Source organism: Streptomyces sp. NPDC042364, assembly GCF_056437585.1.
In genome coordinates, this window is sequence record NZ_JBWKAJ010000003.1 from 493,758 (window position 1) to 549,256 (window position 55,499).

The window sequence follows — 55,499 nt, forward strand, 5'->3', positions numbered from 1 at the left end:
GGCTCGACGCCCGGCCAGAAGCCCGGCAGTACGGGCAGCGGCAAGCCCGGCCCCGCGGGCGCCGGAGCCTCCGGCGCAGCCGCTGCCAAGACTTCCGGCGCGGCCGGCGCGGGCGCTTCCGGTGCCGCCGCGGCCGCCCGTACGGCCGCCGCCCGGACCCCTGGCAAGGCCGGTGCTCCGCAGAGCGACGCCGAACTCACCATGCCGCTCAGCGTCACCCGCCCCGGGAAGACCGGCTCGACGCCCGGCCAGAAGCCCGGCAGTACGGGCAGCGGCAAGCCCGGCCCCGCGGGCGCCGGAGCCTCCGGCGCAGCCGCTGCCAAGACTTCCGACACGGCCGGCGCGGCCGCTCGTACGGCCGGTGGCCCGGCCGGTGACGCCGAGATGACGATGACCCTGGGCGTGACGCGCGCGGGCGCGAAGCCCGGCGGCAAGCGACCCGGGAAGACCGGCGGCGCGGCAGCAGCCGGCGCGGCAGCGGCCGCAGCCGGCGGTGCGCGTGGCGGGAAGGCCGGGGTCACGAGTGGCCTGGCGGCGGCCGGCGTCGCGGGCGGCACCGCGGCCGGCGGTGGCGACGACGCGGCGACCGCCGTCGTACCCGCGGTCGCGCCCGACGTCACCCCTGCCGCCGCCGGCGGCGGCAAGGGGAAGAAGCCCAAGCGGCCCAAGCGCACCGGATGGCGGCGGCTGTTCCCGACCTGGCGCATGGTGCTCGGCACGTTCGTGATCGTGACCATGCTGATCATCGGCGCCTTCGTACTGGGCTACAACCTGGTCCACATCCCCAAGCCGCAGGAACTCGCCACCAAGCAGAGCAACGTCTACCTGTACGCGGACGGCACCCAGATCGCCCGCGACGGCGAGGTCAACCGCGAGAACGTCCCCCTGTCGAAGGTCTCCAAGGCCGCCCAGCACGCCGTACTGGCCGCCGAGGACCGCGACTTCTACTCCGAGCCGGCCATCGACCCCAAGGCGATGATCCGCGCCGCCTGGAACACCGCGAGCGGCAAGGGCAAGCAGTCCGGCTCGACGATCACCCAGCAGTACGTGAAGAACTACTACCTGGCCCAGGACCAGACCGTCACCCGCAAGGTGAAGGAGTTCTTCATCGCGATCAAGCTGGACCGCGAGGTCACCAAGGACGAGATCCTCGAGGGCTACCTCAACACCAGCTTCTTCGGCCGCAACGCCTACGGCATCCAGGCCGCAGCCCAGGCCTACTACGGCGTCGACGCCGACGAACTCACCCCCCAGCAGGGCGCCTACCTCGCCGCGCTCGTCAACGCGCCGAGCATGTTCGACGTCGTCGCCCACCCGGAGAACAAGGCCGCGGCCGTCGCCCGCTGGAACTACGTCCTGGACGGCATGGTCAAGGAGGGCTGGCTCAAGCAGTCCGAGCGCACCGGGATGAAGTTCGAGATGCCGAAGCAGACCACCACGTCCACCGCCTTCTCCGGGCAGCGGGGCTACCTGGTCGAGGCCATCAAGTCGTATCTCATCGAGCACAAGATCATCGATGAGGAGGCGCTGGAGAACGGCGGTGGCTACCGCATCACCACCACCATCCAGCCGAAGATGCAGAACGCGTTCATCAAGGCCGTGAACGACAAGCTGATGGACAAGCTCGACAAGAAGAACCGCAAGGTCGACAACTACGTCCGCGCCGGCGGTGTCTCCATAGACCCGAAGACCGGCAAGGTCATCGCGATGTACGGCGGCATCGACTACACCAAGCAGTACGTCAACAACGCCACCCGGCGTGACTACCAGGTCGGTTCGACGTTCAAGCCGTTCGTGTTCACCGCGGCCGTGGAGAACAACTCCAACACCCAGTCCGGCCAGGCGATCACCCCGAACACCATCTACGACGGCTCCAGCGAGCGCCCGGTCGTCGGCTGGCCCGGCGAGCAGTACGCCCCCGAGAACGAGGACTACGTCGACTACGGCAACATCACCGTCCGCCAGGCCACCGACAAGTCCGTGAACTCGGTGTACGCGCAGATGGCCGTCGACGTCGGCCCCGACAAGGTCGAGAAGACCGCGATCGACCTGGGCCTGCCGAAGAACACCCCGGACATGAACCCGTACCCGTCCATCGCGCTGGGCACGGCGACCGCGAGCGTGCTGGACATGGCGGAGGCGTACGCCACCCTCGCCAACCACGGCCGCCACGGCACGTACACGATGATCGAGCGGATCAGCAAGGACGGCCAGGAGATAAAGGTCCCCTCGACCGATCCCCAGCAGGCCGTCAGCCGGCAGGCCGCCGACACCACCACCTCCGTCCTGCGGAGCGTGGTCCAGGGCGGTACGGCCACCGCCGCCCAGGCGTCCGGCCACCCGGCCGCCGGCAAGACCGGCACGGCCGAGGAGGACAAGGCGGCCTGGTTCGCCGGCTACACCCCGGACCTCGCCACCGTCGTCTCCGTGATGGGCCAGGACCCCAAGACCGGCGCCCACAAGCCGCTGTACGGAGCCATGGGCCTGCAGCGCATCAACGGTGGCGGGGCGCCCACGGAGATCTGGGCGCAGTTCACCAAGGCGGCGCTGAAGGGCAAGAAGGTCAAGGACTTCGACCTGGAGCTGCAGGAGGGCGCGGACGTGGTCGTCGTGCCGCCGAGCACCCCGCCGGACGAGCCCGGCGCCACCGGTGACGAGGAGGACGGCGGCACCACCGGCGGCGAGGAGACCGCCGGCCAGACGGACGGCGGCACCACCGGCGGCCCCACCGACGGAGGCGCCACCACGGGCGGCGACGACACGACGACGACGGGCGGCGGAGCGACCACCGGCGGCGGAGCCACGACCGGAGGCGGGACCACCGACGGTGGTGCGGCCACCGGGGGCGGAGGCACCACGGACGGCGGGGCCGCCACCGGAGGCGGCCCGACCACCGACGGCGGCACGACGGACGGCGGTGGAGCCGCCACCGGAGGCGGTACGTCGGAGGGGACGATCCCATGACGGCGGGCCGCCGGGGCCGATAGCGGGACAAGCCGGGAGGGGCTGGTGACCACGTCACCAGCCCCTCCCGTCGTGTGTCGCGGTCCCCGCCCCGGCTACAGGTAGAGGCCGGTGGAGTCCTCCGAGCCCTCGAACCGGTCAGCGGCCACGGCGTGCAGGTCGCGCTCCCGCATCAGGACGTACGCGACGCCCCTGACCTCGACCTCCGCCCGGTCCTCGGGGTCGAACAGGACACGGTCGCCCGGCTCGACCGTCCGGACGTTCTGCCCGACCGCGACGACCTCGGCCCAGGCCAGCCGCCGGCCGACCGCCGCCGTCGCGGGAATCAGGATGCCTCCGCCCGAACGCCGCTCCCCCTCGGCGGTGTCCTGCCGCACGAGCACCCGGTCGTGCAGCATCCTGATGGGCAACTTGTCGTGTTGGCTCTTCTCGCTCACGCCCCCGAACCTACCCGTCTTCGTCAGGCCCTGCGGCGTCGAGTACCGAGGGCGAGCAGCCCCACGACCCCGACGACGACGAGCGCGACCGGGACGATGCGCTCCAGCCGGGGCGCCCCGTCCTCGTCGACGAGCCGGCCCTTCACATCGCTGACCGCCCGGTTGACCGAGACATACGCCTTGCCGAGGGTGTGGTCGATGTTGGAGACGACCTTCGCCCGGGCGTCACCGACGATGGTCTTCGGGTGCACCCGGACGCCGATCTCGTCGAGCGTCTCGGCGAGGGTGTCGCGGCGGCGCTTGATGTCCGCCTCGATCTCGGCCGGGGTTCTGGTGTCCGAGGTATCCGCCACCGCGCTGCCTCCCGCTGTCCGTCATTCACTGGTTGCGGACAGTCTGTCAGCTCGCCCGGGCCCCGCAGCGCCAGGCCCCGCCGTTAGTCTGGTCCGATGAGCGAGCGACTCCAGCCCGGGGACGTGGCCCCCGCCTTCACCCTCCCGGACGCCGACGGCAACGAGGTGTCCCTGTCCGACCACAAGGGCCGCAAGGTCATCGTCTACTTCTACCCGGCCGCCCTGACCCCCGGCTGCACGAAGCAGGCCTGCGACTTCACCGACAACCTGGACCTGCTGGCCGGCGCCGGGTACGACGTCATCGGCATCTCCCCCGACAAGCCGGAGAAGCTGGCCAGGTTCCGCGAGAAGGAGTCCCTGAAGGTCACCCTCCTCGGCGACCCCGACAAGGCGGTCCTGGAGGCGTACGGCGCCTTCGGCGAGAAGAAGCTCTACGGCAAGGTCGTCACCGGCGTCATCCGCTCGACGATCGTCGTCGACGAGGAGGGCAAGGTCGAACGAGCCCTCTACAACGTCAAGGCCACCGGCCACGTGGCCAAGATCATCAAGGACCTGGGGATCTGACCCTCGGCCTCACCGACCCGGCAACGGCCCGCACGGCATCCCCGACGGGCCGTTCCGCGTATGGGTCCGACGTGACTGTCCGATCAGCAGTTCGTTACTCCATACGAGATCGCGAACAGGCGACCGGACGGAGAGGGACCCAAAATGGGGATCAGCGCATACCCCAGGGAGCGGCTGGAGGAGGCCGCCCAAACATCTCGCACGCTGACGGAGGCGTTGGAGAGGCTGGGAGTGGACCCGAAGAGCTCGCGGCGGAGATACATCCGGGAACGGATGAAGAAGCTGGGCGTGGACACCTCGCATTTCGAGCGGGAGGGCGCGCGTTGGACCAAGGAGGCCCTCCAAGCCGCGGTGTCGGTTTCGACGAACATGTGCGACGTACTGCGCCACCTCGGGGTCGAGATCGTGGGCGGCCAGCACACGCACATCAGCCGCCGGATCAAGGCGTACGACATCGACACCTCACACTTCCGTATGCCGACCCGGCGGGGCAGGGCACAGCAGCCCCGGACGCCGGAAGGCCTGCTCGTGAAGCAGCGGAGCGGCGAGGCGCGACGGGTCCCGAGCGATCGACTCAAATGGGCCATGACGGCCAAGGGCGTACCGGAGCGATGCGCCCTCTGCGGAGCAGGCGCGGTGTGGCGCGGGCACCCGCTCCCCCTGGAGGTGGACCATATCGACGGGAACTGGCGTGACAACCGCATCGATAACCTGCGGTTCCTGTGCCCGAACTGCCACTCGACGACGGACAGTTACCGGGGGCGGGGCAAGGGTCGCGCCTCATGAGCGGCGGCACGCGGTACACCCGCGAGCGACTGGCGGAAGCCGCAGCGCAGTGCTCCGACATCGAGGAAGTCATCACTTTCTTCGGCACCCGGCCCTACGGTCAGCTGCGCCGCCATCTTTTCCGGCGCTTCGACCACTTCGGGATCGATGTGTCGCATCTACCTCGTCCAGGGCGAGCTCGGACAGCGCCCGCACGGCCGACAGGCGACGACCTGCGCCGAGCGGTCGAAGGAGCCTCCTCCATCGCGGACGCGCTCCGCGCTCTGGGGATGGAGCCCTACAGCACCAAGTCCCGCGCCGAGTTCCGCTGTTGGGTGGCCGAGGAGGCCGTCGACACCTCCCACTTCCTGGGACGGGCACATCAACGTGGCGGGCCGGGCACCATGCCTCTCAGGGATGCCGCAGACATCCTGGTCCGACACGACGGGACCCGTCGCACGAGAGCGCACCTCCTGCGCAGGGCGCTCTCGGAAGTGGGTGTACCCGAGGAGTGCGCGGAGTGCGGCATCGGACCCGAGTGGCTCGGCAGACCCATGACCCTGGAGGTCGATCACATCAACGGGGACTGGAGCGACGACAGGCGCGACAACCTTCGGCTGCTGTGCCCCAACTGCCATGCGGTCACGAAGACCTGGTGCAGAGGGGGCCGACGGCGGAAGCCTTAGCCAAGTAGAGTAGGGCCCGGCACAGGCGCCCGTACGCCAACGGCCGAGCGGCGATCTTTAGGTGGTCGTGTTTGTCGGTTCGAATCCGACCGGGCGCACAGGACCGGTGAGCCCCGCACCTTTGATTCAAAGGTGCGGGGCTCATCAGTGACGTCAGCCCAGCAGCTCCCGCACCACCGGTACCAGTGCCCGGAACGCCTTGCCGCGGTGGCTGATCGCGTTCTTCTCCTCGGCGGTCAGTTCGGCGCAGGTGCGGGTGTCGCCGTCCGGCTGGAGGATCGGGTCGTAGCCGAAGCCGTTCGTGCCGGTCGGGGTGTGGCGCAGGACGCCCCTCAGCTGTCCTTCCACGACTCGTTCCGTGCCGTCCGGCAGGGCGAGGGCGGCGGCGCAGGCGAAGTGGGCGCCGCGGTGCTCCTCGGCGATGTCCGAGAGCTGGGCGAGGAGGAGTTCCAGGTTGGCGCGGTCGTCGCCGTGCCGGCCGGCCCAGCGGGCGGAGAAGATGCCGGGGGCGCCGTGGAGGACATCCACGCAGAGGCCGGAGTCGTCGGCGACGGCCGGGAGGCCGGTGGCCCGGGCGAGGGCGTGCGCCTTCAGCAGGGCGTTCTCGGCGAAGGTGACGCCGGTCTCCTTGACGTCGGGGATGTCCGGGTAGGCGTCCGCGCCGACGAGGTCGTGGGACAGACCTGCGTCGGCGAGGATCGCCTTCAGCTCGGTGATCTTTCCGGCGTTGCGGGTGGCGAGGATCAGGCGGGTCATGCCCCTCAGTATCCCGGCCCCCTCCGCCTCGCCGGCCACCGGTCGCCGGTCGTGCCCGTCGCCGGTCGTCCTACGACGTGCAGACGTTCGTCAGTTCCTTGGCCGCGCCGGTGATGCCGCTGATGTCGGGGGTGGCGTCGCCGTTGTTGACGGAGGTCTGGACGTCCTCCACGGCCTTCTGGAGGTCGTCGACGGCCTTGTTGACGTCGGTGTTGTCGGTCTTGTCGCCGATCTCCTTGAGGTTCTCGTCGATGGAGTTGAGCGACTCCTCGAGCTGGGTCGGGTCGTTGGACGCGTTCTCGACGGCCTGCTGGAGGTCGGACACGCTGTTGGCGATGGCCTCGGCGGTCTGGACGCAGTCCAGGGCCTTGTTCACGGCGTCGCAGCCGGTGGTGAGGCCGGCGGTCAGCGCGACGGCTGCAACGGCTCCGGCGATGGCGGTCATACGACGTCGGCGGCTCGCGGCCATGGAACGGTCCTCCTACTGGTTGCAGGCCTGACGGCCTCCGGTGGTGGTGCGGGTACGGCTTGCGCCGGTGTGGCCGGGCGCACGGTGGTGTGCCGTGCGCCCGTACTCCTAGGGACGCGGCCGGGTGCGGCGTGGTTGCGACCGGCGGCCGTCGTCCTTGGTGTGCCCTTTACCTTTCGAGGACCGAGTCGAGCGCCTTGCCCTGCAGGGCGGCCAGGTCCGTGCAGCCGGCGACGGCCAGGTCCAGCAGGGCGTTGAGCTCGTCGCGGGCGAAGGGTTCGGCCTCGGCGGTGCCCTGGACCTCGACGAAGCGGCCGTCGCCGGTGCAGACGACGTTCATGTCGGTGTCCGCCTTGACGTCCTCCTCGTAGCAGAGGTCGAGCAGCGGGACCCCGCCGACGATGCCCACGGAGACGGCGCTCACGGTGCCGGTCAGCGGCTGGCGGCCGGCCTTGACGAGCTTCCTGCGCTGGGCCCAGGCGACGGCGTCGGCCAGCGCCACGTACGCGCCGGTGATCGCCGCGGTGCGGGTGCCGCCGTCGGCCTGGAGGACGTCGCAGTCGAGGACGATGGTGTTCTCGCCGAGCGCCTTGTAGTCGATGACGGCGCGCAGGGAGCGGCCGATGAGGCGGGAGATCTCGTGGGTACGGCCGCCGATCTTGCCGCGTACGGACTCGCGGTCGCCGCGGGTGTTGGTGGAGCGGGGCAGCATGGAGTACTCGGCGGTGACCCAGCCCTCGCCGCTGCCCTTGCGCCAGCGCGGGACGCCTTCGGTGACGGAGGCGGTGCAGAAGACCTTGGTGTCGCCGAAGGAGATGAGGACGGAGCCCTCGGCGTGCTTGCTCCAGCCGCGTTCGATGGTGACAGGGCGGAGCTGTTCGGGCGTGCGGCCGTCGATTCGAGACATGGCGACGAGCCTAGCCGTACCGGCGCAAGGGGCGGCTCCCGCGTCGGGAGGGATCCCTGGGCGCGGGCCGGCGGGGACCGTCGTGGGCGGTCCCCGCCGGGCGGCTCACATCATGTCCTCGATCTCCGCGGCGATCGGGTCGGCGTCCGTGCCGATGACGACCTGGACGGCGGTGCCCATCTTGACGACACCGTGGGCGCCGGCGGCCTTGAGGGCGGCCTCGTCCACGAGGGAGGGGTCGCTGACCTCGGTGCGCAGGCGGGTGATGCAGCCCTCGATCTCTTCGATGTTGTCGAGGCCGCCGAGCCCGGCGACGATCTTCTCAGCCTTACTGGCCATCGCGATTCTCCCTGGTGTACCTGATCCGTGCTGATCCGTGCCGCTTTGCCGTGCGGGATCGTTCGCGACTGGTCTACACCACCCTGCGGGTCCCCGCCAAGCGGGGAGCGGCGGGCGACGGCCGGGCGGAGGCGGGCCGCGGGCGGCCGGAGGCCGGGGAGGGGCCCCGCGACATCACGAAGACATAAAGCAGGAATCGCGGGTTCCTGGGCCCACCCCCGGCGTGCTACAACAGGTCTACACCACTCACTGGTGTAGACCTCTCCGTGCTGCCCTTCCCCCACGTTCCCGTCCCTGGGCGGCGCCCTGCCTACTGGAGGAAGTTGTGACCACGGCCAGCGCCGCTCCCGCGGCCGCAGACAACAAGGGCCCGACCTGGGGCTCCCGCACCATGGCTGTGCTGCAGCGTATCGGGCGCAGCCTGATGCTGCCGGTCGCCGTCCTGCCGGCCGCCGCGCTGCTCGTGCGGCTCGGCAACACGGACATGCTGGGGCGCGAGTCGTTCCCCGAGTTCATCACCAAGTTCGCGAGCTTCATGTCGGCGGGCGGCGGCGCCATCCTCGACAACATGCCGCTGCTGTTCGCCGTCGGCATCGCGATCGGCTTCGCGAAGAAGTCGGACGGCTCGACCGCGCTCGCCGCGGTCGTCGGCTACCTCGTCTTCCAGAAGGTGCTGGCCACCTTCACCGACCCGAACCTCCCGCAGGTGGCCACGGTCGTCGACGGCAAGGTCGTGATGGTGGACAAGGCGGTCAACGCCGGGGTCCTCGGCGGTGTGGTGATGGGCCTGGTCGTCGCCCTGCTGTACCAGCGCTTCTACCGCACCAAGCTGCCCGACTGGGCCGGCTTCTTCGGCGGTCGCCGCCTGGTGCCCATCCTGGCCGCCTTCGCCGGCCTGTTCATCGGCATCGTCTTCGGCTACATCTGGCCGGTGCTCGGCGCGGGACTGCACAACTTCGGTGAGTGGCTGGTCGGTTCGGGCGCAGCCGGCGCGGGCATCTTCGGTGTCGCCAACCGCGCGCTGATCCCGGTCGGCATGCACCACCTGCTGAACTCCTTCCCGTGGCTCCAGGCCGGTTCGTACGAGGGCAAGAGCGGTGACATCGCGCGCTTCCTCGCCGGGGACCCGACCGCCGGGCAGTTCATGACCGGCTTCTTCCCGATCATGATGTTCGGTCTGCCGGCCGTCTGCCTCGCGATCTACCACACGGCCCGTCCGGAGCGCCGCAAGGTCGTCGGCGGCATGATGTTCTCGCTCGCGCTGACCTCGTTCGTCACCGGTGTGACCGAGCCCATCGAGTTCACGTTCATGTTCATCGCGCCCGTCCTGTACGCCATCCACGCGGTGCTCACCGGTATTTCCATGGCGCTGACCTGGGCGTTCGGCATGAAGGACGGCTTCGGCTTCTCGGCCGGCGCGATCGACTTCGCCCTCAACCTGGGTATCGCCACCAAGCCGTGGCTGCTGCTCCTGGTGGGCCTGTGCTTCGGCGCCCTGTACTACGTGGTCTTCCGGTTCGCGATCGTCAGGTTCAACCTGCCGACCCCGGGCCGTGAGTCAGACGAGGAGCTGGCCGAGCTCCAGAAGGCGGAGGCCAAGTAGCGGCCCGCCCGTCACACGAGAGGCCCCCGGGGATCACAGCTTGGGCTTGGGTTCCGGGGGCCTTCTCGTGCGTACGTGCGGGTGTCAGATCTCGTACGACTTCCGGGGCACCGCCAGCTCCACCGGACCGTCGTACACCGCGCGGGCGTCGTCGAGGTTGACCCGGGGGTCCGTCCACGGCGGGATGTGGGTGAGCACGAGGCGGCGGGCGCCGGCGCGGGCGGCCGTCTCACCGGCCTCGCGGCCGTTGAGGTGCAGGTCCGGGATGTTCTCCTTGCCGTGGGTGAACGCTGCCTCGCACAGGAAGAGATCGGCGTCGCGGGCCAGTTCGTCCAGGGTGTCGGTGACCCCGGTGTCCCCGGAGTACGTCAGGACCCGCCCGTCGTGTTCGATGCGGATGCCGTACGCCTCCACGGGGTGGGCGACCCGTTCGGTGTGGACGGTGAAGGGGCCGATGTCGAAGGTGCTCGGCTTGACCGTGTGGAAGTCGAAGACCTCGCTCATGGACGAGGCGGACGGGGTGTCGGCGTACGCCGTGGTCAGGCGCTGCTCGGTGCCCTCGGGGCCGTAGACAGGGATGGGGCCGCAGCGGCCGCCGTCGTGCCGGTAGTAGCGTGCGACGAAGTACGCGCACATGTCGATGCAGTGGTCGGCGTGCAGATGGCTGAGAAAGATCGCGTCGAGGTCGTAGAGACCGCAGTGGCGCTGCAGCTCGCCCAGGGCACCGTTGCCCATGTCGAGAAGCAGCCGGAAGCCGTCGGCCTCTACGAGGTAGCTCGAACAGGCCGATTCCGCGGACGGGAACGACCCCGAGCAGCCGACGACGGTGAGCTTCATGAGAGCTGGAACCTCCGCGCTGGCGTGAAGTCGTGACAGTCGTGCTGGTCAGTCGTGTCAGTGGGTCGTGACGTACGGGCGTATCGCGGGTCGCCGACGGTGTTGTGCAGTCGGCGGGGTTGCGAAGAACGAACGAGGGTGCAACAAGGTTGGTGCGGTCCGTCGAGCGTAAGGCGCAAAAGGACGGGTCGCTCCTCCGCCAGGGGCTGTTGTGGGCGAACTCACCTGTGGTGTCACCGGTTCGGCTGGTGGTAGGGCCGTTGGGCCGCGTGTGAGCCGGGGTGAGGTGACACCAGGGGGCGCGGGGGCGCGTGAGGGGGGCGGGCCTCGGTAGAGCTGCGCCGGTACGGTCGTGCCCATGGACACGTCCTGGTGGTTGGCGCTCGCGGCGGTGGTGTCGCTGGCACTCGTCGCGACGCTGGTGGACGGGTGGGGGCGGTCCCGGCGGCCGGGCCGGCGGACGACCGGACCGAGGGGGCGTACGCGGCCGCCCGGACGGCCGGAGCGGTCCGGCGCGCGGACGTCGCTGCCCCGGCCCCGGCCGTCGGAGATCTGGTGGGCGAGCGTGCCCTTCGAGGACGGGCCCGGGGGCAAGGACCGGCCCTGTCTGGTACTGGCGGTGCGCGGGGACCGGGCGCGGGTCGTCAAGATCACCAGCAGGTACCGTGACGCGCGGTCCGGGGTGATCCCGCTGCCGCCGGGGGCGGTGGGGGACGCGCGGGGGCGGCCGAGCTTCCTGGAGACGGAGGAACTGCGGGAGGTGCCGGTGCGGGACTTCCGCCGGAAGGCGGGGACGTTGGATCCGGTGCTGTGGGACCAGGTGCGGCACCTGTCCCGCTGAGGAGGGCGCCCGCGCCCGCCACCCCTACCCGTCCCGTCCCCAGGGGCCGCGCCCCTGAACGGCGCTGCGGGCCGCAGGCCCGGCCCTTCAGGGCCGCGGGGAACGGCGCTTCAGGGCCGCGGGGAACGGCGCGAGGAACCACGAAGCGCCCGCACCCGCACCGGCGCCCGCACCCCCACCCGCCGAACGAACCCGCGTCCCCGGGCTATGAGGCGCGCCCTACGCCCAGAGCTGGCCCTGCAGCGTCTCGATGGCCTCCTCCGTCGTCGCGGCCGTGTAGACGCCCGTCGACAGGTACTTCCAGCCCCCGTCGGCCACCACGAACGCGATGTCGGCGGACTCGCCCGCCTTCACCGCCTTCTTCCCGACACCGATCGCCGCGTGCAGCGCCGCTCCCGTGGAGACGCCCGCGAAGATGCCCTCCTGCTGGAGCAGTTCCCTCGTGCGGGTCACCGCGTCGGCGGAGCCGACGGAGAAGCGGGTGGTGAGGACGGACGCGTCGTAGAGCTCCGGCACGAACCCCTCGTCGAGGTTGCGCAGGCCGTAGACGAGGTCGTCGTAGCGGGGCTCGGCCGCCACGATCTTGACGTCCGGCTTGTGCTCGCGCAGGTAGCGGCCCACGCCCATCAGCGTGCCGGTGGTGCCGAGTCCGGCCACGAAGTGGGTGATGGAGGGGAGGTCCGCGAGGATCTCCGGCCCGGTCGTGGCGTAGTGCGCGCCGGCGTTGTCGGGGTTGCCGTACTGGTAGAGCATCACCCAGTCGGGGTGCTCGGCGGAGAGTTCCTTGGCGACGCGTACGGCCGTGTTGGAGCCGCCCGCCGCCGGGGAGGAGATGATCTCCGCGCCCCACATGCCGAGCAGGTCACGCCGCTCCTGGGAGGTGTTCTCGGGCAGGACGCACACGATGCGGTAGCCCTTGAGCTTGGCCGCCATGGCGAGGGAGATGCCCGTGTTGCCCGAGGTGGGCTCCAGGATCGTGCAGCCCGGGGTCAGGCGGCCCTCCTTCTCCGCCTGTTCGATCATGTGCAGGGCGGGGCGGTCCTTGACCGAGCCGGTGGGGTTGCGGTCCTCCAGCTTGGCCCAGATCCGGACGTCCTCGGACGGCGAGAGCCGCGGCAGGCGCACCAGGGGGGTGTTGCCCACCGCGGCCAGCGGGGAGTCGTAGCGCATGGCTGGTCAGCGGGCCTCAGGCCATGCCGCCGGCCACGGCCGGCAGGATCGTCACGTTGTCGCCGTCGGAGAGCTTGGTGTTGATGCCCTCCAGGAAGCGCACGTCCTCGTCGTTGAGGTAGACGTTGACGAAGCGGCGCAGTTCACCGCCGTCCACGATGCGGGCCTGGATGCCGGTGTGCCGGGTCTCGAGGTCGGCGAACAGGTCGGCGAGGGTGTCACCGGCTCCCTCCACCGCCTTCTGACCGTCGGTGTACTGGCGGAGGATGGTGGGGATGCGGACCTCGATGGCCATGGTGTGCGGCTCCTGTCGGGAGTGGTCAGGTCGGTGGGCGCGCGGCAGCGCGGAGTGCGTGGTCACACAGGTGAGGGCGCCGCGGCTCACGGCCGTACGGCGGCAGGGGTCGGCGTCAACAGATGGCGCTGGCAAGCCTGCACAGGTCGACGTGCAGCCGCGCCACGAGCAGTGCGCCCGGCGTCTTCTCGCTCACGTCGTCAAGAACCATGGGGTCATCGTATCGATTCCCGGTCCGGGTCCCGGAATGTGATCCCACATGCCGGACGGATTCGGGCCGGGGAGTGAGACCGCGCAGCTCAGCCGAACCCCGGTCGGGGGGCGTCGGCCGTCGGCCTCCATCGTTCAGTACGCCTCCACGATGCGGACTTCCTCCTCCGTCACCGCGCCCTCGACGATCCGGTACGAACGGAACTGGAAGTCGCCGAGCCCGTCGGTGTCCGCGGTGGAGACGAGGACGTAGTGGGCGCCCGGTTCGTTGGCGTAGGAGATGTCGGTGCGGGAGGGGTAGGCCTCGGTGGCCGTGTGGGAGTGGTAGATGACCACCGGTTCCTCGTCGCGGTCGTCCATCTCGCGGTAGAGCTTGAGCAGGTCGCCCGAGTCGAACTCGTAGAAGGTGGGCGACATGGCCGCGTTCAGCATCGGGATGAAGCGCTCGGGCCGGTCCGTACCCGCCGGGCCCGCGACGACGCCGCACGCCTCGTCCGGGTGGTCCTTGCGCGCGTGGGCGACGATCTGGTCGACGAGGGCCTGGGTGATGGTCAGCATGCTCGTCAGGATAAGCAGAGGGCCGCCGCGTACCGAAGGCTGGTACGGGGCGGCCCACATGCCGGGCAGGAGGCCGGCGGGCCTCCGTCGGGGAGCGGTCAGCCGACCTTCTCCAGGTCCGGGTCGCGGCGGGCCGTGACCTCGGGGTTGCGGGACTTCAGCACCAGCCAGCCGATGCCGAGGGCGGCCGCCCAGCCTGCCATGACGTAGAGGCTGACGCGGGCCTCGTGGTCGTAGGCGATGAGGCAGGTGACGAAGAGGAGGAAGACGATGGCGATCCAGCTGCCCGTCGCGCCGCCCGGGGCGGGGAAGGAGGAGGCGGGCAGGCGGCCCGCGTCGACCGCGCGGCGGTAGCGGACGTGGCTGACCAGGATCATCAGCCAGGTCCAGATGCCGGCGCCGGTGGCGACGGAGACGACGTACTCGAAGGCCTTGTCGGGGACGACGTAGTTGAGGACCACACCGATGCCCATGAAGAGCACGGAGACCCCGATGGCGAGCGCGGGCGTCTTGGTGACGGACAGCTTGTTGAAGGCCTTGGGGGCCTCACCGCTGTCGGCCAGGGTGCGCAGCATGCGGCCCGTGGAGTACATGCCGGAGTTGCAGGAGGAGAGGGCCGCCGTCAGCACCACGAAGTTGACGATCGCGGCGCCCGCCGGGATGCCGATCTTCGCGAAGGCGGCGACGAACGGGCTCACGCCCGGCGCGAACTCGGTCCACTTCACCACGCAGAGGATGACGGTGAGGGCGCCGACGTAGAACAGCGCGATACGCCAGGGCAGGGTGTTGATCGCCTTGGGGAGGGTCTTCTCCGGGTTCTCGGACTCGCCCGCGGTGACGCCGACCAGCTCGACGGCGAGGTAGGCGAACATCACGCCCTGGAGGGTCATCAGGGAGGAGCCGATGCCCTTGGGGAAGAAGCCGTCGAAGGCCCAGAGGTTGGAGACGGCGGCGGTGTCACCGGCGGCGCTGAAGCCGAAGGTGAGGACGCCGAGGCCGATCACGATCATGCCGATGATGGCGGTGACCTTGATCATCGAGAACCAGAACTCGATCTCGCCGAACAGCTTCACCGAGATCAGGTTGGCCACGAACAGGATGACCAGGAAGACCAGCGCCGAGACCCACTGCGGGATCTCCGGGAACCAGTAGTTGATGTAGATCGCGGCGGCGGTCAGCTCCGCCATGCCGGTGACGACCCACAGCAGCCAGTACGTCCAGCCGGTGAAATAGCCGAAGAACGGGCCGAGGAACTCGCGGGAGTACTCCGCGAAGGACCCCGAGACCGGGCGGTAGAGGAGCAGCTCGCCGAGCGCCCGCATGATGAAGAAGATGATGACGCCGGCGATGGCGTACATCAGGATGAGGCTCGGTCCGGCCTTGGCGATGTTCGCACCGGCGTTGAGGAAGAGCCCGACGCCGATGGCGCCGCCGATCGCGATCATCTGGACCTGGCGGCTGCCGAGTCCGCGCTCGTACCCCTCTTCGGAGGCCTCGCCGCGCACGGCGTCCTTGCCGTTGTTGTCGACCTGAGCGGAGGTCATGTGTGTTGTGCGCCTTTCTCCACGCTGGGCCGATCCGAGCCGTTCGTCGACCCCGGATCGGGTTCCGATCCCCCCGGATGTGATGGAGCTGAGCTGATTCGCTCGTGCCTGGCCGACGGTCGTCGGCTGGTGGCGCACCCGGCGGACAAGGGTGGCGTCGCCGGGCGGTCGTGAAGATTTATCACGGCCGCAATCTTGATCCACGTGGCGTTTTGTGGCGCACAACACAGGAAGAAGCGGACAAAGAACACCCTTGAGGGCATCCCTCACCGCTGTGGTGACACGATCGTTATCCGGATTTGAGTGTCCTCTGAGCGAACAGGAAGCGAACCCGGAGGGCGTCCGGATGGAACCCGGAGTTCCGTTGCCGACGGCGTCCCGGCGGTCAGGGCATCAGCGTGGCGATCAGCGTCTCCTGGAGTCCCCCGAGCCACAGGTAGGCCATCACCATCGGCTTGCGCGGGTCCTCGTCCGGCAGCCGGTAGAGGAGGTCGGTGTCCTCCTCGTCGACGACGTCGAGCCGGGACCCGATGGCGAGGCGCAGGTCGTTGAGGCAGCCGAGCCACCGCCGGGAGTCGTCCGCCGACAGTTCGAGCACGGCCGCGCGCTCACCGGTCGCCGACAGCCCGTCCAGGGAGTGGATGACCGCGAGGGCGTTGTCACGCTTGGCGGCCCGCAGGTCGTTCTCGGTGAAGCGCCGGAACTCGGAGGAGTACGCCCGCTGCTCCTCGGCCTCCTCGGCCGTCGGGGTGCCTTCCGGGTCGCTGTAGGCGTCCGGGAAGAGCCGCCGGAGGACGGGGTCCTTGGGGGGCTCGCTCGGCCCCTCGGCGAACAGCTCGGCGAGCGGGTCGTCGGGGGCGTCCTCCGCGGGGCCCGGACCGATCAGCTCCAGCAGCTGGACCGCCAGCGAACGGATGATGGAGATCTCGACCTCGTCGAGCGCGACGGCCGCGCCGCCGCCGGGAAGCGGTTCGAAGGTTCCTGGCATCGGGAAGGTCGTTCACTCCGGTCCTGTTACGTCAGGCCGGGGCTTCCGGCCTGCGGCTGCCGCCCGTGGCTACTTGCGGTCCTGCTGGAGCGTGGCCCACAGACCGTAGCCGTGCATGGCCTGCACGTCGCGCTCCATCTCCTCGCGCGTTCCGCTGGAGACGACCGCGCGACCCTTGTGGTGGACGTCGAGCATGAGCTTGGTGGCCTTGTCCTTCGAGTACCCGAAATAGGCCTGGAAGACATAGGTCACGTAGCTCATGAGGTTCACCGGGTCGTTGTGGACGATCGTCACCCACGGCACGTCGGGTTCGGGTACGGCGAAGACCTCCTCCGCCGATTCGGTCTTCTCGATCTCCATGGGTGCGGCTGCCGTCACACGGCCCATGCTGCCACCACAGGGGGGTCCTCGCACAAACGGGGACCCGTGCGACGGACGGTCCGTCAGAAATCGGACCGGAAATCGTCAGATTGACGAGATGGGGGTACGATCCCTGCCATGAACACAGCGGACCTTGGTTTGCCGGTGGATGTCCCCTCGACCGCGCTCTTCACGGACCACTACGAACTCACGATGCTCCAGGCCGCCCTGAAGGCGGGGACGGCCGAGCGGCGGTCGGTGTTCGAGGTCTTCACGCGGCGGCTGCCGGAGGGGCGGCGGTACGGCGTGGTGGCGGGCACCGGCCGGGTGCTGGACGCGGTGGAGAACTTCCGCTTCGACCCCGGCGTCCTCGGCTTCCTGCGCGAGCGCTCCGTCATCGACGCGGAGACCCTCGACTGGCTGGCCGGCTACCGCTTCGGCGGCGACGTCTGGGGCTACCGGGAGGGCGAGGTGTACTTCCCCGGCTCGCCGATCATGCGGGTCGAGGGCACCTTCGCGGAGTGCGTGCTCCTGGAGACCGTGATCCTGTCCATCCTCAACCACGACTCGGCGATCGCGGCCGCCGCGTCCCGGATGTCCAGCGCCGCCGGGGAGCGCCCGCTGATCGAGATGGGCGCCCGGCGCACCCACGAGCTGGCCGCGGTGGCCGCCTCGCGCGCCGCGTACGTCGGCGGTTTCACCTCCACCTCCGACCTGGCGGCGGGCTTCCGCTACGGCATCCCGACGGTCGGCACCTCCGCCCATGCCTTCACCCTGCTCCACGACCGGGAGCGGGACGCCTTCCAGGCCCAGGTGGACTCCCTCGGCCGGAACACCACGCTGCTGGTCGACACGTACGACGTCGCCGAGGCCGTACGGACGGCCGTGGAGATCGCCGGCCCCGAGCTCGGCGCGGTCCGCATCGACTCCGGTGACCTGCTGCTGGTGGCCCACCGGGTGCGTCAGCAGCTGGACGAGCTGGGGGCGACCGACACCCGGATCATCGTGACCTCCGACCTCGACGAGTACGCGATCGCCTCGCTCGCGGCGGCCCCCGTGGACGCGTACGGGGTGGGCACCCAGCTGGTGACCGGCTCCGGGCACCCGACCGCCTCGATGGTCTACAAGCTGGTGGCCCGGGCGGAGTCCGCCGACCCCACGGCCCCGCTGGTGCCGGTGGCGAAGAAGTCCAGCGGCGGCAAGACGTCCGTCGGGGGCCGCAAGTGGGCGGCCCGGCGCATGGACGAGCAGGGGGTCGCCGAGGCCGAGGTCGTCGGCACCGGGCCGGTCCCGCCGGAGCTGGAGGAGCACCAGCTCCTGGTCCCGCTGATCAGGGACGGCCGTGTCCTCGCCCGCGAGCCCCTCGACGTCGTACGGGACCGCCACACGGCCGCCCGCGCGAGGCTGCCGCTGTCCGCGACCCAGCTGTCGCGCGGGGAGCCGGTGCTCCCGACGGAGTACGCCTGAGGGGGCGGACGGGACAGGCCGGGGGCCGTCGGACGAGTGGAGCGGGTCCGTGCGGGTGCGGGCGCACGCCCGGAGCGGGCGGGTGCGGGGGCGCCCGAAGATGCCCTGGTGTGAGCCGGTCAGCGCCGCTTGTTCGGTCCGTGCCCCGGCCCGCGCTTCGGCCGAGCGCGGGATGCCCCCTCCCGAACACCTCCGGAAGTCTCTAGGCTCGGAAGTTCGTGGACCAGCAGACCGGCCGGGCCCGCACGCTCCCCGCGTCAGGAAACCCACCCCATACCGACCCAGCGTCGAAGAGTCGAAGGACACCGACACCATGCGCCGCGCCTTGATCGTCGTTGACGTGCAGAACGACTTCTGCGAGGGGGGCAGCCTCGCGGTGGCCGGCGGTGCCGATGTGGCCGCCGCCATCACCGAGCTGATCGGCCAGGCGGCCGGCCCCGGCTACCGGCATGTGGTGGCCACCCGCGACCACCACATCGCCCCCGGCGGCCACTTCGCCGACAACCCCGACTACGTCCACTCCTGGCCGGCGCACTGCGTCGCCGGCACCGAGGGCGTCGGCTTCCACCCGAACTTCGCCCCCGCGATCGCCTCCGGCGCGGTCGACGCCGTCTTCGACAAGGGCGCGTACGCCGCCGCGTACAGCGGTTTCGAGGGCGCCGACGAGAACGGCGTCTCCCTGGCCGACTGGCTGCGCGCCCGCGACATCGACGAGGTCGACGTGGTCGGCATCGCCACCGACCACTGCGTACGGGCCACCGCGCTGGACGCCGCGAGAGCGGGCTTCCGCACCCAGGTCCTGCTGGACCTGACCGCGGGCGTCGCCGAGGAGACGACCGAGCGGGCACTGGAGGAGCTGCGCGAGGCGGGCGTGGAGCTCACGGGCAAGCCGGTGGTGTGAGCCGCGCGCGCCGTCACGCGGGTGGTGTGGACCGCCCGGTACAGCGCACCGCCGGCGTGGACCGCACGATGCCCCCGCACCGCCGGCGTGGACCGCACGATGCCCCCGCACCGCCGGCGTGGACCGCACGATGCCCCCGCACCGCCGGCGTGGACCGCACGGTGCCCGCGCGCCGGTGGTGTGAGCCGCGTGATCCCCGCGCCCGGAGGCTCAGGCGTGTGCCCGGGGCCTCCTCAGAAGCGCTCGGATAGGGTGCCAGAGCTCCGGGGTCGTGGACGTGGGGCAGACGGCCGACGTGCGCCATATGAGCCCGTCGGGGTGGTGCAGCACCGCCGTGATCTCGTCCGGAGTAGGAGGCGCCGCGTTGCCGCGGAGGTAGATCGCGCGCAGCCCCAGGTTGCGCAGCCGGGTGAGGGCACGGGCCCGGTTCGCGGCCAGCACCAGCACCCGCACCGAGCCGTCGTCCGCCGCAGAGCCCCCGGTCCGCGCCTCGGCCGAGCCGCCCGCCAGGGCGGCCGGGGAGCCCGGGGACAGGGCGCCGGCGCGCCCCGCGTCCGAGGGCCGCGCGACCCCCGCGGACGTCGCCGTCAGCGTGGTCGGAGCGGCCGGGACGGACTCCCGGGGGGCCGGTGCCGGCAGGTTCAGGGCGACGACGACATTGCCGTCCGGCAGCTTGCAGAAACCTCCTGCGGCCATGCAGGTCACTCCCCCGTGCGCGTCGGTGTCAATAAGAGGGCCACAGCACGCACCTAAACACGTCCGGCCGCGACCCGCCAAGGGGGTCGCGGCCGGACATGGTCTGACCTGCGGAAATGCTGGTTACTTCACCGCGGGGCCGACCAGGAGCGAGATCGTGGAGCCGTCCTTGGCCTCCTTGACGATCTTGATCTTGGTGTTGGTGTCAGTGATCTTGACACCGCCCGTCGGGTTCGTCTCGTCGTAGTAGTTGTTGGTGTGGTCGTTGAACGTCGACACACCCTTCGACGACGGGATCTTGGTGAGCACGTCGGCCTTGTGCAGCTTGAGGCCGTCGGTGCGGTACAGGCTGAACGGCGAGTCGTACGCCTGGATCCGGTTGCGCATCAGCGTCCCGTCGGCCCACTTGAGCGCCTTCGGGTGGGAGTCGATCGGGAGGAGCAGACCGACACCCGGGTGGGTGCTGGTGTTGTTGTCCGCCTGCGAGGTGTCCCACTTCCAGATCAGCAGACCGTTCTGGTACGGGTAGTGCTCCACCCAGTCCGGACGCGTGGTCGAGAAGCCGAAGTTGTACGGGCCGACCTTGAGGGTCTTGTCGTACGAGACGTACTGGCGGTTCTCCGCGATGTAGTACTGGGCGTAGTCGTCCGTGATGGACGCGCCGATACGGGAGAAGCCCTTCGCGGCCCAGGCCGCGTCCGTGCTCTCCGCGTTGTCGGTGAACAGGGCGCCGCCGTCGGCGACCACGGAGATGCGGTCCGCCGCGAAGCCCTTGGGGGCCACGCCGCCGTCCGTCTGGTAGCGGAAGCGCAGGTCGAACTTCTTGCCCGCGTAGGCGTCCAGCGAGTACGAGAGCTTCTTGTACGTGCCGGAGGAACCGGTCAGCGCGGGCTTGCCGCTGGCGTCCTTCGGGATCGCCGCACCGTCCACCGTGCCGTCGACCGCGGTCCAGTTGGCGCCGCCGTCCGTCGACACCTCGGTGTAGAGGTAGTCGTACTCGGCCTCGATGTCGAACCAGCCGTCGAGGGTGAGCGCGGCCGACGACTTGCCCGTGAGGTCCACGGAACGGGTCAGGGTGTTGGAGAGGTTGTCACCGCTGCCGCTCCACCACTGACCGGCACCCTCGGCGGGCTCGACGATCTCGGTGGTGACCTTCTTCTGGGGCAGCTCGACCACGAGGGCCTGCTTGTCCCAGGTGTTGTACGCGGCGAGGCCCAGCTTGTGCGTGGACTGCTTGCCGGCCTTGGCGGTGTCGAAGTTGAGCCAGCCCAGCTGCAGCTTGTCCCAGGCGGTCATGTCACCGGGCAGGTCACCGATCTCGTTCTTGCCGGTGCCGAGCCAGGAGCCGGACGACATCAGCGTCCAGAAACCGGTGGAGTTGTCGCCGTTGCCGGTGGTGTCGTAGTGGTCCGGCAGACCGAGGTCGTGGCCGTACTCGTGGGCGAAGACACCGAGGCCGCCGTTCTCCGGCTGGATGGTGTAGTCGCCGACCCAGATGCCCGTGTCACCGATCTTCGCGCCACCGAGCTTGTTGCCCTCGGGGCCGCTCACACCGGCGTCGGTGCCGAACGCGTACCAGCGGTGGGCCCAGATGGCGTCCGTGCCCTGCGCGCCGCCGCCGGCGGACTCGTCCTCACCGGCGTGCACGATCTGGAAGTGGTCGATGTAGCCGTCGGGCTCGTTGAAGTCGCCGTCGCCGTCGAAGTCGTAACGGTCCCACTTGTCGTACTTGGCGACCTCGGCCTTGATCTGCGCGTCGGTGCGCCCGGCCGCCTTCTGCTGGGCGACCCAGGAGGTCAGGCCGTCGCTGACGACGTTCCACACGCTGGTGCAGTTCGACTGGCCGCACTTGTTGTTGCCGTAGCGGGCCTCGTTGTAGGGGACCTTGACCCAGTCCGAGACCGTGCCGTCGATCGAGTAGCGGCCCGAGGACTGCTTCTCGTAGTACTTCTTCATCGACTCGGTCTTCTTGCCGGTGCCGAAGTACATGTCCTGGAAGTGCTTGCGGTTGTAGTCCGCCTTCCAAGCCGTGGAGTTGTCCTTCTTGCGGTTCGGCTTGGCGATCTTGTTGTGCAGCGGGCCGGGCGTGCCGCCGTAGCGGCTGTCGATCTGGTCGCCGAACTCGACGAGGATCGTGAAGATCTTGTCGGTCTTCTCGCGGCCGAGCTCGACGTACTTGCTCTGGCCCTTCTTGCTCTTGAGCTTCACGACCTTCGAGCCGTCACGGTTCTTGACCGTGGCGTCGCCGGATATGACCTGCTTGAGAGCTTCCTCGCGCTGGGCCTCCTGAGTCTTGCTCATGGGGCCTTCGAGGTCATGGTCGTGCTCGCCGTGCCCGGCGTGGTCCGCCGGGTCGTGGCGGTTCGCGGCGGCTGCCGACTTGCCGTCCCCGTCCTGCGCCATCGCGTAGGTCGAGAAGGTGGCCGCGGCCGTCGCCATGGCGACGCTGATCGCCGCCGCCCTGAACGTCCAGGGTCTACTGGTCACTTGAGGTCCTCCCCCGCGCCCGTCCGCGCGGAGGGGATGTCCTGGTCGTGGAGGAAGTCCGCGCGCGGTATACGCGTGTAGTCAAGTGACGACATTCGACTGGAGTTTCGAAAGAAAAAACAGATCTTGACTTGCACAGATCAAGGCGCTAACGCCGTCCAGGGGAAGCGCTTGTTCGTTATGCGGACGTTATGTGCCCCCGCCAACCGGCGCGCATATGCGTCCACTTCGTGGACCTCATGACTCGGTGCGCCCCCTGTGCCCCGCCCCCGTGGGTCAGGTCACGCTTACCCGTCGTTCCCCTCGGGCACCCTGGCGAATAGAGTCGATTGGCGGAGCGCCGGACGTCGGTGGAAGCCAAGCCGACAGCACTGCTTCACCTTTGATTCGTATCCGTAACCTCCCCTCAGCGCGAGAGGCACGGGGAGACCCCACCCGAGGACACGATTGCCATGCCTCGTCCGACGACCGCACAGCTCGCCTACGGCTCCTGCACCGTGATCCTGTCCACCCTCGCCATGCTGCTGCTGTCACAGACGAGTTCCGGCGTGGGGATCGCGGTGATCGCCGTCTCCTCCCTCGCTCTCGGTCTGCTCGTCTCCCTGACCGTGCCGCAGCCCGGGCCGGCCTCCGCGAGGGCCGTCACGGTCACCGCCGCGAACCGGGTCCAGGCGCCGGCTCCCGTCCCCGCCGTCGCGGCGGCCAAGCCGGTGCGGGAGCGGGAGCGGGAACAGGTGCACGAGCCGACGGCTTCCTGACCCCTCCCGGCGGCTCACCGAGACGCCGCGCGCCAACGTGACGGCGGGCCCGTGCTCCACGGACCCGCCGTTCTCGCCGTGCGGCGCCGCCTCACTCCGTGCTGACCACCACCGTCTTGGCCGCCTTGTCGTGCAGACCCTGCTTGTAGGGCTTGTCGAAGAAGCTCCAGCCGCCCGCGATCGCCGTCCAGACGCAGGCGCAGCAGAAGGCGAAGGGGATCCACAGCACCGCCGCGCGCAGCAGCGCGGTCTGCGTCGAGGGCGTGGAACCGTCGTTGAGGTTCGCCACCCTCAGCTTCATCAGCCGCTTGCCGAGGGTCTGGCCGTTCCTGACCGTGAGGAACGTGTCGTACGCGATGTAGAGGACCGCGGCGAGCGCCTCCTGGCCCAGTGACCTGCCGAACTCGATGTCGTCCGTGTCGACCGTGTACTGGCTGATCCTGAAGGCCCACGCCAGCAGGCCCACCACGATGCCCACGAGGATCATGTCGATGAGGCGCGCGAGCACCCGCTTGCCGCTGTCGGCGAGCGGCGGCATCCCCATGAGCGGGTCGTTGGGGAAGGCTCCGCCTCCGTAGGGGTCGCCCCCGAGGGGCCCGCCGCCGTAGGGCGGCGGCTCGTGCCCGTACGGAGACTGCCCGGGCGGGGTGCCGTACGGGGAGCCGCCGCCCTGCTCCGGCGGGGGCTGCTTTTTGAACGGGTCGTCGTCCGGGGACTGACCGGAGCCGAAGGGCGGCGGTTCGGTGCTCATGGCCCGAGTCGACCGCGAACCCCCCGGCTCCGCATCCGGCGCGGGGCCGTCCGGAGTAAGGCCGGGGAGTGTCCGCCAGACGCCGCGACGCCGTCCGAAGCACCGTCCGAAACGCCGTCCGAAACGCCGTCCGAAACGCCGTCCGAAACGCCGTCCGAAGTACGGCTACTCGGCGGCGACGAACGTGTGGGCCGCCTTGTCGTGCCAGCACTGGTGCCACGGCTTGTCGAACACACACCACAGGACGCCGATGACACCGATGCCGAGCAGGCCGGGGACGGTGTGGGCGAGCCACCGGCGCAGGGACCCGCCGAGTGACGGGGGTTCGTGGCCCTCGATGTCCCGGACGTCCAGGCCGAGCAGCTTCTTGCCCAGGGTGCGGCCCCACTTGGCGGTGGGCAGCACCTCGTAGAGGGCGCTGACGACGAACAGGACGCCCAGGATGATGCCCAGGTACACCGAGGTCGTGCCGTCGAGCAGCCAGACGGTGACCTTCTCGCCGGAGAGTCTGGCCGCGTCGATCTTCTCGTTGATGTGGTCGAGCGCCCTGGTGCCGAACGGGACGGCTGCCACGGCTGTGACGGAACCGACGACCGCGCTGTCCACGAGCCGCGCCACCAGCCGCCTGCCGAGCCCGGCGGGTCTGGCCTCCGCCTGCCGTCGGGCGGCCGCCTGGAACGGGTCCTCCACCACCGGCTTCCACGGCGCGACCGGCTGCCCGCTCTCCCCGCCGGCCAGCCGGTGCACCTGCTGGGCCCAGGAGGGCTGTCCGCCACCCGCCCCGACGGCCATGGGGGTTTCGGTCGACTGCCGGGAGGCGACGGGCTGCTGGGGCAGGCCCGCGGCGGGCTGTCCCGTCTGCGGGACCTGCGGCGTCTGGGCGAACGAGCCCCCGACCGCGGGTTGCGGCGGCTGCCGTGGCGGCGGCGCGGTCGGGCCGAAGGAGGCGGCCTCCCCCGGGGACGCGGCGGGCGTCCGCGGAGTGGGGGCGGCCTGCGGGCCCTGTTGTGGTCCGGAGGGCGGCGTGGGCGTGGTGGCGGGGGTCGGCGGTGCGGTCGTGGACGATGCCTGCGGGGCGAGCCCGAGCGCCTGCTGGGCGGCGACCTGGGCGCTGGTCAGCGGCGCGCCGAAGACACCGGGGGCCGGGCCGGCGCCCGGTCGGCCCGCGCCTTCCTGTTGGCCCGCGCCCGGGGAGTTCGTGCCGAACATCATGGCGCCGTCGGGCCGCGACGGCTCGGTGCCCCCGTCCGCGCCGGTGCCGGGGCGGCGGAAGACCACCGTGCCCTCGGGCACGCCGGTGTCGTCGTCCGCCGGCGGGATCGTCGTGGAGCCGTCCGTGCTCGCCGTGGGCCCGGACTCGCCCGTCTGGTCGCCCGCTTCGGCCGCGAGCGGGACCCGCGGGTCGGGGCCCTGGGCGATCGGGGTCGCGGGCTGGGGCGAGCCCCAGGAGACCCGGCGGTCCTTGTCGCCGCCGAAGCCGGTCTGCCGGGAGCGGTCGGCGCCCCACGCGGTGGCGGGCTCGGGGCGGTTGCCGTGCAGGGAGCCGGCGGACGGCCGGCCGGCGGACGCGCCCGGGTCGACGGGACCGGGGTCCTCGTCGAAGAAGTGCGGGCCCGTCTCCTCCACGGCGGCGGAGGGGCCGGGTGGCGGAGCGAGTGGTGCGCCGTCGCTGGGCGCCGGCCGGCTCGTACCCGGCACCCAGGCGGCGCCGTTCCAGTACCGGACATATCCAGGAATGGACGGGTCCGGGTAATACCCTTCGCGGGGCCTGTCGTCGCCGGGGGCCGGGGTTGGGGCGCTCATGTCCGTCGTCCCGTATCTGCTCGGGGGTTGATGAGGGGGCAACCACATCTATCAGACGGGGGCAAGTCGTATGACCCCTGCCGCCGGACCCGCCCCTTTCGAGCACGGATCTGCTACGGGCCGCCGGCTCCGCGCGGGCCGGACGCCGGTGGGCGGACGCCGGGGGGACCGACGCCCGGCCGGCCCGTGACCGGCGTGGGCGGGCGCCTGGTGACCCCCGTCGGCCCGGTCGCCGGAAGAAGTTCCGCGGAACCGCGTCATGAATCGGGGCCCGCTCTCCCCGCTCACTCGGCCGGGGCCGCATCCGGGGCCCGTCCCGGGGAGGAATGAGCACCATGAGGCACACCGTCGTGGAACGCGAGCTGGAGCTCCGGCTCGTCCTGTCGCCCGAACAGAGCATCCCCGTACCGGCCAAGCTGGGTTATCGCGACGACGACCCGTACGCCGTCCACATCACCTTCCACATCGACTCCGAGCGCCCGGTGCACTGGGCGTTCGCGCGGGAGCTGCTGGTGGAGGGGGTGTTCCGGCCGTGCGGGGGCGGGGACGTGCGGGTGTGGCCGACGAAGGCGGCGGGCCGCAGCGCCGTGCTGATGGCGCTCGGATCGCCGGACGGGGACGCACTGGTGGAGGCACCGGCCGCCGCCGTGTCGGCCTGGCTGGAGCGCACGCTGCGGATCGTGCCGCCGGGCTCGGAGTCCGGGATGCTGCGGATCGACGACGGGCTGGCCGAACTGCTCGCCCGTTGAGGCGGCTGTCTCAGAACAGCTTGCCGGGGTTGAGGATGTTCAGCGGGTCGAAGACGGCCTTCACCCCCCGCTGCATCTCCATGCCCACCGGGCCGATCTCCCGCGCCAGCCACTCCTTCTTCAGGATGCCCACGCCGTGCTCGCCGGTGATGGTGCCGCCGAGTTCCAGGCCGAGGGCCATGATCTCGTCGAAGGACTCGCGGGCGCGCCGGGACTCGTCGGGGTCCGTCGCGTCGAAGCAGACGGTGGGGTGCGTGTTGCCGTCGCCGGCGTGCGCGCAGACCCCGATGGTCAGGCCGTAGTTCTCGGCGATGCGCTCCACCCCGTCGAGCATCTCGCCGAGCCGGGAGCGCGGCACGCACACGTCGTCGATCATCGTGGTGCCCTTGACCGCCTCCAGCGCGGTGAGCGACATCCGCCGCGCCTGGAGCAGCAGTTCGGACTCCGCCGCGTCGTCCGCCGGTACGACCTGGGTGGCGCCCGCGGCCTCGCACAGCCCGGCCACCGCGGCGAGGTCGGCCGCCGGGTCGGGGGTGTCGAAGGCGGCCAGCAGCAGCGCCTCCGTGGTCTCCGGCAGGCCCATGTTGCCGAGGTCGTTGACGGCCTTCACCGTCGTCCTGTCCATCAGCTCGAGCAGGGAGGGGACGTGCCCGCCGGCCATGATCCGGCACACCGCGTCGCAGGCGGCCGCCGCCGACGCGAACTCCGCGGCGAGCACCAGTTGCCGGGGCGGTCGCGGCTTGAGGGCCAGGACCGCGCGGACGACGATGCCGAGCGAGCCCTCCGACCCGACGAAGAGCCGCGTGAGGTCGTACCCCGCGACGCCCTTGGCGGTGCGCCTGCCGGTCGACATCAGCCGCCCGTCGGCGAGCACGACGTCCAGGCCGAGGACGTACTCGGCGGTGACCCCGTACTTCACGCAGCACAGGCCGCCGGAGGCGGTGCCGATGTTGCCGCCGATGGTGCACATCTCCCAGCTGGAGGGGTCCGGCGGGTAGTACAGCCCGTGTTCGTCGACCGCGCGGGAGAGGGTGGCGTTGACGACGCCCGGCTCGACGACCGCGATCCGGTCCACGGGGTTGATCTCCAGGATCCGGTCCATCTTGGTGAGGGACAGCACGACGCAGCCCTCGGAGGCGTTGGCCCCGCCGGACAGGCCCGTGCGGGCGCCCTGCGGGACCACCGGGACGCGCAGCTCGGTGGCGGTGCGCATCACGTGCTGCACCTGCTCGACCGTCCGCGGCAGCACCACGACCGCCGGGGCACCGGCCTCGCAGAAGCTCGCCATGTCGTTCGCGTACGAGGCCGTGACGTCCGGGTCGGTGAGCACGGCCTCCGGCGGCAGGCCGCCGAGCAGTCGGTCGACGAGGTTGCCGGTCGCTTCGTCGCGCGGGGCTTCGATACGGCTCATGATCACAGGTTCGCACTCGCGGCCATCGGTGTGAAGGCCGTCGCCGCGAGCCGCCGGGTACGGGATGTGGTCGCCGCGCCGACGCACAGTGATCGGCATGAGCGGTGTACGGAACGAGGAGTCGGTGGTGCCGGAGGCGGCCCGGGGGCGGGGCGACGGGGCGGGCCGGGCGGCGTGGTGGCGGGTCGGCTACGCGCTCCGGCCGGCACGGTCGCGGGGCGAGGGGACCGTCCGGGTGACGCGGTGGCGTGGCCGGCGGGTGGTCGGGGCGGTCGTGGGGTGCTTCGTCCTCGGGGGCGGGCTGGTGGTCCTGGCGTCGGACGGGGGCGGCGACGGGACGGCCGGGCGGGACGGCGGAGGCGCGGGGCGAGGGGCGCGGATCGCGGGTGCGCCGGGGGCCGAGGCGCGCGCGGGGGCGCGGGGGCCGGTGGTGGCGGAGGTACGGGCCCGGGCGGGGGCCGGGATGCTGGCGGCCGGGGCGCCGGTCGGGGCGGAGGAACTGGCGGTGCTCGTCACCGACCGGGAGGAGCGGGTGGCGGCGCGGCCCCGGGACGGCGAGGCGTGGGCGGTGCTGGGGGCGGCGTATGTCGAGCGGGCCAGGCGGACGGGGCGTGTCACCGACTACCCGAGGGCCGAGCGGGCCCTGCGCGCCTCGCTGCGGCTGCGCCCACGCGGCAACGCCGACGCGCTCGACGGCATGGCCGCGCTCGCGAACGCCCGGCGCGACTTCCCGGCGGCGCGGCGGTGGGGCGAGCGGGCCGTGGCCCAGTCGCCGGGGCGCTGGACCTCGTACGCGCTGCTCCTCGACGCGTACGACGGGCTCGGCCGCCACAAGGCCGTGCGCGGCACCCTGGAGCGGCTCCTCGAAGCCGACTCGGGCCCGGCCGCCCAGGCGTGGGCCGCCCGCGTGTACTGGGACCAGGGCCGGCCCGAGGACGCGGCCGCCACGCTCGCCGACGCGGCGGCGGCCGCGGGGCCGCCGGCGCAGGAGGCCGCCTTGTGGGTGCGGGCCGGGGAGTTGGCCTGGGAGCGGGGCGAGCCGGGTGCGGCGTTGCGCTACTTCACGGCGGCGACCCGGGCCGACGCCGGCGCCGCCGACGCGCTCGCGGGGCGTGGGCGGGTGCTGGCGGCGGTGGGGAGGACGGCCGAGGGGGTGCGGGCGTACCGGGCGGCACTCACCCTGCGACCATCGGCCCGAGTGGCCCTGGAGTTGGGCGAGTTGTACGAGTCGCTGGGGCGGACCGGGCAGGCGGCGAGGCAGTACGCGGTGGTGCGGGAGCTGGTCCGGCGGTCCGCCTCCGCCGGGGTGAACGAGGCGCTCGTCCTCGGCGCGCTGGAGGCGGACCACGGCGATCCGCGGAAGGCGGTGCGCCTGCTGCGCGCGGAGTGGGCTCGGCAGCCGGGACTGCGGGTCGCCGACGCGTTGGGGTGGGCGCTGCACCGCGCGGGCGCGGACGAGGAGGCGCTGGAGTACGCGAGGCGGGCGACGGATCCTGCGCGGGGTGGTGCGGTGCGGTCGGCGGTGTACATGCGCCACCGGGCGGAGATCGAGCGGGCGCTGGGGTTGTCGGCGTCGGCCCGGCGGCACGGGGAGGAGGCGCGGCGGATCAATCCCCTTGTCGTGGTGGGGGGCCGGGCGCCTTAGAGCTCCGAACAAAAGTGGAGTCCGATCGGCTCGCGGCGTCTGGTGCGTGCGATCGCAAGGCGCCGGAAGCTCCTTGTAGCGGGGCTACCAGGGGCTTTCGGCAACGCGGCGAGCGTGCGTGCCAGGCGTCGCGAGCCGGGCTCCACTCTTGTTCGGAGCTCTTAGAGCTCGGGGGTGGGGGTTCGTCGGCGGGTGCGGGTGATTCGTGGTTTCGCGCGGGGAACCGCGCGAACGACCCCCACTCACCCGCACCCGCACCCGCACCCGCACCCGCCGGACGAACCCGCACCCACGGGTCGCTGGGCGCCGCGCCTAGAGATTGCCCCGCTTCTCCTGCTCCCTCTCGATCGCCTCGAACAGCGCCTTGAAGTTGCCCTTTCCGAAGCCCATGGAGCCATGCCGCTCGATGATCTCGAAGAAGACCGTCGGCCGGTCCTGGACCGGCTTGGTGAAGATCTGCAGCAGGTACCCGTCCTCGTCCCGGTCCGCGAGGATCTTCAGTTCGCGCAGGGTCTCGATGGGCACCCTCGTGTCGCCGACCCACTCGCCGAGCGTGTCGTAGTACGAGTCGGGCGTGTTGAGGAACTCGACCCCGGCCGCCCGCATCGTCCGTACGGTCCGCACGATGTCGTTCGTGTTGAGGGCGATGTGCTGGACGCCCGCGCCGCCGTAGAACTCCAGGTACTCGTCGATCTGGGACTTCTTCTTGGCGATGGCGGGCTCGTTGATGGGGAACTTGACCTTGAGGGTGCCGTCCGCGACGACCTTCGACATCAGCGCGCTGTACTCGGTGGCGATGTCGTCGCCCACGAACTCCTTCATGTTCGTGAAGCCCATGACGCGGTTGTAGAACTCCACCCATTCGTTCATCCGGCCGAGCTCGACGTTGCCGACGCAGTGGTCGATGGCCTGGAACGTGCGCTGGGCGGGCGGCTCGACGATGGGGTCGGCGGCGACGTAGCCGGGCAGGTAGGGGCCGTCGTAGCCGGTGCGCTCGACCAGGGTGTGCCGGGTCGTGCCGTAGGTGGCGATGGAGGCCAGGACGACCGTGCCGTGCTCGTCCTTCATCTCGTAGGGCTCGGCGACGGAGCGGGCGCCGTGCTCGATGGCGTAGGCATGGGCGCGGCGGGCGTCGGGGACCTCGATCGCGAGGTCGATGACGCCGTCGCCGTGCTCGGCGACGTGCTCGGCGAGGAAGTGGCCCCAGGTGGTGGTGGCCTTGACGACCGAGGTGAGGACGAACCGGGCCGAGCCGTTCTCCAGGACGTAGCTGGCCGTCTCGCGGTTGCCGGTCTCGGGGCCGGAGTAGGCGACGAGCCGCATGCCGAAGGCGGTGGAGTAGTAGTGGGCGGCCTGTTTGGCGTTGCCCACGGCGAAGACGACAGCGTCCATTCCCTTGACCGGGAAGGGATCGGCCTGCCGGGCGGTGTCCGGGACGGAGTGCGTGTGCGCAGAGGTAGCTGCCATGGCCGCAGGCTCCCTCCGATCCCGCAAGGTGCGCAATAGTTCTCCGGCATGCTGGACAATCTGCATAGTCGAAGTCCGGTAATCGGGCTGGTTCTGTACAGGATGCTCACCTCTGGAGGGCTCATGGCGATCGATCATCTGGACGGGCGGCTGATCGTGCTGCTGGCGCGCGAGCCGCGCATCGGGGTGCTGGAGATGTCGCGGCGGCTGGGGGTCGCGCGGGGCACGGTGCAGGCGCGGCTGGACCGGCTTCAGTCGAACGGGGTCATCCGGGGGTTCGGGCCCCAGGTGGACCCGGCGGCGCTCGGCTACCCGGTCACGGCGTTCGCGACGCTGCAGATCCGGCAGGGTCAGGGCGCGGACGTGCGGGCGCACTTGGCGACCGTGCCGGAGGTGCTGGAGCTGCACACGACGACCGGCAGCGGTGACATGCTGTGCCGGCTGGTGGCCCGTTCGAACGCCGATCTCCAGCGGGTGATCGACCGGGTCGTCGGTTTCGACGGGATCGTCCGGGCCGCCACGGCGATCGTCATGGAGAACCCCGTTCCGCTGCGGATCATCCCCCTGGTGGAGCAGGCGGCGGAGGACCGGGAGACGACGGCGTAGCCGACGGGGGTGGCCGCGGGAGGATCGCCGGTCAGCAGCTCGGGACCGAGCCCTTGCCCGTCTTCAGGGCCACCAGGGAGCTGACCGCGTTCTTCAGCGTGGTCACCGGGACGAGCCTGAGCCCCTTCGGCAGCTCGGCCTTCGCGTCGGCGCACTCGGCCTTGGGGACCAGGAAGACCGTGGCGCCGTCGCGGCGGGCGGCCTGGGTCTTGAGGGGCACTCCGCCGACGGCGCCGACCTTGCCGGAGCCGTCGATGGTCCCCGTACCGGCGATGACCCGGCCGCCGGTGAGGTCGCCGCCGCTGCCGTCACCGTCGAGCTTGTCGACGATGCCGAGGGAGAAGAGCAGACCGGCGCTGGGGCCGCCGACATCGGCGAGCCGCAGGGTGACCTTGACGTCGTCGGCGTCCTCACCGAGGTACGCGAGGGCCGCCTCGGTGGCCGTGTCCTGGGACTCCTTCATCTCGGCCGCGTTGTACTCCTCGATCTCCTTCACGGTCTCGCCGCTGGGGTAGACCGCGTCGCGCGGCATGACGGCCCGGTCGGTGCGGAACCAGTTGTCCAGCACGTCGCCGAGGTCGACGTCGGCGTCCGGGCCGGTCGCCACGATGGTCGTCATGCGCAGTTCGCCGCTGGTCCGCCGGGTCTCCGCGCCGGAGATGGTGATCACCGGCTCGCCCTTGTTCTCGCCGAGGACGTTCGCCGTCATTCCCGGCTGCGCGATGGTGAACGGCAACGGTGCGAACGCGACCGTCGCGAGCAGGCCCACGACGGGCACGGCACAGACGGCTACGGCGGCGGCACGCGAAAGACGGGAGAGGCGAGAGAGCACGGGGTCAATCTAACGCGACGGGTGGTTCCGGCCAGGGGGCGGTGGGGGACGTCACTTTCCGTCCGCGTCCTCGAAGACCGCGAGCATGTGGGTGAGCACATGGACGCAGGTGTCGATGTCCGCGCCGGTGATGTCGCCCCCGACCCGGGCCATCAGCCGGCTCTCGCGGGCGATGAGGTCGTCGATGGCCGTGCGGCCCGCGTCCGTCAGCCGGATCAGGGACGACCGCTGGTGGGCGGGGTTGGGGACGGCCTCGACGAGGCCGCCGTCCGCCGCCTCGTTGACCATGCGCTGGACGAACTGCCGGCTGACCGCCAGGGCCCGCCCCATCTGCGGAACGGTCAGGGGACCCCTGGCCCGCAGCAGCTCCAGTACGGCCCGGACGCCGATGGAGAGCCCCACGGTCGGTGCCTTCAGCTCCACCGCCTTGGTCACCCGGCGGTAGAGGGGGCCGAGGACGGCGAACACCTCGTACAGGCGCTCGGCGAGGACCTCGGGCGGAAGCGGCCGGTCCGCGCCGGTCCGGTGGCCGGTGCGACCGGCGCCATGGCCGGTGCGACCGACGCCGTGGCCGGTCCCGTGATCGGCGCCGTGGCCGGTCCCGTGATCGGCGCCGTGGCCGGTCCCGTGATCGGCGTCGCGGCCGGGCTCGTCGTCGCTCTCGTTCTGCGTCACCGGACCAGGATGACACCTGGGTTGCCATTCCGTCCGCAAGATGACACCTTAGTTGTCATGACTGATGTCTCGCAGGTGTTCACGTTCGCATCCGACGACGGCCCGCTCGCCTATGGCGACACCGGCACGGGCCTCCCGCTGGTCCTGCTGCACGGCGGCTTCACCGACCGCCGGATGTGGCGCGACGTCGTCCCTCCGCTCTCGGCCCGCCATCGTGTGATCACCCCGGACGCGCGCGGCCACGGGGCCTCCGCCAACGCGAGCAAGCCGTTCCGGTTCACCGACGACCTGGCCGCGCTGCTGCGCCACCTCGACACCGGCCCGGCCGTGCTGATCGGCATGTCGATGGGCGGGGGCATCGCGGTCGACACCGTGCTGGAGCACCCGGAACTCGTGCGCGCCCTCGTCGTCAGCAACGTCGGCACCAGCGAGCCCGAGTTCACCGACCCCTGGACGAAGGACTCCGTCGCCCGCTACTACGGCGCGCTGACGGCCGGGGACATCGAGGGCTGGCTCGACGTCGCCGCCGAGGCGGTCATCGGCCCGTACCGCACCGCGGACGACGTGGACGCCGAGATCGTGCGCCGCGTACGGGAGATGAGCCGCGACACCGTCTCCAAGCACACCCTCGGCGAAACGGACTGGCACGTCCCGGTGAGGGACACCTGGGCCCGCGCCGCGGCCGTCACCGCCCCGGTCCTCGCGGTCAACGGCGCCCTCGACGCCCCCGACCTCATCGGCATGGCCGAACGCCTCACCACCACGGTCGCCGGCCCCGGCCGCGCCACATCCATCGAGGGCACGGCCCACTACGCCAACATGGAACAGCCGGAGACCTTCGCGAAGCTGATCCTGGAGTGGCTGGAGACGCTGGAGGGCGAGCGCCTTTCATAGCCGCCCGGGGGCGGGCGACGCGCGTCCGTCGTGGCGCGGTGCCGCCATGGCGCCGCGGACCGCCGGGGCCACGGGGGTGCCTCAGCCGTCCTCGGCCCGGGTCAGCGGAGCGCGTCGGCCACTTCCCGGGCCGCGTCCATCACGCGCGGCCCCACCCGCTCCGGCACCGCGTCCGCCAGCATGACGACCCCGACGCTGCCCTCGACACCGGTCACCCCGAGCAGCGGTGCCGCGGCCCCGCTGGCCCCGGCCTCCAGCTCGCCGTGGGTGAGTGCGTACCCGGGCCAGTCCCCGGGCTGCTGGCGGGCCGACAGGATCGCGCGCCCGGCGGCTCCCCGGTCCAGCGCGTGCCGGAATCCGGCCCGATAGGCGACGTGATAATCCGTCCAGGTCGGCTCGACCACGGCCACGGCCAACGCCTCGGTGCCGTCGACCAGGGTGAGATGCGCGGTGGCACCTATGTCCTCCGCCAGGGACCGCAGCGCGGGCAGCGCGGCCTCCCGTACCAGCGGATGCACCTGGCGGCCCAGGCGGAGCACGCCGAGCCCGACCCGGGCACGACCGCCAAGGTCACGGCGTACGAGGGAGTGCTGCTCCAGCGTGGCGAGCAGACGGTAGACAACGGTCCGGTTGACCCCGAGCTTGTTGGACAGCTCGGTGACGGTCAGCCCGTGGTCGGTGTCGGCGAGAAGTTTGAGGACACGCAGTCCCCGATCCAGCGTCTGAGAGGTCTCCGCGGTCACGACGCCCACTCCTTCGTGGTGAGGGCGGCGGCCCCCTTCGCGAGGGATGCGTCACCGGTCCCGTCGGCGACGCGCTACAGAGGCCGCCGATCGGCTGGACCCGGTTGGCTTCCGGGCGGAGTCGCTTCACGGCTGCGCTCCGCGGCGGCGCTGCCACGGGGCGTTTGCGTAGCGGGACAGTAGACGAGCCGGTTCGCTGAGCGGAAGACTCCGTCCAGAATCCGGTCAAGGACCGGTACGGACTACTTCGGTTTGTCGCGAAATGTAGGGGCGCACGTCACACGCCACACACAGCGCGCCGCACGGCGCGCAGGACCCCCACGCGCCGTGCGGACAGCCGCTGTCACTTCATGCGGGTGGCCCACTCCTGCACCTTGGCGATCCGCTGCCGCAGCTGCCCAGCCGTGGCCTCGGCGCTCGGCGGCCCACCGCACACGCGGCGTACCTCGGTGTGGATGACGCCGTGCGGCTTGCCGCTCTGGTGGGAGTAGGCGCCGACCATGCTGTTGAGCTGCTTGCGCAGTTCGAGGAGTTCCTTGTGGGTGACGACGGGCCGCCGCTCGGCCGGGAGTTCGACGAGGTCGGCCTCCGCGTCCGGCTTCTTGCGGCTGTGCGCGATCTGGCGGGCCTGCCGCTTCTGGAGCAGCAGTTGCACCTGGTCGGGTTCGAGGAGTCCCGGGATTCCGAGGTAGTCCTGTTCCTCCTCGCTGCCCGGGTGGGCCTGCATGCCGAACTCGGCGCCGTTGTACATGACCCGGTCGAAGACCGCGTCCGACTCCAGCGCCTCGAACGGCAGCATGTCCTGCTCGCCGGTGTCCTCGTCCTGCTGCCGTTCCGCCTCCTGGAGGAGCTTCTCCTCCTCGGCGTACGGGTCCTCCTCGCCGCCCTTCTTGGGCTTGTCGAGGACGTGGTCGCGTTCCCGCTCCATCTCGTTGGCGAAGCCGAGCAGGTCGGGCACGGTCGGCAGGAACACGGACGCGGTCTCGCCGCGCCGCCGGGACCGTACGAAACGACCGACGGCCTGGGCGAAGAACAGCGGCGTGGAGATGGTGGTGGCGTACACGCCGACCGCGAGGCGGGGCACGTCCACGCCCTCGGACACCATGCGGACGGCGACCATCCACCGGTCGGTGCTGTGGCTGAACTCGTCGATGCGGTCCGAGGCGCCGGAGTCGTCGGACAGGACGAGGGTCGCCGAGTGGCCGGTGATCTCCCGGATGAGCTTGGCGTAGGCGCGCGCCGACTCCTGGTCGGAGGCGATGACGAGCGCGCCCGCGTCCGGGATGCCCTTCCTGACCTCGGTGAGCCGCTGGTCGGCGGCGCGCAGCACGCTGGGCATCCACTCACCGCGCGGATCGAGCGCGGTACGCCAGGCCTGGGAGATGGCGTCCTTGGTCATGGGCTCGCCGAGCCGCGCGGCGATCTCGTCGCCCGCCTTGGTCCGCCAGCGCATGTTGCCGCTGTAGGAGAGGAAGATGACGGGCCGCACGACGTGGTCGGCGAGGGCGTTGCCGTAGCCGTAGGTGTAGTCGGCGGAGGACCGCCGGATGCCGTCCGCCCCCTCCTCGTAGGTGACGAACGGGATGGGGTTGGTGTCGGACCGGAAGGGCGTACCGGTGAGGGCGAGCCGCCGGGTGGCCGGTTCGAACGCTTCCAGGCAGGCCTCGCCCCAGGACTTGCTGTCACCGGCGTGGTGGATCTCGTCGAGGATGACGAGGGTCTTGCGCTGCTCGCTGCGGTTGCGGTGCAGCATGGGGCGCACGCCCACACCGGCGTAGGTGACGGCGACGCCGTCGTACTCCCTGCCGAGCGGCCCCGCGCTGTACTCGGGATCCAGCTTGATCCCTATCCGCGCCGCCGCCTCCGCCCACTGCTTCTTCAGGTGCTCGGTCGGCGCCACGACGGTCACCTGCTGCACGACATGGTGGTGCAGCAGCCAGGACGCGAGCGTCAGCGCGAAGGTGGTCTTCCCGGCGCCGGGAGTCGCGACCGCGAGGAAGTCCCGCGGCTGCTCCTGGATGTACTTCTCCATCGCCCCCTGCTGCCAGGCACGCAGCTTGCTGGCGGTACCCCAGGGGGCGCGGCCGGGGAAGGCGGGCGAGAGGTGGTGGTTCGAGGAGGCGATCATCGAAGCGGGCCCGGAGGGGCCTCCGTTGAGAGTGGCGGTGGGCGACGGGCGGGAGGTAGTCACGGTCTCCGGTCTGTGGTCGGGCGGCTCGGCGGAGCAGCAACGAGCCGGCCCTGCCACAGCGGCTCGGCCGGCTCGGCTACGTATGACAACCGGGCCACCCTACCGGCGACCCGGTTGCGTCAACGCGCGAACTGCGCCGGGTCTCGTGGGGATGGGACCCAGCTCACAAAGACGACCCGTGGTCGTCAGCGCGCGAAGCGCGGCAGCTGAGCAGCGATCTTGGGTACGTCCAGTGCGCCCTGACAGACGTCCAGCACGAACCGCTCAGCTTCGTCCACGTCGAAGCCCGCGTCCAAGGGGTGCCCGTTCATGTGCAGGAAGACCCAGGTCGCGTACCAGGCGATGCGCTTGTTCCCGTCGACGAGGGCATGGTTGCGAGCCAGGGACTCCATCAGCGCCGCGGCCTTCTGCCACACGTCCGGATAGGCGTCCTGCCCGAACACGCTCGACTGGGGACGCGCCAGCGCCGAGTCCAGGAGCCCGTAGTCGCGCACCTCGTCCGCCCCGAGCCGCTTCGCCAGGTTCAGCAGCTCGGGCAGAGTGAGGTAGTGCATCAGGCGAGCCTCCGGTTCAACTCGGCGCTGGCCTTCAGGACGTGCTCGGCCGCCTCGTTGAACAGTCTTGAGTGCTCGTTTATGGCCGCCATCACCGCGTCGTGCGCGAAGGCCTGCATGCTGCGCCCCTCCGCCGCAGCGCGGTCGCGCAGGGCATCGAGTTCTTCGTCCGTGAACCGCACGTTCAGTCCAGCCATGACTCCACGGTACTACGCTGTACCACGTGGTGCCATCGACGATCCGGCGGGCTCCCGCAGCCTCGTCGTCACCCAGGCCCCCAGGAGCGCCACCCCCGCCATCGGCAGGAACACCGCGGTGAAGGCGGCCGGGTGGGAGCCCGCGCCGGAGGCGGTGGTGGCGGTGTGGCCGGCCGCGCCGCCGCCGAGCGCGGCGAAGGCCGCACCGCCGGCCGCGAGCAGCAGCGCGTTGGAGAGACCGTCGGAGATCTGGAGCGCGGCGGAGTTGGAGCCGGCCTCCTCGGGCGCGGAGATCTTGAGCAGCAGGACGCCGGTGGAGGAGATGACGAGGCCCATCCCGAAGCACCCGAAGGCCCAGGCGACGGCCACGGTCCACACCGGCACCGCCTCGATCAGCACACTCGGCACCGTGGCGATCGCCGCCGCGACCACCACCATCCCGGCCGTCATCAACCGCTCCCGGTACGGCTCCACACGCGCCCGCGCCTGCACCCACGACCCCAGCGCCCAGGCTCCACCGCCCGCCGCGAGGGAGAACCCGGCGAGCGTCGGCGACAGCCCCCGCTGGGTGACCAGCATCAGCGGCACGAACGACTCGGCCGCGATGAACGACCCCGCCGCCACCCCGCGCAGCAACACCACGGACGGCAGCCCCCGCACCGCCCGGTACGTCCCCCTCGGCAGCAGCCCCAGCACCGCCGGTACCAGCAGCCCCGCCCCGACCGCCGCCGGCACGACCGACAGCCACCGCAGGTCCTGGGCCGCGTACTGCAGGAGCCCGGCGCCCAGTGAGATGCCGAAGGCCAGCCGGATACGGCGGCGGTCGAAGGAAGGGGACGCGGCGGTGCCGGCCCCGCGAGGGGAGACCTCCGCAGAGGGGGAGGAAGCGGAGCCGGCCTCGGGCCGGGAGTCCCCGGTGACCGTGCCGCCGACCGGCCCCGCCGCCCGCCGCCGTATCCGGGGCAGCGCCAGACCCAGCGGCAGCACGACCAGGACCGGTATGCCCACGAAGACCCAGCGCCAGCCCAGCTGCTCGGTGACCGCGCCCGCGGCGAGCGGGCCGACGACGGACGGGATGATCCAGCTCGCGGCGAACCCCGCCATGATGGACGGCCGCAGCCGCTCCGGGTACGCGCGCCCCACGACCACGTACAGCGCGACGATGACCAGGCCGCCGCCGAGTCCCTGGACGGCCCGACCGAGGATGAACAGCCACATCGCGCCCGCGGTGCCGGACAGCAGCAGCCCGGCGGCGAAGGCGGCGATGCCCGTGGTCAGCGGTCCGAGCGGCCCCCGCAGGTCCGACCACTGCCCCGACAGCACCATCCCGAACAGGCTGGTGGTGAAGTACGCCGAGAACACGAACCCGTACGCCGAGACCCCGTCCAACTCCCGCGCGGCGACCGGCATCGCCGTCCCGACCGCCATCGCCTCGAACGCGATCAGCAGCACGACGGAGACGATGCCGACGCTCAGCGCCCGGTAGGAGCGCCCCAACACCCCCTCCGCACGCTCGTCGACGACAACCGGATCAGCGTCCTGCGCAACGCCCGTGCCACGCGGCCTCAGAGCACCCATGCCCGCCAGCGTAAGGGGCATGCCCGACATTGACCCCTGTCCGGAGTCCCGCACCCGGTGCGACCTTGGTCGTACGTCCCCCCGTTCATGAACGGCGTATGGCAGTCCCGTTGCAGCCCCCACCCACTCCTTGAGCCCCGCCCACTCCCCCGCCTACGGTCTGTACATCGAGTGAGGGGCAATCACCCGAAGTTCCCCCGAAGCACCATGATTGCCCCAACCCGGCCGTGTGCCCGAGTGGTTCAGGGGCTCGCCTGCAAAGCGAGTTACGCGGGTTCGAATCCCGCCACGGCCTCCACAGTCCTCTACGCGACAAGGGCCGGCCGCTGTGCAGCGGTCGGCCGTTGTCGTGGTCGCCCGAAGCGGGGGCGACCCATGACTCAGCCGCCCGCGCACGCCTCGTTGCGCAGGGTTTCGACCCAGCAGCCCGTGGCCGTCTTCTCGCGGTTCTCCCGCTGGAGCAGCCACAGGGTGAAGGCGAAGGTGGAGATGTCGGCGTTGAGGGGGCAGAGGGCGGACTCGGGCTCGCTCCAGTTGTGGGCGGCGCCCGTCGTGCCGTCGAGGACGACGCTGTTGCCCTCGACGAAGTGGCCGAGGCGGATCAGGCGGGCGGCGTCGGCGGGGAGCCGGTCGGCCGGGTAGCCGGGGCGTTCGTGCGCGTAGTACTCGGCGAGGGTCGGCAGCGGGACGTCCGTGTCGAGCTGGAAGAGGGCGTGCTCCTCGGGCAGGCCCATGTCGCGCAGGAAGCGGCGGGTCGGCTCGTGCGTGAGCGTCGCCGGGAAGTCGAAGTCCTCGAAGCGCCACACCTTGCTCCGGCCGAACTCCTCGTCCAGCAGCAGGGCGGGCAGGTCCAGCCTCAGCCCCGACAGTGTCGCCGGTCCGGCGGTCACGGTCAGATCCGTCAGGTCGTTCAGGTCCGTCAGGCCCATGGTCCCCATCGTCATCGTGCTCATGGCTCCCCCAGCACACGGTTCGCAGCGTGCGTCCCCCCGGCAGGGACAACACCGCGCCGCTCAGCGGCCGTTCATCCCCACTGCCAGAACCATACGCCGCCCCACCGACAACGCCCGCCGTACACGCGAACACGCATGTCAACGGCGGTACGGGGACCGCTACGTCCCCGTCACCACCGCGGCCTGCGGCCGGATCGGCAGGCGGTTCACGGGACGGCCCGTCGCCGCCCGTACCGCCGAGGCGATGGCCGCCGGGGAGGTGACCACCGGCACCGCGCTGGCCGCCTTCGCGCCGAAGGGGGCCACCACGTCCCGCTCCTCCACCAGTTTGACGATCCGGATGTCGGGGGCGTCGAGCGCGGTGGGCAGGGAGTAGCCGGTCAGGTCGGGGTGGCGGATCAGACCGCGCGGGGTGCGGAGGTTCTCCGTCAGCGCGATGCCGACGCCCTGGGTGACGCCCGCCTCGATCCGCGCCGCGAGCTGGGCGGGGTTGAGGACCCGGCCGACGTCCTGGGCCACCGCCAGCTCCACGACCCGTACGGAGCCGAGTTCGATGTCGACGTCCACGACCGCGCGGATCGCGCAGAAGGCCATCCCCACGAACGCGTCGCCCTGGCCCGCGCCGTCCAGCGGCTCGGTGGGGTGCGGGCGGCACTGGGCGGTGGCCCACAGTTCCTTGCCGTCCAGCGCCTCCGCGACCGTCGTCGACAGCACACCGTCGTACGAGGTGATCTTGCCGTCGGTGATCTGGAGCAGTTCCGTGGACATGCCGAACTTGTGCGCAAGGGGCTGGAGCAGCTGGGTGCGGACCATCTTCGCCGCGCGTTCCACCGCGCCGCCCGACACCCAGGTGTGGCGGCCCCGGCAGCCGGGGCCCGCGGGGGGCTGGTCGGTGTCGACCTGGGCGATGTGCACCTCGTCGATGCCGAGGGTCTCCTGGACGATCTGCCGGGCGAGGGTGGAGAAGCCCTGGCCGGTGTCGACGGCCGCGCACAGCACGGTCGCGATGCCGTCGTGGACCTTCACGGTGGCGGTGGAGACCTCGTCGGCGCCCTCCGCGCCGAGCATGTGGACCATGCCGAGGCCGTAGCCGACGCCGCGCCGGACCGCGCCCGGCTCGCCCGCGCCCTCGGGGCCGCCCGGGAGCAGCCACTCCTCCTCGGGGGTGTCCTTCGGCAGTGCCGGGAGCGGGAACTCCCGGACCGCCTGGAGCAGTTCGGCGACCGGGGCCGGGCAGGTCACGGACTGGCCGGTCGGCAGCACGTCGCCCGTGGACATCACGTTGCGCATGCGCAGCTCGGCCGGGTCGAGGCCCAGCTTCTTCGCGAGCTTGTCCATCTGGGCCTCGTACGCGGCGCACACCTGCATGGCGCCCTCGCCGCGGACATGGCCGGAGGGCGGGTTGTTGGTGCGGACCGCCCAGCCCTCGATGAAGGCGTTGGGGACGACGTACGGGCCGCAGGCGAACGAAACGGCCGCCGCCAGGGCCTCGGAGGAGGTGTCGGCGTAGGCGCCGGCGTCCAGCAGGATCTGGGCCTCGACCTTGACCAGCCTGCCCTCGGCGTCCGCGTGGTGGCGGTAGCGCAGGAGCGTCGGATGCCGGTGCGCGTGGCCGAGGAAGGACTCCTCGCGCGTGGCGGTGAGCTTGACCGGGCAGCCGGTCTTCAGCGCCAGCAGACCGAGCGGGAGCTGGAAGCCCTGGTCCTCGCGGTCGGCGGTGGCGCCGGGCACACCGGTGACGACGATCTTCACGCGGTCGGGGGCCAGGCCGAAGACGGCGGCGGCGGTGTCGCGGTCGGTGTGCGGGTCGGTGGAACCGAGGTACAGCTCGACACCGCCGTCGGGGCGGGGCACGGCGAGGCCGGCCTCGGCGCCGATGGGGGCCGGGTCCTGGCGGCCGATCCGGTACTGGCCCTCGACGACGATCTCGCCGGAGGCGTCGGGGTCGCCGTGGCGCAGCGGGATGTGCCGGATCAGGTTGCCGTCGGGGTGCAGGGGCTCGGCCTCGAAGGCCTGCTCCGGGTCGATCACCGGTTCGAGCACCTCGTACTCGACGATGACGGCGGCGGCGGCCATCCGCGCGGTGTCCGGGTGGTCGGCGGCGACGGCGGCGATGGGCTCGCCGTGGTGGCGTACGACCTCGGAGGCGAACACCGGCCGGTCGATTCTGCCGCGGCCGTGCAGCGGGGTGCCCGGCACGTCCTCGTGGGTGACGACGGCCCGTACGCCGGGCATCTCGCGCGCGTGGGAGGTGTCGATGGAGACGATGCGCGCGTGCGGGTGCGGTGAGCGCAGGACGGCGGCCCAGAGCAGGCCCTCGGCCCACAGGTCGGCCGCGTACGGGAAGGTGCCCTCGGACTTCGCGCGGGCGTCGGCGGACGGCAGGGACGCGCCGATCCCGTGCGGCAGTGGCTCGGGGCCGGGCGCGGCCTCTCCGGCGCTCCCGGCGACCGCGGGCGTCGCGGTGGCTGCCTCGTTGCTCACGCCTGGCCTCCGTCCTGGTCGAAGGACTGGCCCTGACCGCCGTAGGTGTCGTCATGACCCCCGAACGACTGGCCCTGACCGCCGTAGGAGTCATCCTGCCTGGCGAACGACTGCCCCTGACCGCCGTACGTGTCGCCGTGACCCCCGAACGACTGGCCCTGACCGCCGTACGTGTCGCCATGCTCACCGAACGACTGGCCCTGACCGCCGTAGGAGTCATCCTGCCCGGCGAAGGACTGCCCCTGACCGCCGTAGGTGCCGTCGTGACCCCCGAACGACTGGCCCTGACCGCCGTAGGAGTCATCCTGCCCGGCGAACGACTGCCCCTGACCGCCGTACGTGTCGCCGTGGCCGCCGAACGACTGGCCCTGACCGCCGTACGTGTCGTCCTGGCCGGCGAAGGACAGCCCCTGGCCGCCGTACGACTGGCCGGGGTCGTGCGGGGCCGTGGGCGGTGCTCCCTGGGCCTCGTACGCCGCCGGGTTGACGCCGCCCGCGCCGGGGCCAGCCTGGTGCGGGATGCGCGCCTCGTCGGTGTCGGCGGCGGTCTCGTCGTCGGCGGTGGCGTGCGCCTCGCGTTCGGCGACGACCTCGCGTACGGCCGCGAGCACGCCGCGGTAGCCGGAGCAGCGGCAGAGATTGCCGCACAGCGCCTGGCGGGCCTCCAGCTCGGTGGGCGCCGGGTTGCCCTCCAGGAGGTCGTGGACGGTCATCGCCATGCCGGGCACGCAGAAGCCGCACTGGACGGCGCCGCACCGGGCGAGGGCCCGCTGCACGTCGGAGGGCTGTCCGTCGACGGCGAGACCCTCGACGGTGCGCACCTCGCTGCTCGCCGCGGTGACGGCGGGCACCAGGCAGGAGGCCACGAGCCGACCGTCGACCTGGACGTTGCACGCGCCGCACTCGCCCTGGGAGCAGCCGTCCTTGGCGCCCGCGAGGCCGAGCCGCTCGCGCAGCACGTAGAGCAGCGACTCGCCGATCCAGGCGTCGGTGACGGGCCGGTCGGCGCCGTTGACGCGCAGGACGTACGAGGCGAGGGGGTGGTCGTCGTGCGGGGGCGGGGTGGGCTCGCCGGCCTGGTCCGCGTCGCCCGCCTCCCCGGTGCCCGCGCCCTCGGTGCCGGGGGCCTCGGAGTCGGACGCCTCGGAGTCGGGCGCCTCGGCGGGCGTCCGCGCCTCCTGCGCGTCCGCGGGGTCGCCGTCGGCCTCGGCGGCCGGCTCGGCGGCGGCAGGCTCGGCGGCCTCCGCGGCCTCCGCGGGCTCCTGGGCGGCCTCGGGAGCCTCGTCGGGGGTGTCGGCCGCCGGTGCGTGTCCGGGGGCTCCGGAGGGCTCTCCGGGGGCCTCGGCGGGCGCTTCGGGCGCGGGTTCCGCGGCGGTGGGCTCCTCGGGCTGCGCCGCGGGCGGCGGCGCGGTCCACGCGGTGCCGATCTGCTCGGTCGCCCAGGGGGCGGGGGCGCCGCCGGGCAGGGTGGCGGGCGGGGTGCCGCCCCACTGCTCGACCAGGGCGGACGTACTGAACTCGCCCGATTCGTCCGGAAGGTCACCCCCGGCGACCGGAATCGACCACTCGCCGGTCACGTCGTGCCCCGGCGCGGTGCCTTCCTGCGCGGCGGGCTCCTCGAACGCCCACTGCCCGGTGGAGCCGGGGTCGTACGTGAACCGGTCCTGCGCCGCGGGCTGCTGCTGCCCGGCGTTCGGGTCGTGCCACTGGGCGCCCTCGGCCGGCATGGCCCAGGCACCCGTGCCGGACGGGTCGGTCCCGGCGCTGGTGGCCGGGTTGACCGCTATGGGCGGCGGCACATAGCCGTGGCCGGGCGCCGCGAGGGGGCTGTCGGCGGCGAGCAGGGCGTCGATGCCCCCCTCGGGGAGCTGAACGAAGGTGGTGGCGCCGTCGTCGTAGTCGCCCTGCGGCAGTCGCTCCCAGCCGCTCTGGCCCCCCTGCTGCGGGGTGCCCTCTCCGTGCTGGTCGTCGGTCACGACAGCGCCCTCCCCAGTGCTCGTCGGGCCAGCGCGGCGACGGTGCGCCGCAGGTGCAGTACGGCGGGCGGAAGCGGTGGCACCGAGCCGTCGACCTCGGGGGCCGGGTCCGGGATGCAGGCGGCGGCGACGTACTCGCCGAAGGCCTGCAACGCCTCGGGGACCAGGGTGCGCTCGCCGTCCCAGTCGATCAGCCCGGCGACCCACGCCTCGGCGTCCAGCGGGCGCAGCGGCATCGGCGCGATGGCTCCGACGGCGCACCGCACCCCGCGCCGGGCGGGGTCGAGGACGAGGGCCACCGAGGCGGCCGCGCGGCCGGGACCGGTCCGTCCGGTGGCCTTGAGGAAGACCTGTGGGGCGTGCAGCAGCGGCACGCGCACGTACCCGATCAGTTCGCCGGGGCGCAGCATCTCCATGCCGGCCAGCAGGTGTGAGACGGGCATCTCACGGCGGGCCCCGCCCGGGCCCGCGATGATCAGTGTGGCCTCCAGGGCGGCCAGCACCGGCAGCGCGTCCCCCGTGGGGGCGGCCGTCGCGATGTTGCCGCCCAGGGTGCCCGCGTTGCGGATCTGCGGCGGCCCGGCGGCACGCGCGGCGGCGGCGAGCGCCGGGATGAGCGCCGCGAAGTCCGGCCGCCCCATCCGGGCGTGCGTCAGTCCGGCGCCGAGCAGGGCGTGTCCGTCCTGGTACTGCCAGCCGCGGATCTCGTTGATCCGGCCCAGCCCGACCAGCGCGGCGGGCCTGAGCTGCCCGGAGTTGACCGCGGTCATGAGGTCCGTGCCGCCCGCCACCGGAACCGCCCAGGGCATGGCGGCGAGTGCCGCCACGGCCTCGTCGAGCGAGCCGGGCAGGGTCACGGCCTGCGCCGCCTGCGGTGCGTGCGTGGTCAAACCGGCTGCCCCTTCCCGCTGCCCCACCGAGGACCTGTCGTTCGGATCATGCCGGGGTCGCGGGGCTCGGACCGCGCACCTGCGGCGTTGTCGTCGGGTGCCGACGCTCCGCGTCGACGCTCTCCTCCACCTTGCAGCTGCACGCACCAAGCCCCGCTCATCGGCATTCATCCAGCACCGTTACCCGAAGCCGGCATGATCCGAACGACAGGTCCCCGGTCCGCCTGTGTTGCCGTACGGTACGTGCTGACAGGGCGGACGTGGCAACTCTGGCACATTCTCGCGAGGCCCGAACGCGGGGGTCCAGTAGGAGGCATTCACCCACTTCAGCCCGGGGATGGTCCGTTTTGGCGCGACTTCTCCCACAGGCACGTTTTGGCGGACTTCGGCGATTCTTGCGCCTCTTGTTCCAGGTGAGGGCCGCGGTAGCGGGCGCACCCGCTACCGGACGCACGGCGTGCCGCCGCCTCACACGTTCGGGGGCGCCCCCTCGATCGGGCGTCCGAGCACCCCGGGTCGCCGCTGCCACGGTCGGGGCCCGCCGGGCGGCCGATAACCGACCCCCAGCGCGTCAAGTCGGCGATAGTGGACGGTCATCCTCCGTTCGAAGTCCGCGAAGTCCCGTTCGGCGGGCGCGGGCAGCCGGCTCCAGGCGACCTCGGCGAAGGCCGCGAGCCGCGGGAACGCCTGGTAGTCCACACGGGCGGGGTCCTCCATCGCCTCGGTCCACACGTTGGCCTGGGTGCCCAGGACATGCCGCGCCTCGTCGGGCGTCAACTCCGGTGGGACCGGCTCGAACCGGAAGACGTCCTCCAGGGTGCGCACATGGCCGATCGGCACCGGTTCGTCGGGGCCGTCGTGCTGACGGTGGTCCAGGTACACGTGCTGTTCGGGGCACATGACCACGTCGTGGCCCGCCCGGGCCGCCGTGACGCCGCCCGCGTAGCCCCGCCAGGACGACACGGCCGCACCCGGCGCGAGGCCGCCCTGGAGGATCTCGTCCCATCCGATCAGGCGACGCCCGCGCGCCGTCAGCCAGTTGCCGAAGTGCCGCACGAACCACGACTGCAGGCCGTCCTCGTCCGTGAGTCCGAACTCCCGGATGCGCGCCTGGGCGGTGGCCGACCGCTTCCACTGGTCCTTGACGCACTCGTCGCCGCCGATGTGCACGAAGAGCGACGGGAAGAGTTCCAGGACCTCCTCCAGGACCCCCTCGTAGAAGCGCAGGGTGTTGTCGGTGGGGGCGAGTACGTTCTCGCTGATGCCCCAGGTGTCCCAGACGGTGAGGGAGCCCGTGTCGATGACATCGGTGTTGCCCAGTTCGGGATACGCGGCGATCGCGGCCTGGCTGTGTCCCGGGATGTCTATCTCGGGGACGACGGTGATATGCCGCTCGGCTGCGTAGGCGACGATCTCGCGGATGTCGTCGCGCGTGTAGTAACCGCCGTGCGGCTTCTCCTCCCACAGGGGTGACGCCCTGTGGCCGAATTTCGTGCGCGCCCGCCATGATCCGATCTCCGTCAGTTTCGGGTATCGCCCGATCTCGACGCGCCAGCCCTGGTCGTCCGTCAAGTGGAAGTGGAGGACGTTGAGTTTGTGCGCGGCCATCAGATCGAGATAGCGCAGCACCTGGTCCTTGGGCAGGAAGTGCCGGGCGACGTCGAGCATGAGCCCGCGCCAGGCGAAGCGGGGGGCGTCCTCGACGGTGACCCGCGGGAGTTCCCAGCCCCGGCCGGGCCGCAGGGGGGCCCGCCGGTGGGCGTCGGGCCCGAGCAGCTGCCGGAAGGTCTGCGCGCCCCAGAAGACGCCTGCCGCGCTGCCGCCCTGGATCAGGTGGTCGGGACCGCCGACGACCACGCGGTAGCCCTCCGGCGGCAGGTCCGGCTCGATGCTCAGCGAGAGCCGGCGGACCGACTCGCCGCCGCCCTCCGGGAGGGCGTATCCGGTCGCCGCGCCGACCGTCGCCCGCAGCCAGCGCGCCACACCCTCGGTGCCGGGGCCGGCCGCCAGCCGCGTCTCCTCGTCCAGACGGCCGTGACCGGGGTGGTTCCGGAGGATGCGGCGGGGCACCGGAACGAGTTCCGTTCCGTCGGGATCAGTCATGTCAGTCCTTGACCGCTCCGCCCAGTCCGGAGACCAGCCGTCGCTGTACGAGTACGAAGAAGACCAGCACCGGAATCGTCATCACCGTGGACGCGGCCATCACACCGCCCCAGTCCGGCTCTTCCGGCTTGTAGAACACGAGGAGGGCCATCGGCAGCGTCGACCGGGAGGTGTCGCTGATGATGAAGGACTTGGCGAACAGGAAGTCGTTCCAGGTGGAGATGAAGGAGAAGACGCTGGTGGCGACCAGCCCGGGGAGGACGAGCGGGAAGAGGATCTGCCACAGGAATCGGGCACGGCTCGCCCCGTCGAGGTGGGCCGCCTCCTCCAGGGACTCGGGTACGGCCTTCACGAAGCCCCGCAGCATCCAGATCGCGAAGGGCAGGGAGAAGGCGATGTGGGGCAGGATCAGCGCGCCCAGGGTGTTGAGTTGACCGGCGTCCCGCATCAGGAAGAACAAGGGGATGGTCAACGCCTCCACGGGCACCGTCTGGGCGATCAGAAACATGATCAACAAGGTGGTCCGGAAACGGAAGCGGAATCGCGTGACCGCCGTCGCCGCGAGAAACGCGATCAGCGCGGAGGCGATCACCACGGCACACGCGACGACAAGACTGTTGAGGAAGTAGCGGCCGAATTCCTGCTGCCCGAGGACCCGGCGGAAGGAATCCAGTGTCGGCGCGAGCGTCCAGGGCCGTGCCTCGGCCGACTCGATCTCACCCGCCGGTTTGAGGGCGCTCAGCACCATCCAGTACAGCGGGAACGCCACCACGGCCGCGATGAACAGGGCGGATGCCTCCGCGGCGAGCCGCCGGGGCCGCCGGGGAAATCCCCTCGAATTCACAGCTCCTCCCCCTGTCTGCGGAGCAACCGCAAATAGACCAGGGTGATCGCCAGAAGAATCACCAGCATCACCACGCCGATCGCCGAGCCGAGGCTGTACTGGGAGGCGGCGAAGGCCTTCTGATAGGCGTACACGTTCAGGACGAGGTTCTGGCCCGCGATACCGCCGCCGCCCGTCATCACATAGATCTGGGTGAAGACCTTGAAGTCCCAGATGATCGACTGAATGGTGACGACGACCAGGATCGGGCGGAGCATCGGCGCCAGCACCGACCGCCAGATCCGCCACTGGGAGGCACCGTCGAGGGCCGCCGCCTCCAGCACCTCGGACGGCACGGCCCGGATGCCTGCGTAGACCGTCACCATCACGAACGGGAAGGAGCACCACACCACTTCCAGCAGCACGAGGAGGAAGGCGCTGTACCGCCCGTACGTCCACGAGTGGTCGCCGAGTCCGAGCACCCGGTTGACGGGCCCGAAGTCGGGGTCGAAGAGCAGCAGCCACACCGTCGAGCCGGTGATCGCCGGGGTCGCCCAGGCCCCCAGCGCGGCCAGCATCAGCGCCAGCCGCGGCACGGCCCGCACCCGGGTCAGCAGCACGGCCAGGGCGCAGCCGACGGCCAGTGTGGACACCACGCAGGCCGCCGCGAAGACGACGGTGTCCAGCAGCACCCGCCAGAACCGGGCGTCCCCGAAGAGCTCGGCGTAGTTCCCGGCCCCCCGGAAGGAGGTCGGTTCACCGCCGCTGACCTGTGCCTGGGTGTACTCCAGCAGCGAGATCAGGCCGAGCTGGTACACGGGATAGACGAGCAGCCCGCCCAGCACGACGAGCGCGGGGGCGAGATAGAGCCAGGGAGTCCACGCGGCGGCCCCGCGCACCCGCGAGCGCACCGTGCCGCCCGGGCCGGCAGGCACCGGCGTCACCCGACGGAGCTGAACGCGTCGTCCATCCGCTCCGCCGCGTCCTTGGACGCCTCCGCCACGTCCTTCTTGCCGCTGACGACCTCCTGGAACATCGTCGGCAGCACGAGCGAGGCGTCGATCTGGGCCCATGCCGGCGAGACGGGCACGAACCTGGTCCCCGACGACAGCGTTTTCACGAACGGCTCGATGAACGGCTCCTTCTTCGCCGCCGCGGCCCGTACGTCGGTGTACGTCGGCAGGAAGCCCATCGCGTCGAAGAGGTCGCCCTGGGTCTGCTTGGACGCCAGCCGCTTCATGAGGTCGACGGCGAGCGTGCGGTGCGTGGTGCTCTTCAGTACGCCGATGTTGTTGCCGCCCGCGAACGCCGGCGCGACCGAACCGGACTTCACGCCCGGCAGCGGTACGACCGCGTACTTGCCCTTGACCTTCCCGGCCTCGACGGCGGCGTGGCTGAAGTCACCGCCGATGGCCATGCCGGCCTTGCCCGCGGCGAACGCGGTGACGGTGTCGTTGCCGCCCATGCCCGCGCACTTGGCGGCGGGGCAGTTGTCGTCGCCGAACAGCGAGGTGTACGTCCTGATGCCCTTGCGGGCGGCCGCGCTGTCGATGGTGGCGGCGTAGGAGCCGCCCTTGCCCTCGGCTATCTCACCGCCGTTCGCCCAGACGAACGGCATCGCGCCGTAGGTGTAGGCACCGCCGACGACGAGCCCGTACAGGTCGGGCCTGGCCGCGCGGATGCGCTTGGCGGCGGTCGTCAACCCGTCCAGGGTCCTCGGGGGTTCGAGGCCGAGTTCCTCGAAGACGTCGGTGCGGTAGTACAGGGCGCGGACGCCCACGAAGAAGGGCGCGCCGTAGACCTTGCCGTCGACGGTGACGGAGGTCCTGGCGGTCGGGTCGGAGTCCTTGGCGTCGGACCAGCCGTTGAAGTCCGCGGTGACGTCGGCGAGTCCTCCGTCCTTGACGTAGCCGGCCGTGTCCGTGTTGCCGTACTCGATGACGTCGGGGGCGCTCTTCGGGTCGTTGAAGGCGGCCTTCATGCGTTCGGCGCGGGTCTCGACGGGGATGTACTCGACCTTGACGTTCGCGCCGTCGTGCGCCTTCTCGAAGGCCGCCACGACCTTGTCGACGACCTTCTCCTTCGGCTCGTTGCTCACCTCCCGGAAGAGCCAGACCCGCAGGGTGCCGGTCCTGTCGTCCTTCGCGGCGGAGGAGTTGTCGGACGTCTCGGGGGCGCAGGCGGTCAGTCCGGCGAGTGTGAGGGCCGCTAGAGGAGCGACGAGTCGGGCTGCGAGCTTCATGGCGCGTGGTCCTCCGGAGGGGGGAGCGGAGTGTTGCATTCTCTGCAACGGGCGTTTTGCTCTCTACAACACACCGGAGGCTATGGAGTACATGAACATGACCACAAGAGGTCTCGACCACGTCGTGGCCCGATCGGGCGCGTGACGGCTCGGGGGTGCCGTTCAGTTTGAGATGAAGGGGGCCGCGGGCCCGTACCCCCCGGACTACTGGGCGCAGGCGCAACGAAACCGCGGTACCCGCTCAAAGGGCACCGCGGTCATCGGAACGGGCCGCTACTTCTTGCCGCCGCCGTCGTCGTCCCCGCCGCCCGCGCCGAGGGAGTCGAAGATCTCCTTGCACATGGGGCACACGGGGTACTTCTTGGGGTCACGGCCCGGTACCCACACCTTGCCGCACAACGCCACGACGGGCGTGCCGTCGAGCGCGCTCGCCATGATCTTGTCCTTCTGGACGTAGTGGGCGAAGCGCTCGTGGTCACCGTCGCCGTGCGACACCTGCGGCGTCGGCTCGACGAGGGTCCCCGTACCAGTACCGCGCTCGGGCTCAAGAGTGCTCATGACGCCAAGGGTACTGGGGCTCACACGCATCAGTTGAGCGAAGGGTCGTCCGGGTACGTGGCCACCATCGCGAGTTCACTGCGCTGGCGGCGCAGGACCTCCCGCCAGAGCCGTTCGGGCGAGGGGGACGACACGTCGCCGGGTTCCGACTCGACGACGTACCAGGCGCCCTCGACCAGTTCGTCCTCCAACTGGCCGGGGCCCCAGCCCGCGTATCCGGCGAAGATGCGCAGCGAGCCGAGCGCGGAGGCGAGGAGTTCCGGCGGGGCCTCCAGGTCGACGAGCCCGATCGCGCCGTGGACGCGCCGCCAGCCGAGCGGGGCCCGGTCGACGGGACCGCCGCCGGGTATCACCGCGACCCCCAGCGCCGAGTCCAGGGACACGGGGCCGCCCTGGAAGACGACCCCGGGTTCGCCGGCGAGTTCCGCCCAGCCCTCCAGGATGTCTCCGACGTCCACCGGGGTGGGGCGGTTGAGGACCACCCCGAGCGAGCCCTCCTCGTCGTGGTCGAGGAGCAGCACCACAGCGCGGTCGAAGTTCGGGTCCGCCAGGGCGGGCGTGGCCACGAGCAGCCGCCCTGTGAGCGAGGACACCTCGGTCATGCCAGACATGATCCCGCATCCTGCCCCTGCGCGGGGAGCCAATCCCGGGAGCGGTGTGAACGCAGCTCAGGGCGCACCGGTGCGGACCCCGCGCACGGCCGGTCCGGTGACCCCATGTGCCCGGCGGTGAACGGTTCGTGTTGTGGCGAACTCATGACGTGGCTGAGAAGTACTCGGGCTTACGGAAGGGGGGTGGGCGGCGTTTACGCTAGCCCTTCCGGCCCACGCCGAAACGGCTCCCGCACAACGGGAAACCGGTCGGTCCCCCACGCCGTAAAGCCCTCTGCCCTACTCCACGGAACGCGAGATTCATGACCGTCAACGGCTCTGACGACGTACTGCTTGTACACGGCGGCACCCCGCTCAGTGGCGAGATCCGTGTCCGCGGTGCGAAGAACCTCGTACCCAAGGCCATGGTCGCCGCGCTGCTCGGCAGCGGTCCGAGCCGGCTGCGCAACGTCCCCGACATCCGCGACGTGCGGGTGGTGCGCGGGCTGCTGCAGCTGCACGGCGTAACGGTCCGCCCGGGGGACGAACCGGGCGAGCTGGTGATGGACCCGACGAACGTGGAGAGCGCGAACGTCGCCGACATCGACGCCCACGCGGGCTCCTCGCGTATCCCGATCCTGTTCTGCGGTCCGCTGCTGCACCGGCTCGGCCACGCCTTCATCCCCGGTCTCGGCGGCTGCGACATAGGCGGCCGGCCGATCGACTTCCACTTCGAGGTGCTTCGGCAGTTCGGCGCGAAGATCGAGAAGCGGGAGGACGGCCAGTACCTGGAGGCGCCGCGGCGCCTGCGCGGTACGAAGATCCGGCTGCCGTACCCGTCGGTCGGCGCGACGGAGCAGGTGCTGCTCACGGCCGTCCTCGCGGAGGGCGTGACGGAGCTGTCCAACGCGGCGATCGAGCCGGAGATCGAGGACCTCATCTGCGTCCTGCAGAAGATGGGCTCCATCATCGCGATGGACACCGACCGCACGATCCGCATCACCGGTGTGGACGCGCTCGGCGGCTACACCCACAAGGCCCTCCCGGACCGCCTGGAGGCCGCCTCCTGGGCGTCCGCCGCGCTGGCGACCGAGGGTGACATCTACGTCCGGGGCGCTCAGCAGCGCTCGATGATGACGTTCCTGAACACCTACCGGAAGGTGGGTGGCGCGTTCGAGATCGACGACGAGGGCATCCGCTTCTGGCACCCCGGCGGCCAGCTGAAGTCGATCGCCCTGGAGACGGACGTCCACCCCGGTTTCCAGACCGACTGGCAGCAGCCCCTGGTGGTGGCGCTGACGCAGGCCACGGGCCTGTCGATCATCCACGAGACGGTCTACGAGTCCCGGCTCGGCTTCACGTCCGCCCTGAACCAGATGGGCGCGCACATCCAGCTCTACCGCGAGTGCCTCGGCGGCTCCGACTGCCGCTTCGGCCAGCGGAACTTCCTGCACTCCGCGGTCGTGTCGGGCCCGACGAAGCTCCAGGGCGCCGACCTGGTCATCCCCGACCTCCGCGGCGGCTTCTCCTACCTCATCGCCGCCCTCGCGGCCCAGGGCACGTCCCGCGTCCACGGCATCGACCTCATCAACCGCGGCTACGAGAACTTCATGGAGAAGCTCATGGAGCTGGGCGCGAAGGTCGAACTCCCGGGCAAAGCCCTCGGCTGAGACCCGCACCCGCCCCTGCTGGGGGTCCGGGGGTCACCCCCCGGGCAAACACAGCACGGAGAAGCTCATGGAGCTGGGCGCCGAGGCGGGGCAGAGACCTCGGCCGAGGCGCCGCTCGCAGTGGTGAGGGCGCTGCCCGTGGGGCGGCGGAGCCGCTGAGAACGCCTGTGGGGCGGTCTCCCGGAGTCGGGAGACCGCCCCACTGGCGTTACCGGGCCTCGTACGCCGTCCCGCGGCGTACGGGCGGCGGGATCACTTGCCCTTGGCGGCTTCCTTGAGCTTGCTGCCCGCGGAGACCTTCACGCTGTAGCCGGCCGGGATCTGGATCGGGTCGCCGGTCTGCGGGTTGCGCGCGGTGCGAGCGGCACGGTGGGTGCGCTCGAAGGTCAGGAAACCGGGGATGGTGACCTTCTCGTCGCCCTTGGAGACGATGTCACCGACGACGTCGGCGAACGCGGCCAGCACGGCGTCGGCGTCCTTGCGGGTCACCTCGGCGCGGTCGGCCAGCGCGGCCACCAGCTCACTGCGGTTCATGTTGTTACTCCCGTGTTCTTCTTGCCGTTGAGGCGGACCCGGGTCCGTCGTCAGACCCTCGCGCCCAGGGACGCATCCTGCACTCACCTGCGGCGGGAAAGCCAATCCGGCACCCATGGGAGTCACACGACCACCCATGGGAGTCACACGAAAAGCGCCATGTCCACGCAGGTCCCGCTCGGGCCCGCCACGGCGGCGGACTGGCCGCCACCCTAGGCGTACGTAGGGCCCGGATCCCCGCGACGCGCCGGGATCCGGGTCCATCGTGGTGACCGTCACAGTCGGCCGGAGCCGCCGTCGGGCCACCGCCGCCAGGGGGTCAGGCCGTCGCGCCGGCGGCCTTCGCGGCCTCGCGGACCGCGCCGGCGACCGCTCCCGCGACCTTGTCGTTGAAGACGCTCGGGATGATGTAGTTCGGGTTCAGCTCGTCCTCGGTGACGACGTCGGCGAGGGCCTTCGCGGCGGCGAGCATCATCTCCGTGTTGACGGTGCGGGACTGGGCGTCGAGGAGGCCGCGGAAGACACCCGGGAACACCAGCACGTTGTTGATCTGGTTCGGGAAGTCGGAGCGGCCGGTGGCCACGACGGCCGCCGTCTGCCGGGCCACCGCCGGGTCGACCTCGGGGTCCGGGTTCGCGAGCGCGAACACGATGGCGTTGTCCGCCATGGCGGCCACGTCGGCGCCGTCGAGCACGTTCGGGGCGGAGACGCCGATGAAGACGTCCGCGTCGCGCACGGCCTCCTTCAGCGTGCCGGTGAGACCCTCGGGGTTGGTGTTGTCGGCGATCCAGCGCAGCGGCGAGTCGGCGGCGGCGTCGACCAGGTCCTCGCGGTCGCAGTGCACCACGCCGTGGATGTCGGCGACGACGGCGTTCTTCACACCGGCCGCGATGAGCAGCTTGAGGATGGCGGTGCCGGCCGCGCCGGCGCCGGACATGACGACGCGGATGTCACCGATCCCCTTGCCCGCGACGCGAAGCGCGTTGGTGAGGGCGGCGAGCACCACGATCGCCGTGCCGTGCTGGTCGTCGTGGAAGACGGGGATGTCGAGGGCCTCGCGCAGCCGGGCCTCGATCTCGAAGCAGCGGGGCGCGGAGATGTCCTCCAGGTTGATGCCCGCGAAGCCGGGGGCGATCGCCTTGACGATCTCGACGATCGCGTCGGTGTCCTGGGTGTCGAGGCAGATCGGCCAGGCGTCGATGCCCGCGAACCGCTTGAAGAGGGCGGCCTTGCCCTCCATGACGGGCAGCGCGGCCTTGGGGCCGATGTTGCCGAGGCCGAGGACGGCGGAGCCGTCCGTCACGACCGCAACGGAGTTGCGCTTGATGGTGAGGCGGCGGGCGTCCTCGGGGTTCTCGGCGATCGCCATGCAGACGCGGGCCACACCGGGCGTGTAGATCATCGAGAGGTCGTCACGGTTGCGGATGGGGTGTTTCGACGCCATCTCGATCTTGCCGCCGAGGTGCATCAGGAACGTACGGTCCGAGACCTTGCCCAGCGTGACGCCCTCGATGTGGCGCAGCTGCTCGACGATCTCGTCGGCGTGCGCGGTGGAGGTGGCGGCGATGGTGACGTCGATACGGAGCTTCTCGTGGCCGGAGGCGGTCACGTCGAGGCCGGTCACC

General features: G+C 71.3%; 53 protein-coding genes and 2 tRNA genes (1 of these 55 only partly in view). 16 read left to right on the top strand and 39 right to left on the bottom strand.

Annotated features, from left to right (window positions below):
- Positions 1–390 precede the first annotated feature (390 nt).
- Positions 391–2,964, top strand: a complete 2,574-nt coding sequence (locus AC067N_RS08715; RefSeq protein ID WP_478678306.1) for a transglycosylase domain-containing protein — start codon at positions 391–393, stop codon at positions 2,962–2,964.
- 95 nt (positions 2,965–3,059) lie between these two features.
- On the opposite strand, the gene AC067N_RS08720 is transcribed toward AC067N_RS08715, so the two are convergent.
- Together AC067N_RS08720 and AC067N_RS08725 are read right to left on the bottom strand one after the other, a co-directional pair.
- Positions 3,060–3,362, bottom strand: coding sequence for a GroES family chaperonin (locus AC067N_RS08720; RefSeq protein WP_055513294.1), 303 nt, complete (start codon positions 3,360–3,362; stop codon positions 3,060–3,062).
- Positions 3,363–3,424: 62 nt separating this feature from the next.
- A complete protein-coding gene (locus AC067N_RS08725) occupies positions 3,425–3,754 on the bottom strand; it encodes a DUF3618 domain-containing protein (protein WP_478678161.1) in 330 nt (109 codons plus the stop codon).
- 96 nt (positions 3,755–3,850) lie between these two features.
- Between AC067N_RS08725 and bcp the strand changes: the two genes are divergently transcribed.
- The 4 genes from bcp (at position 3,851) to AC067N_RS08745 (ending at position 5,867) form a co-directional block, all read left to right on the top strand.
- Positions 3,851–4,318, top strand: a complete 468-nt coding sequence (gene bcp / locus AC067N_RS08730) for a thioredoxin-dependent thiol peroxidase (protein WP_468098454.1) — start codon at positions 3,851–3,853, stop codon at positions 4,316–4,318.
- A 144-nt stretch (positions 4,319–4,462) separates the two neighbouring features.
- Positions 4,463–5,104 (top strand): HNH endonuclease signature motif containing protein, encoded by a 642-nt coding sequence (locus tag AC067N_RS08735; RefSeq protein WP_478678162.1) that lies wholly within the window; start codon positions 4,463–4,465, stop codon positions 5,102–5,104.
- Complete coding sequence (locus tag AC067N_RS08740) at positions 5,101–5,769, top strand: HNH endonuclease (RefSeq protein WP_478678163.1); 669 nt, start codon at positions 5,101–5,103, stop codon at positions 5,767–5,769. Before AC067N_RS08735 ends, AC067N_RS08740 begins: the two co-directional genes overlap by 4 nt.
- Positions 5,770–5,794: 25 nt before the next feature.
- A tRNA-Leu gene (locus tag AC067N_RS08745) sits at positions 5,795–5,867 on the top strand.
- Between the two features lie 55 nt (positions 5,868–5,922).
- Here the strand turns inward: AC067N_RS08745 and rdgB are convergent.
- The 4 genes from rdgB to AC067N_RS08765 all read right to left on the bottom strand — a co-directional run bounded on the left by rdgB (position 5,923) and on the right by AC067N_RS08765 (position 8,240).
- Positions 5,923–6,525, bottom strand: a complete 603-nt coding sequence (gene rdgB, locus AC067N_RS08750) for an RdgB/HAM1 family non-canonical purine NTP pyrophosphatase (RefSeq protein WP_478678164.1) — start codon at positions 6,523–6,525, stop codon at positions 5,923–5,925.
- A 70-nt stretch (positions 6,526–6,595) separates the two neighbouring features.
- Positions 6,596–6,994 (bottom strand): hypothetical protein, encoded by a 399-nt coding sequence (locus AC067N_RS08755; RefSeq protein ID WP_478678165.1) that lies wholly within the window; start codon positions 6,992–6,994, stop codon positions 6,596–6,598.
- A gap of 169 nt (positions 6,995–7,163) precedes the next feature.
- On the bottom strand, positions 7,164–7,901 hold the full coding sequence (rph, locus tag AC067N_RS08760; RefSeq protein ID WP_478678166.1) for a ribonuclease PH: 738 nt from the start codon (positions 7,899–7,901) through the stop codon (positions 7,164–7,166).
- A gap of 105 nt (positions 7,902–8,006) precedes the next feature.
- Positions 8,007–8,240, bottom strand: a complete 234-nt coding sequence (locus AC067N_RS08765; protein ID WP_468098461.1) for a PTS sugar transporter subunit IIB — start codon at positions 8,238–8,240, stop codon at positions 8,007–8,009.
- A 325-nt stretch (positions 8,241–8,565) separates the two neighbouring features.
- Between AC067N_RS08765 and AC067N_RS08770 the strand changes: the two genes are divergently transcribed.
- Positions 8,566–9,843 carry a PTS transporter subunit EIIC gene (locus AC067N_RS08770; RefSeq protein WP_478678167.1) on the top strand — a complete coding sequence of 426 codons (1,278 nt, stop codon included), beginning with the start codon at positions 8,566–8,568 and terminating at the stop codon, positions 9,841–9,843.
- A gap of 84 nt (positions 9,844–9,927) precedes the next feature.
- Here the strand turns inward: AC067N_RS08770 and AC067N_RS08775 are convergent, their stop codons facing one another.
- Positions 9,928–10,680 (bottom strand): MBL fold metallo-hydrolase, encoded by a 753-nt coding sequence (locus tag AC067N_RS08775; protein ID WP_478678168.1) that lies wholly within the window; start codon positions 10,678–10,680, stop codon positions 9,928–9,930.
- Positions 10,681–11,038: 358 nt separating this feature from the next.
- On the opposite strand from AC067N_RS08775, the gene AC067N_RS08780 reads away from it, so the two are divergent.
- A complete protein-coding gene (locus AC067N_RS08780; RefSeq protein WP_478678169.1) occupies positions 11,039–11,521 on the top strand; it encodes a type II toxin-antitoxin system PemK/MazF family toxin in 483 nt (160 codons plus the stop codon).
- 219 nt (positions 11,522–11,740) lie between these two features.
- On the opposite strand, the gene AC067N_RS08785 is transcribed toward AC067N_RS08780, so the two are convergent.
- The 7 genes from AC067N_RS08785 to clpS form a co-directional block, all read right to left on the bottom strand.
- Complete coding sequence (locus AC067N_RS08785) at positions 11,741–12,691, bottom strand: PLP-dependent cysteine synthase family protein (protein ID WP_478678170.1); 951 nt, start codon at positions 12,689–12,691, stop codon at positions 11,741–11,743.
- Between the two features lie 16 nt (positions 12,692–12,707).
- On the bottom strand, positions 12,708–12,986 hold the full coding sequence (locus AC067N_RS08790) for a MoaD/ThiS family protein (protein ID WP_055541406.1): 279 nt from the start codon (positions 12,984–12,986) through the stop codon (positions 12,708–12,710).
- Positions 12,987–13,101: 115 nt separating this feature from the next.
- The gene (locus tag AC067N_RS08795; protein WP_309474684.1) at positions 13,102–13,197 is read right to left on the bottom strand and encodes a putative leader peptide; all 96 of its coding nucleotides are present in this window, start codon (positions 13,195–13,197) and stop codon (positions 13,102–13,104) included.
- Positions 13,198–13,331: 134 nt separating this feature from the next.
- Complete coding sequence (locus AC067N_RS08800) at positions 13,332–13,754, bottom strand: M67 family metallopeptidase (protein ID WP_478678171.1); 423 nt, start codon at positions 13,752–13,754, stop codon at positions 13,332–13,334.
- Positions 13,755–13,852: 98 nt separating this feature from the next.
- Positions 13,853–15,298, bottom strand: a complete 1,446-nt coding sequence (locus tag AC067N_RS08805) for an amino acid permease (RefSeq protein ID WP_478678172.1) — start codon at positions 15,296–15,298, stop codon at positions 13,853–13,855.
- Between the two features lie 385 nt (positions 15,299–15,683).
- Positions 15,684–16,286, bottom strand: coding sequence for a DUF2017 domain-containing protein (locus AC067N_RS08810; RefSeq protein ID WP_478678173.1), 603 nt, complete (start codon positions 16,284–16,286; stop codon positions 15,684–15,686).
- 69 nt (positions 16,287–16,355) lie between these two features.
- Complete coding sequence (gene clpS, locus AC067N_RS08815) at positions 16,356–16,673, bottom strand: ATP-dependent Clp protease adapter ClpS (protein ID WP_055520955.1); 318 nt, start codon at positions 16,671–16,673, stop codon at positions 16,356–16,358.
- 111 nt (positions 16,674–16,784) lie between these two features.
- On the opposite strand from clpS, the gene AC067N_RS08820 reads away from it, so the two are divergent.
- Together AC067N_RS08820 and AC067N_RS08825 are read left to right on the top strand one after the other, a co-directional pair.
- Positions 16,785–18,113, top strand: coding sequence for a nicotinate phosphoribosyltransferase (locus AC067N_RS08820; protein ID WP_478678174.1), 1,329 nt, complete (start codon positions 16,785–16,787; stop codon positions 18,111–18,113).
- 313 nt (positions 18,114–18,426) lie between these two features.
- Positions 18,427–19,014, top strand: a complete 588-nt coding sequence (locus AC067N_RS08825) for an isochorismatase family protein (protein WP_055541411.1) — start codon at positions 18,427–18,429, stop codon at positions 19,012–19,014.
- Between the two features lie 210 nt (positions 19,015–19,224).
- On the opposite strand, the gene AC067N_RS08830 is transcribed toward AC067N_RS08825, so the two are convergent.
- Entirely contained in the window at positions 19,225–19,524 is a 300-nt protein-coding gene (locus AC067N_RS08830) for a hypothetical protein (RefSeq protein WP_478678307.1), read from the bottom strand.
- A gap of 309 nt (positions 19,525–19,833) precedes the next feature.
- Positions 19,834–22,197 (bottom strand): immune inhibitor A domain-containing protein, encoded by a 2,364-nt coding sequence (locus AC067N_RS08835; protein ID WP_478678175.1) that lies wholly within the window; start codon positions 22,195–22,197, stop codon positions 19,834–19,836.
- A gap of 452 nt (positions 22,198–22,649) precedes the next feature.
- On the opposite strand from AC067N_RS08835, the gene AC067N_RS08840 reads away from it, so the two are divergent.
- Positions 22,650–22,955 carry a hypothetical protein gene (locus AC067N_RS08840; RefSeq protein ID WP_478678176.1) on the top strand — a complete coding sequence of 102 codons (306 nt, stop codon included), beginning with the start codon at positions 22,650–22,652 and terminating at the stop codon, positions 22,953–22,955.
- Between the two features lie 91 nt (positions 22,956–23,046).
- Here the strand turns inward: AC067N_RS08840 and AC067N_RS08845 are convergent, their stop codons facing one another.
- Positions 23,047–23,706 carry an RDD family protein gene (locus AC067N_RS08845; protein ID WP_478678177.1) on the bottom strand — a complete coding sequence of 220 codons (660 nt, stop codon included), beginning with the start codon at positions 23,704–23,706 and terminating at the stop codon, positions 23,047–23,049.
- 165 nt (positions 23,707–23,871) lie between these two features.
- A complete protein-coding gene (locus tag AC067N_RS08850; protein ID WP_478678178.1) occupies positions 23,872–25,509 on the bottom strand; it encodes an RDD family protein in 1,638 nt (545 codons plus the stop codon).
- Positions 25,510–25,844: 335 nt separating this feature from the next.
- Here AC067N_RS08850 and AC067N_RS08855 point away from each other — a divergent pair, with 335 nt between their 5' ends.
- The gene (locus AC067N_RS08855) at positions 25,845–26,258 is read left to right on the top strand and encodes an SsgA family sporulation/cell division regulator (protein ID WP_478678179.1); all 414 of its coding nucleotides are present in this window, start codon (positions 25,845–25,847) and stop codon (positions 26,256–26,258) included.
- A 10-nt stretch (positions 26,259–26,268) separates the two neighbouring features.
- On the opposite strand, the gene AC067N_RS08860 is transcribed toward AC067N_RS08855, so the two are convergent.
- On the bottom strand, positions 26,269–27,675 hold the full coding sequence (locus tag AC067N_RS08860; RefSeq protein ID WP_478678308.1) for an FAD-binding oxidoreductase: 1,407 nt from the start codon (positions 27,673–27,675) through the stop codon (positions 26,269–26,271).
- Positions 27,676–27,766: 91 nt separating this feature from the next.
- On the opposite strand from AC067N_RS08860, the gene AC067N_RS08865 reads away from it, so the two are divergent.
- Entirely contained in the window at positions 27,767–29,314 is a 1,548-nt protein-coding gene (locus AC067N_RS08865) for a tetratricopeptide repeat protein (protein ID WP_478678180.1), read from the top strand.
- 312 nt (positions 29,315–29,626) lie between these two features.
- On the opposite strand, the gene hppD is transcribed toward AC067N_RS08865, so the two are convergent.
- A complete protein-coding gene (gene hppD / locus AC067N_RS08870; protein ID WP_478678181.1) occupies positions 29,627–30,781 on the bottom strand; it encodes a 4-hydroxyphenylpyruvate dioxygenase in 1,155 nt (384 codons plus the stop codon).
- 123 nt (positions 30,782–30,904) lie between these two features.
- Between hppD and AC067N_RS08875 the strand changes: the two genes are divergently transcribed.
- Complete coding sequence (locus AC067N_RS08875) at positions 30,905–31,387, top strand: Lrp/AsnC family transcriptional regulator (RefSeq protein WP_478678182.1); 483 nt, start codon at positions 30,905–30,907, stop codon at positions 31,385–31,387.
- 31 nt (positions 31,388–31,418) lie between these two features.
- Here the strand turns inward: AC067N_RS08875 and AC067N_RS08880 are convergent, their stop codons facing one another.
- Both AC067N_RS08880 and AC067N_RS08885 read right to left on the bottom strand, forming a co-directional pair.
- Positions 31,419–32,219, bottom strand: a complete 801-nt coding sequence (locus AC067N_RS08880; RefSeq protein ID WP_478678183.1) for a S16 family serine protease — start codon at positions 32,217–32,219, stop codon at positions 31,419–31,421.
- 51 nt (positions 32,220–32,270) lie between these two features.
- Positions 32,271–32,696, bottom strand: coding sequence for a MarR family winged helix-turn-helix transcriptional regulator (locus AC067N_RS08885; protein WP_478678309.1), 426 nt, complete (start codon positions 32,694–32,696; stop codon positions 32,271–32,273).
- A gap of 255 nt (positions 32,697–32,951) precedes the next feature.
- Here AC067N_RS08885 and AC067N_RS08890 point away from each other — a divergent pair, with 255 nt between their 5' ends.
- A complete protein-coding gene (locus tag AC067N_RS08890) occupies positions 32,952–33,788 on the top strand; it encodes an alpha/beta fold hydrolase (RefSeq protein WP_478678184.1) in 837 nt (278 codons plus the stop codon).
- A 101-nt stretch (positions 33,789–33,889) separates the two neighbouring features.
- Here AC067N_RS08890 and AC067N_RS08895 read toward each other — a convergent pair whose 3' ends face one another.
- From AC067N_RS08895 to AC067N_RS08915, 5 genes are all read right to left on the bottom strand, one after another.
- On the bottom strand, positions 33,890–34,531 hold the full coding sequence (locus tag AC067N_RS08895; RefSeq protein ID WP_055715537.1) for an IclR family transcriptional regulator: 642 nt from the start codon (positions 34,529–34,531) through the stop codon (positions 33,890–33,892).
- A 343-nt stretch (positions 34,532–34,874) separates the two neighbouring features.
- Positions 34,875–36,659, bottom strand: coding sequence for a DEAD/DEAH box helicase (locus tag AC067N_RS08900; RefSeq protein WP_478678310.1), 1,785 nt, complete (start codon positions 36,657–36,659; stop codon positions 34,875–34,877).
- 248 nt (positions 36,660–36,907) lie between these two features.
- The gene (locus AC067N_RS08905) at positions 36,908–37,276 is read right to left on the bottom strand and encodes a type II toxin-antitoxin system death-on-curing family toxin (protein ID WP_466806106.1); all 369 of its coding nucleotides are present in this window, start codon (positions 37,274–37,276) and stop codon (positions 36,908–36,910) included.
- Positions 37,276–37,473 (bottom strand): hypothetical protein, encoded by a 198-nt coding sequence (locus AC067N_RS08910; RefSeq protein WP_466806105.1) that lies wholly within the window; start codon positions 37,471–37,473, stop codon positions 37,276–37,278. Before AC067N_RS08910 ends, AC067N_RS08905 begins: the two co-directional genes overlap by 1 nt.
- Positions 37,474–37,485: 12 nt before the next feature.
- Complete coding sequence (locus AC067N_RS08915; protein WP_478678185.1) at positions 37,486–39,051, bottom strand: MFS transporter; 1,566 nt, start codon at positions 39,049–39,051, stop codon at positions 37,486–37,488.
- Positions 39,052–39,274: 223 nt separating this feature from the next.
- Here AC067N_RS08915 and AC067N_RS08920 point away from each other — a divergent pair.
- Positions 39,275–39,349: transfer RNA gene (locus AC067N_RS08920), tRNA-Cys, on the top strand.
- Positions 39,350–39,431: 82 nt separating this feature from the next.
- Here the strand turns inward: AC067N_RS08920 and AC067N_RS08925 are convergent.
- The 10 genes from AC067N_RS08925 to AC067N_RS08970 form a co-directional block, all read right to left on the bottom strand.
- Positions 39,432–40,004 (bottom strand): SUKH-4 family immunity protein, encoded by a 573-nt coding sequence (locus tag AC067N_RS08925; RefSeq protein ID WP_478678186.1) that lies wholly within the window; start codon positions 40,002–40,004, stop codon positions 39,432–39,434.
- Between the two features lie 159 nt (positions 40,005–40,163).
- The gene (locus AC067N_RS08930; RefSeq protein ID WP_478678187.1) at positions 40,164–42,488 is read right to left on the bottom strand and encodes a xanthine dehydrogenase family protein molybdopterin-binding subunit; all 2,325 of its coding nucleotides are present in this window, start codon (positions 42,486–42,488) and stop codon (positions 40,164–40,166) included.
- The gene (locus AC067N_RS08935; protein WP_478678188.1) at positions 42,485–44,464 is read right to left on the bottom strand and encodes a 2Fe-2S iron-sulfur cluster-binding protein; all 1,980 of its coding nucleotides are present in this window, start codon (positions 44,462–44,464) and stop codon (positions 42,485–42,487) included. Before AC067N_RS08935 ends, AC067N_RS08930 begins: the two co-directional genes overlap by 4 nt.
- Positions 44,461–45,354: an FAD binding domain-containing protein gene (locus AC067N_RS08940; RefSeq protein ID WP_478678189.1), complete on the bottom strand. Its 894-nt coding sequence runs from the start codon at positions 45,352–45,354 to the stop codon at positions 44,461–44,463. Before AC067N_RS08940 ends, AC067N_RS08935 begins: the two co-directional genes overlap by 4 nt.
- 468 nt (positions 45,355–45,822) lie before the next feature.
- Positions 45,823–47,457 carry a beta-N-acetylhexosaminidase gene (locus AC067N_RS08945; protein ID WP_478678190.1) on the bottom strand — a complete coding sequence of 545 codons (1,635 nt, stop codon included), beginning with the start codon at positions 47,455–47,457 and terminating at the stop codon, positions 45,823–45,825.
- A gap of 1 nt (position 47,458) precedes the next feature.
- The gene (locus tag AC067N_RS08950; RefSeq protein ID WP_478678191.1) at positions 47,459–48,301 is read right to left on the bottom strand and encodes a carbohydrate ABC transporter permease; all 843 of its coding nucleotides are present in this window, start codon (positions 48,299–48,301) and stop codon (positions 47,459–47,461) included.
- Complete coding sequence (locus AC067N_RS08955) at positions 48,298–49,215, bottom strand: carbohydrate ABC transporter permease (protein ID WP_478678192.1); 918 nt, start codon at positions 49,213–49,215, stop codon at positions 48,298–48,300. Before AC067N_RS08955 ends, AC067N_RS08950 begins: the two co-directional genes overlap by 4 nt.
- 5 nt (positions 49,216–49,220) lie before the next feature.
- Positions 49,221–50,522 (bottom strand): extracellular solute-binding protein, encoded by a 1,302-nt coding sequence (locus AC067N_RS08960; protein ID WP_478678193.1) that lies wholly within the window; start codon positions 50,520–50,522, stop codon positions 49,221–49,223.
- Positions 50,523–50,795: 273 nt separating this feature from the next.
- A complete protein-coding gene (locus AC067N_RS08965; protein ID WP_079049583.1) occupies positions 50,796–51,080 on the bottom strand; it encodes a DUF3039 domain-containing protein in 285 nt (94 codons plus the stop codon).
- A 29-nt stretch (positions 51,081–51,109) separates the two neighbouring features.
- Positions 51,110–51,682, bottom strand: coding sequence for a YqgE/AlgH family protein (locus AC067N_RS08970; protein WP_055512729.1), 573 nt, complete (start codon positions 51,680–51,682; stop codon positions 51,110–51,112).
- Between the two features lie 311 nt (positions 51,683–51,993).
- On the opposite strand from AC067N_RS08970, the gene murA reads away from it, so the two are divergent.
- The gene (murA, locus tag AC067N_RS08975; protein ID WP_478678194.1) at positions 51,994–53,340 is read left to right on the top strand and encodes a UDP-N-acetylglucosamine 1-carboxyvinyltransferase; all 1,347 of its coding nucleotides are present in this window, start codon (positions 51,994–51,996) and stop codon (positions 53,338–53,340) included.
- A gap of 252 nt (positions 53,341–53,592) precedes the next feature.
- Here murA and AC067N_RS08980 read toward each other — a convergent pair whose 3' ends face one another.
- Positions 53,593–53,874: an HU family DNA-binding protein gene (locus tag AC067N_RS08980; protein ID WP_055512725.1), complete on the bottom strand. Its 282-nt coding sequence runs from the start codon at positions 53,872–53,874 to the stop codon at positions 53,593–53,595.
- 319 nt (positions 53,875–54,193) lie between these two features.
- A protein-coding gene (locus tag AC067N_RS08985; protein WP_478678195.1) for an NAD-dependent malic enzyme crosses the window boundary here: on the bottom strand, positions 54,194–55,499 show its 3' portion. Its footprint extends 110 nt past the window's final position; only the last 1,306 of its 1,416 coding nucleotides appear in the window; the start codon falls outside the window, past its right edge — the gene reads right to left on this strand; its stop codon occupies positions 54,194–54,196.

Coding starts and splice junctions, on each gene's coding strand:
- AC067N_RS08810 (WP_478678173.1), bottom strand. CDS start 16,286: ATGCCAGGAACCTTCGAACCGCTTCCCGGCGGCGGCGCGGCCGTCGCG.
- AC067N_RS08755 (WP_478678165.1), bottom strand. CDS start 6,994: ATGGCCGCGAGCCGCCGACGTCGTATGACCGCCATCGCCGGAGCCGTT.
- AC067N_RS08900 (WP_478678310.1), bottom strand. CDS start 36,659: ATGATCGCCTCCTCGAACCACCACCTCTCGCCCGCCTTCCCCGGCCGC.
- AC067N_RS08890 (WP_478678184.1), top strand. CDS start 32,952: ATGACTGATGTCTCGCAGGTGTTCACGTTCGCATCCGACGACGGCCCG.
- AC067N_RS08875 (WP_478678182.1), top strand. CDS start 30,905: ATGGCGATCGATCATCTGGACGGGCGGCTGATCGTGCTGCTGGCGCGC.
- rph (WP_478678166.1), bottom strand. CDS start 7,901: ATGTCTCGAATCGACGGCCGCACGCCCGAACAGCTCCGCCCTGTCACC.
- AC067N_RS08785 (WP_478678170.1), bottom strand. CDS start 12,691: ATGCGCTACGACTCCCCGCTGGCCGCGGTGGGCAACACCCCCCTGGTG.
- AC067N_RS08945 (WP_478678190.1), bottom strand. CDS start 47,457: ATGACTGATCCCGACGGAACGGAACTCGTTCCGGTGCCCCGCCGCATC.
- AC067N_RS08820 (WP_478678174.1), top strand. CDS start 16,785: ATGAACACAGCGGACCTTGGTTTGCCGGTGGATGTCCCCTCGACCGCG.
- AC067N_RS08825 (WP_055541411.1), top strand. CDS start 18,427: ATGCGCCGCGCCTTGATCGTCGTTGACGTGCAGAACGACTTCTGCGAG.
- AC067N_RS08840 (WP_478678176.1), top strand. CDS start 22,650: ATGCCTCGTCCGACGACCGCACAGCTCGCCTACGGCTCCTGCACCGTG.
- AC067N_RS08865 (WP_478678180.1), top strand. CDS start 27,767: ATGAGCGGTGTACGGAACGAGGAGTCGGTGGTGCCGGAGGCGGCCCGG.
- AC067N_RS08965 (WP_079049583.1), bottom strand. CDS start 51,080: ATGAGCACTCTTGAGCCCGAGCGCGGTACTGGTACGGGGACCCTCGTC.
- AC067N_RS08925 (WP_478678186.1), bottom strand. CDS start 40,004: ATGAGCACGATGACGATGGGGACCATGGGCCTGACGGACCTGAACGAC.
- AC067N_RS08765 (WP_468098461.1), bottom strand. CDS start 8,240: ATGGCCAGTAAGGCTGAGAAGATCGTCGCCGGGCTCGGCGGCCTCGAC.
- AC067N_RS08720 (WP_055513294.1), bottom strand. CDS start 3,362: ATGCTGCACGACCGGGTGCTCGTGCGGCAGGACACCGCCGAGGGGGAG.
- AC067N_RS08970 (WP_055512729.1), bottom strand. CDS start 51,682: ATGACCGAGGTGTCCTCGCTCACAGGGCGGCTGCTCGTGGCCACGCCC.
- clpS (WP_055520955.1), bottom strand. CDS start 16,673: ATGGGCCGTGTGACGGCAGCCGCACCCATGGAGATCGAGAAGACCGAA.
- AC067N_RS08780 (WP_478678169.1), top strand. CDS start 11,039: ATGGACACGTCCTGGTGGTTGGCGCTCGCGGCGGTGGTGTCGCTGGCA.
- AC067N_RS08905 (WP_466806106.1), bottom strand. CDS start 37,276: ATGCACTACCTCACTCTGCCCGAGCTGCTGAACCTGGCGAAGCGGCTC.
- AC067N_RS08915 (WP_478678185.1), bottom strand. CDS start 39,051: ATGGGTGCTCTGAGGCCGCGTGGCACGGGCGTTGCGCAGGACGCTGAT.
- AC067N_RS08960 (WP_478678193.1), bottom strand. CDS start 50,522: ATGAAGCTCGCAGCCCGACTCGTCGCTCCTCTAGCGGCCCTCACACTC.
- AC067N_RS08845 (WP_478678177.1), bottom strand. CDS start 23,706: ATGAGCACCGAACCGCCGCCCTTCGGCTCCGGTCAGTCCCCGGACGAC.
- bcp (WP_468098454.1), top strand. CDS start 3,851: ATGAGCGAGCGACTCCAGCCCGGGGACGTGGCCCCCGCCTTCACCCTC.
- AC067N_RS08740 (WP_478678163.1), top strand. CDS start 5,101: ATGAGCGGCGGCACGCGGTACACCCGCGAGCGACTGGCGGAAGCCGCA.
- AC067N_RS08775 (WP_478678168.1), bottom strand. CDS start 10,680: ATGAAGCTCACCGTCGTCGGCTGCTCGGGGTCGTTCCCGTCCGCGGAA.
- AC067N_RS08805 (WP_478678172.1), bottom strand. CDS start 15,298: ATGACCTCCGCTCAGGTCGACAACAACGGCAAGGACGCCGTGCGCGGC.
- AC067N_RS08850 (WP_478678178.1), bottom strand. CDS start 25,509: ATGAGCGCCCCAACCCCGGCCCCCGGCGACGACAGGCCCCGCGAAGGG.
- AC067N_RS08855 (WP_478678179.1), top strand. CDS start 25,845: ATGAGGCACACCGTCGTGGAACGCGAGCTGGAGCTCCGGCTCGTCCTG.
- AC067N_RS08980 (WP_055512725.1), bottom strand. CDS start 53,874: ATGAACCGCAGTGAGCTGGTGGCCGCGCTGGCCGACCGCGCCGAGGTG.
- AC067N_RS08910 (WP_466806105.1), bottom strand. CDS start 37,473: ATGGCTGGACTGAACGTGCGGTTCACGGACGAAGAACTCGATGCCCTG.
- rdgB (WP_478678164.1), bottom strand. CDS start 6,525: ATGACCCGCCTGATCCTCGCCACCCGCAACGCCGGAAAGATCACCGAG.
- AC067N_RS08795 (WP_309474684.1), bottom strand. CDS start 13,197: ATGGTTCTTGACGACGTGAGCGAGAAGACGCCGGGCGCACTGCTCGTG.
- AC067N_RS08735 (WP_478678162.1), top strand. CDS start 4,463: ATGGGGATCAGCGCATACCCCAGGGAGCGGCTGGAGGAGGCCGCCCAA.
- AC067N_RS08790 (WP_055541406.1), bottom strand. CDS start 12,986: ATGGCCATCGAGGTCCGCATCCCCACCATCCTCCGCCAGTACACCGAC.
- AC067N_RS08800 (WP_478678171.1), bottom strand. CDS start 13,754: ATGCTGACCATCACCCAGGCCCTCGTCGACCAGATCGTCGCCCACGCG.
- AC067N_RS08715 (WP_478678306.1), top strand. CDS start 391: ATGACCCTGGGCGTGACGCGCGCGGGCGCGAAGCCCGGCGGCAAGCGA.
- hppD (WP_478678181.1), bottom strand. CDS start 30,781: ATGGCAGCTACCTCTGCGCACACGCACTCCGTCCCGGACACCGCCCGG.
- murA (WP_478678194.1), top strand. CDS start 51,994: ATGACCGTCAACGGCTCTGACGACGTACTGCTTGTACACGGCGGCACC.